Here is a 57671-nt window from a genome sequence, read left to right as displayed (position 1 = left end):
TGCGCGCCATCAGGTCCGGGCCCATCAGGCCGTGGGCGTCGCCGGGCCAGTTGTCCACCTCGGTGGTGGTCATCAGCTGGCCGCCCTGCTGCAGGCCGGTGACGACGACGGGCTTGAGGTTGGCGCGGGCGGCGTAGACCGCGGCGGTCCAGCCGGCCGGGCCGGAACCCAGGATCAACAGGCGGCAGTGCTTCGAAGTGCTCATGTATACTCGCGGAAAAGGTGGATTGGCCTTGCGAATGCAACGGCTGGCACGCCATCGCAGGCGACATAGAGTGCGGGTGTGATCAGGTTCGATCAAGGCGCGCGGATGGAATGCGGTGATGCGGAACAACACGCGAGCGACAGGCCGGCATCACGCCGGCGATCTGCGACAGGGCGCCACCGTAGCGCCTTTTTTTCTGCGGGCCTCCCACGGCGCGGGTCCGCACCGGCACGATTCCGAGGGCTGAAATCTGCCAATGTTTCGTTTATTATCAAAGACTAATGGCATATTTCTAAGGTCTAATCGAAAGGTGGCGAAACCAGCACCCGAAAACGGCAAGGGCAAAGGCGCGAATGCGGCGGCGCGCAAACAGGCCACCGCCGCGGCGGTGAATCCGCGTCGGCAGCGCCTCTGGCGTGATCTGGCGCTGATCGTGATCGCGCCGCTGCTGCTCTACCTCTTTGCCAGCCTGTTCTCCTATTCGCCGGACGATCCCAGTTGGTCGCAGGCGGGCAGCGTCACCGCGCCGATCCACAATTGGGGCGGCAAGGTCGGTGCCTGGTTGTCGGCGCTGTTGCTGTCGCTGTGCGGCTACGTGGCGTTCCTGCTGCCGGTGATTCTCGGCGCGGTCGCCTGGATCGCGTTGTTCGGCATGGACACCGATGGCGACGGGGAAGCCGATCTCGGCCCGGCGCTGCGGTTGATCGGCATGGTCGGCTTCCTGATCTCCTCCACCGGCCTGCTGTTCCTGCGCGGCGTGCCGGCGGTGCATTTCTCCGATGGCCCCGGTGGCATCCTCGGCACCCTGGTCGGCAAGTCGCTGCTCAGCGGCTTCGGCGGGCTGGGTGGCAACCTGTTCCTGTTGGCGTTGTTCCTGGTCTCGGTGACCCTGGCCACCGGCCTGTCCTGGTTCGCGGTGATGGAGCGCATCGGCAAGGGCGTGCTGGCGTTGCCGGCGATGTTCCGCCGGGGCAGCCAGCAGGCGGCCGAATGGCAGCAGACCCGGGTGATGCGGGAAGAGCGCGAGGAAGTGCGCCGCGCCGACGCGGTCCTGCGCGCCAAGCGCGAGCCGGTGAAGATCGAACCGCCGCCGGCGCCGGTGATCGAGAAGAGCGAGCGCGCCAAGCGCGAGCAGCAGATTCCGTTGTTCCATGGCACCGGCGGCGACGCCTCCGGCTTGCCGCCGCTGTCGCTGCTGGACGATCCCAAGCCGCAGGCCAAGGGCTATTCCGAGGAAACCCTGGAAACCCTTTCGCGCCAGATCGAATTCAAGCTCAAGGATTTCCGCATCGATGCGCAGGTGGTCGGTGCCTATCCCGGGCCTGTGATCACCCGCTTCGAGATGGAGCCGGCGCCGGGCGTGAAGGTCAGCCAGATCAGTTCGCTGGACAAGGACATCGCCCGCGGCCTGAGCGTGAAGTCGGTGCGCGTGGTCGACGTGATCCCGGGCAAGTCGGTGATCGGCCTGGAAATCCCCAACACCAGCCGCGAGATGATCTTCCTCAGCGAGCTGCTGCGTTCGAAGGAATACGACAAGTCCGGTAGCGCGCTGACCCTGGCGCTGGGCAAGGACATCGCCGGCCGCCCGACCGTGGCCGACCTGGCGCGCATGCCGCACCTGCTGGTGGCCGGCACCACCGGTTCGGGCAAGTCGGTGGCGGTCAACGCGATGGTGCTGAGCCTGCTGTACAAGGCGTCGCCGAAAGAACTGCGGATGTTGATGATCGACCCGAAGATGCTGGAGCTCAGCGTCTACCAGGGCATCCCCCACCTGCTGGCGCCGGTGGTCACCGACATGAAGGAGGCCGCCAACGGCCTGCGCTGGTGCGTGGCGGAGATGGAGCGCCGCTACAAGCTGATGAGCGCTGTGGGCGTGCGCAACCTGGCCGGCTTCAACAAGAAGGTCAAGGACGCGCAGGACGCGGGCCAGCCGCTGATGGATCCGTTATTCAAGCCCAACCCGGATCTGGCCGAAGCGCCGCGTCCGCTGGAGCCGCTGCCGTTCATCGTCATCTTCATCGACGAATTCGCCGACATGATGATGATCGTCGGCAAGAAGGTCGAGGAGCTGATTGCCCGTCTGGCGCAGAAGGCGCGCGCCGCCGGCATCCATCTGATCCTGGCGACCCAGCGTCCGTCGGTGGATGTCATCACCGGCCTGATCAAGGCCAACATCCCGACCCGCATCGCGTTCCAGGTCAGTTCGAAGATCGACTCGCGCACCATCCTGGATCAGTCCGGCGCGGAAACCCTGCTGGGCCACGGCGACATGCTGTACCTGCCGCCGGGCACGGCGATGCCCGAGCGCATCCACGGCGCCTTCGTCAGCGACGACGAGGTGCACCGTGTCGTCGAGCACCTCAAGGCCACCGGCAGCGCCGACTACATCGAAGGCGTGCTGGAGGAAATCCAGACGATGGGCGATGGCGTGGTGGTGGGACCGACCGGCCTGCCCGAGAGCGGCGGCGGCGGTGGCGACGAAAGCGACCCGCTGTACGACGAGGCGGTGCGCATCGTTACCGAAAGCCGGCGCGCCTCCATCTCCGGCGTGCAGCGCCGCCTGAAGATCGGCTACAACCGGGCCGCCCGCCTGATCGAAGCGATGGAAGCGGCGGGCGTGGTCTCGCCGCCGGAACACAACGGCGATCGCCAGGTACTGGCGCCGCCACCGCCGCGCTGAGCGGAAGCGCCGCCATCGCGGCTGAACGCCGGTTCATGCCGGCGTTTCCGCCACGGGGAATCCCGATGCGTGCTATTCAGACTTGCCGGGGCACACTCGGCACCGACCCCGAAACCACCCACCGCCACCGCCCATGACCCGCATCGTCCGACCCATGATTCTCATTGCCGCCGCGCTGTTCGCCGGCAACGCCTTCGCCGGCGCCCGTGATCAGCTCAAGGCTTTCACCACCGGCCTGAAAGGCCTGGATGGTCAGTTCGTCCAGCAGGTCCACGATGGTGGCGGCAAGCTCAAGGAAACCTCCAACGGTCGTGTCTCGCTGTCCGCGCCGCGCCTGTTCCGCTGGGAATACAACAAGCCCTACGAGCAGTTGATCGTCGCCGACGGCAAGCAGGTGTGGGTGTACGACCCCGACCTGAAGCAGGCCACCGTGCGCGAGCAGGGCGTGGAGGAACAGAACAGCCCGCTGTCGGCGCTGATTGATCCGGGCAAGCTGGACCAGCAGTTCAACGTCAAGGAAGGCGGCAGCCAGAACGGACTGGAGTGGCTGACCCTGACCCCGAAGCGCGAGGGCGACGCCAATTTCCAGTCCGCGCGCCTGGGTTTCGATGGCAAGGGGCTGGCGCAGATGGAAGTGGTCGACGCGGTCGGCCAGCGCACCACCATCAGGTTCAGTGGCTGGAAGCGCAATCCGTCGTTCGCCGGCGGCACTTTCAAGTACACGCCGGGCCCGGGCGTGGACGTGGTCGGCGGCTAGCGGGATACGCTCCCTTGCCGGAGCATGCGGGCCGGGTTCCGGGAGGAATCCGGCCTTTTCGTTTCCGCGGGCCGACGCGGGCAGCCGCGGACGGTAGAATCCCCCGGTGGCAAGATCCCCCAAAACCCGCAATCACTTTCCGCAGGAAACCGATCTGCTGAGCGTTGATCGCTCGGCGATGCGGCCGCTGGCCGAACGCATGCGGCCGCGCACCCTCGACGAGATGGTCGGGCAGCGCAGGCTGCTCGCGCCAGGCAGCGCGCTGCGGCGCGCGGTGGAGTCCGGGCGCGTGCATTCGATGATCCTGTGGGGGCCGCCGGGCTGCGGCAAGACCACCTTGGCGCTGTTGCTGGCGCAGTACGCGGATGCCGAGTTCCAGGCCATCTCGGCGGTGCTGTCGGGGTTGCCGGACGTGCGCGCGGTGCTGGCCGAGGCGGCGCAGCGTTTTGCCGAGGGACGGCGCACCGTGCTGTTCGTCGACGAGGTGCACCGCTTCAACAAGGCCCAGCAGGATGCGTTCCTGCCGCACATCGAACGCGGCACCATCCTGTTCGTCGGCGCCACCACCGAGAATCCCTCGTTCGAACTCAACTCGGCATTGCTGTCGCGCTGTCGCGTGCACGTGATGGAGGCGGTCTCGGCCGACGACATACGGCACGCGCTGCGACGCGCGGTGGAGGACGAGGAGCGCGGCCTGGGCGGGCAGGGCTTGCAGGCCAGCGATGACGCCCTCCGGGAAATCGCTGGCGCGGCCGATGGCGACGTGCGTCGCGCGTTGACCCTGCTGGAAATCGCCGCGGAACTGGCCACGGGCGAAGACAACACCATCACCCCGCAGACCCTGCAGCAGGTGCTGGCCGATCGCACGCGCCGGTTCGACAAGGGCGGCGAGCAGTTCTACGACCAGATCTCGGCGCTGCACAAGTCCATCCGCAGTTCCAATCCCGACGGCGCGCTGTACTGGCTGGCGCGGATGCTGGACGGAGGCTGCGACCCGGTCTATCTGGCGCGCCGCCTGACCCGGATGGCGGTGGAGGACATCGGCCTGGCCGATCCCCGCGCGCTGCAGATGGCGGTGGACGCATGGGACACCTATGAGCGGCTCGGCAGTCCCGAGGGCGATCTGGCCTTGGCGCAGGTGGCGATTTACCTGGCCAGCACCGCCAAGTCCAACGCCGGCTACAAGGCGTTCGGCATGGCACGGCAGGACGTACGCGAGCACGGGACCCAGGAGGTGCCGCTGCACCTGCGCAACGCGCCGACCAAGCTGATGAAGCAACTCGGTTATGGCGGTGGCTACCAGTACGATCACGATTCCGCCGGCGGCATCGCGCTGGATCAGACGGCGTTCCCCGATGCCATGGGTGAACGCGTCTACTACGAACCGGTCGAGCGCGGGCTGGAAATCAAGTTGAAGGAAAAACTCGATCGCCTGCGCGAACAGCGGCGCGAGGCGAGGGCGGCCAAGCCGGGGCGTCCGTAGTCGCGCGTTCCCGCGCCGCCAAGCCGCTCACGTCGCCAGGCTGCGCGCCATCCGCACCGTCATCAGGCCGAGTCCGGTCATCAACAGCGAACCCAGCACATGGACTGCGATGAGCAGGAATGCCCAGCCGTACTGCAGGCGCAGGATCAGCTGCATGGCTTCGGCGGAGAAGCTGGAGAACGTGGTCAGGCCGCCGAGCAGGCCGGTGATCACGAACAGGCGCCATTCCGGCGCGATCGAGGGATGGTGCGCCAGCCAGCCCATCGCCACGCCGATGGCGTAGCCGCCGATCAGGTTGGCCGCCAGCGTGCCGAGCGGCAATTGCGCGTGATTCGGATTGAGCCAGACACTCAGGCCCCAGCGCGCCCACGCGCCCAACGCCGCGCCCAGTGCAATGGCAAGAAAGGAATACATCAGCGGGTCTCCAGAGGGGAGCGATGGCGCATGCCCACCACCCCGTTGCGGGGATTCGGTAGGCATCATCAGCCGTCATGCCGGCGGTTCGGGGAGGCATGCCATCTCCCTGGGCGCACAGCCTAGCATCGTCGACGGGGCCCGTCGAAGACCTCGGACAGGATGCAAGAACGCCAGCCATCACCTTGATCCGGCTACCGATCGTCGGCGCGTGGAACCGTCTTGGGAGCGGCAGACGAGCGGCGCAACGGTTAACGAGAACCTAACAAATGCCCCCCGGCTGACTAACGTTTCCTGTGTGAGCGTGACCGGCGTCGTTTTTTAGCGCCTCCCCTGGGCGCCAGAGCGACACAGGAGAATCAACATGTGCATGCGTAAGACTCTCATTGCATCTGCGGTGTTACTGGGACTTGGTCTGACGGGACAGGCTTTCGCACAGGCAACCAACACGGAAAACGGACCTGGGGCCGATACGCTCGTCGCCGTGGATTTCGATGCGACCGACAGCAGTACCCACGACGGTGACAATCGCGACAACGACGGCGTCGCCTATGCCGACGGCTATGGCACCGCGGCGGCGAACAACGGTGGCACCGCGACCGCCACGTTCTCCAACGCCTTCAACCACAGCAAGGCGGTGGCCGAAACCAAGCTCATCGGTTCGGTCAGCGGCGTGACCGTGCATGACATCGGCAATGTCGCCAAGAACTGGGGCGATGCCAATGGCGGCAACGGCGGACGCGGCGGCACCGGGCGCGGTGGCGACGGCTACGGTGGCGAAGGCACCGGTGGCCGTGGCGGCAACGGCGGCGGTGGCGGCAACGGCGGCGATGGCGGCAGCGCGATCAATGGCAGCGCCACCGCGGGCGATGTCAGCAACGGCGGCGCATCGATCGGTGATGCGGTCGCCGGCGATGGCGGCAATGGCGGACGCGCCGACCACAATCGCGGCAGCCGCGGCGGCGACGCCGGTGCGGCCGGTGGCTGGGGCGGTGGCGCCAGCGGCGGCTGGGGCGGCGACGCCGGCAGCGGCAGCGGCGACGCGATCGCGGCCGACGGTGCGGCGGGTGGCAATGCGGATGCCAACAGTGGACGCGTGCGTGAACGTGGCGCGGGCGACGCCACCGGCGGCACCAGCACCGCGACCGGCGGCGACGGCACGTCCGGCGGCGCGAGCGCGACGGGCAGCTCCAGTACCGCGACCGCGGGCGCGGGCACGGGTGGTTCGGCCACCGGTACCGGCGGCGACGGCACCGCGACCGGCGGTGCGGGCGGCAGCCTGACCGCGACCGCGGGTGATGGCGGCGCAGGTGGCTCGGCGACCAACGGCGATGCCACCAACGGCGACGCTTCCTCGACCGCCAGCAATGGCGACGCCACCGCCGGTGACGGCGCGATGGGCGCGGTCGGTGCGGAAGGCGGCGTGGGCGGCGACGGCAATGGCGGCGTCGGCAACGGTGGCGTCGGCAACGGCGCGATGGGGGGTGCCGGTGGCGCGGGTGGTTCCGTCGCCAACGACGCGGGCACGTTCAACATGTCCAACACCATGAGCAGCGTCGGCCAGTCGGCCGCCGGTGTGATGGTGGCTGCGCAGAACAGCGGCTTCGCGTCGCTGATCCAGCAGGGCATCACCGTGCAGGCCAACCTGACCGTAGGTCCGTAAGCGCTCCCCGGGCACACCGGATCGCTGCATCGATCCGGCGCGCCGTGCGCAGGACGATCCCGCCGCCCCCGCGGCGGGATCGACAGGGGGCGCGTGGCGCGACGTGCCAGGACGGAACGCATGGCAAGGGAGAATGACCATGCATCCCCGTTATCGTTTCGCGCGGCATTTCCAGGCCGCGTCCTGGAGGGTGTTCGCGTTGTGGTGCGCCGGTGCGGGCGTGGCCCTCGCGGGCGAGCCGGCGGCATCACCGGCGCCCATGACGGGCGCCGGCGCGGAGTCGGCCCTGTCGGTGCCGATTCGGGCCGACGTGCCGCAAGGCTGGTTGCAGGTCCGCGAACGCAGCGTGCTCGAAATCGGCGCGCCGGTGGACGTGGCGCGGCTGGCCGGCATGCGCGGCGGCGAGGATGACCACGGCAGCGCCGTGATCATCGATGTCGACGGCACCGTCGATGGCAACACCGCCGACCGCATCATCAGCGGCAGCAACACCATCAACCAGGGCGCCTTCGACAATGCCAACGGCATCAACACGGTCATCCAGAACACCGGCACCAACGTGCTCATCCAGAACGCGATGGTGGTGACCGTGAACTTCGCGGATCCGGCACGATGAGATCCGCCCGTGCCGCCGTGGCGGGAACGATCATGCTGGCGTGCGCCACCATGAACGCCGCCGCGGCGGACATGGATCTGCGGGTGCCCGCCAGCGGCGCGTACCAGGTGCGGGTGACCAGCCTGAAGGAAGCCCGTTTCCGCACCACCATCCCGCAGCAGTTCGACTTCAGTTGCGGATCGGCGGCGACCGCGACCCTGTTGACGTTCCAGTACGGGCATCCGGTCAGCGAGCAGGACGTGTTCGTGCGGATGTACACCTACGGCGATCAGGCGCGGATCCGCAAGGAAGGCTTTTCGCTGCTGGACATGCGCCGCTACCTGCAATCCCAGGGCTTCGAAGCCGATGGCTTCGAACTGCCGCTGGAAAAACTGCAGGAAGAGGGCGTGCCGGCGATCGTGCTGCTCAACGACCGTGGCTACCGCCATTTCGTGGTGGTCAAGGGACTCAAGAACGGCCGGGTGTTATTGGGAGATCCGGCGCGCGGTACCCGCGCGATGCCGAAGTCGCGCTTCGAGGCGCTATGGGACAACCGGGTGCTGTTCGTCATCCACAACCGTCGCGGCCAGGCGCGTTTCAACCAGCCACGGGACTGGCGCACCGCGCCGCCCGCGCCGCTGGATGTCGGCCTGCATCGCGATGGCCTGCGCAACATCGCGGTGCCGCGACGCGGCCCGGGGGATATCTGACATGAACCGGCAAATGACAATCTGCCTGGGCGCGTTCTTCAGCCTGGTCACCGCTGCCGCCATCCCGCTGCCGGCTTCCGGCGACGATGGAGACGGCCTGGGGGCGGAATGGACGCCGATCGATCCGGCCCGGCTGGACACGATGCGCGGCGGCTTCCAGTTGCCGTCCGGCGCGATGCTGTCGTTCGGCATCGAACGGATGGTGTTCATCAACGGCGAACTGGCTGCGAGCACATCGGTGCGGGTCGCGGATCTATCGCGGCTGACCGCGGAAGAGGCGCGCGCGCTTGGCGAGTTCAACCGGGGCATCGTGGTCCAGCGCGGCGACGGCAACCGCTTCGAGCCGGTGAGGTTGCCCGGGGGCGTGGTGATCCAGAACACGCTCGACAACCAGAACATCACCACCATCACCCGCCTGGAAGTGGACAGCCACGTACTGGGTGGTTTCCAGGGACTCAATGCCGGCGGCGCCCTGCAGGATGCGCTGATCGTTTCGGCCGGTACCCGTTGATCCGCTCTTTCCCACGGAGACAACCCGATGAAAAGGATGTCGCTCTCGCGCCTGCTGCCGTTGCCGCTCGCCGCCGGCCTGTTGTCCGCGAACCCCGCGTGGGCCCAGCAGGCGTCGCCTGTATCCGCCACCGACGAGGATCGCCTGGACGCCCTGCAGCGCCAGATCAACGAGCAGACCCGCCAACTCGAATACACCCGGCAATCACTGGAGCAGCAACAACAGGCGCTGTCGCGGTTGCAGTCCGCACTCAACGAGGAGGTCCTGGCCAACGCCCGCGCGCGCGGCGCACCCGCGCCGGCGGTGATGCCGGTGCTCGGCCAGGCGCCGGTACTCGCCGCGCAGAGCGCGCCGGCGCAGGCCACGCCGCCGGCGCGACCTGCCGCGCAACCGGTGGGGCAGGCGCCTGAATCGGATTCGCGCCCGCCGGAAGTTGCGCAGATTTTCGACCAGCCCGGCGTGTTGACGCCGCCCGGGAAGCTCGTGCTGGAACCCTCCCTGCAGTACGGCTACTCGGCGAACGATCGCGTCGCGCTGGTCGGTTACACCGTGATCCCCGCCATCCTGATCGGCCTGATCGATGTGCGCCAGGTCAAGACCACCACCGCAGTCGCCACGCTGACCGGACGCTATGGCATCAACCGGCGCTTCGAACTGGAGGCCAAGCTGCCGTACGTGTACATCAACGGCGATACGGTCAGCCGCGAGATCTTCACCGGTTCCGCGCAGGACCGCGTGTTCAACGCCAGTGGCAACGGCATCGGCGATGTCGAGCTGACCGCGCGCTACCAGATCAACCAGGGCGGGCCCGACAAGGCGTTCTACATCGGCTGGCTGCGCTACAAGAGCCGGACCGGCAAAGACCTGTTCGACGTGGTCACCGACTGCGTGACCCGCTGCGTCGCCAATACCACCGGCACCGGCCTGCCGCTGGACCTGCCGACCGGATCCGGATTCGAGGCGTTGCAGCCCGGCGTGACCTGGCTGTATCCCTCCGACCCGGTGGTGTTCTTCGGCAGCCTGAGCTACCTGCACAACTTCAAGCGCCGCAACGTGTCGCGCCTGCTGGTGGACGGCAAGCGCGAGTCGCTGGGCGACATCGAGGCCGGCGACATCATCGGCTTCAACCTGGGCATGGGCCTGGCGCTGAACGAGAAGGCCGCCATCAGCATCGGCTACGACATGAACGTGGTCGGCAAGACGCAGCAGAACGGGCAGGACGTAGCCGGTGCGGTGCGGGTGACCCTGGCGACCTTGCTGCTGGGCGGTACCTACCGTTTCAACGATCGTGTCTCGCTCAACGTGGCGCTGGGCGCCGGGCTCACCCGCGATACGCCTGACGTGACGTTCACCGCGCGGGTGCCGATCACCTTCTGAATACGCATGCAGGCTGCCGTGAACGGCGGGCTAGAGCAGGTACAGGCAGTCACGCAGGTGCTCGGCCAGGCGCATGCTGAGGGCGACCAGGGTGAAGGTGGGGAATGCCCAGCCGCCGGTCGGAAACACCGAGCTGCCCGCGACATGCAGGTTGTCCATGCCATGGACACGCAGGTTGCGGTCGACCACGCCTTCGGTGGGGTCATCGGCCATCCGCGTGGTTCCCATGTGGTGGGCGGTGCCCTGCAATTGCGGCGTGCCGCTATCCCGCAGCCACGCTTCGACCTGGAAGCTTCCGCCGCCGCCTGCACGCGACAGTTCGCCGCCGAACAGGTGCGCGGCGGTCCGGTAGGTGTGCCAGTCCAGCGACGTGAGCCGCCAATCGATGCAGACGCGCCGCTGCCCCAGCGCGTCCCGTTCTTCGCCCAGGTGCACGCGGCTTTCCGGATTGGGCGCCTGCTCGAAGTAGCCGATCACATCGACATGATCCGGGCGCACCACCGGACGGTCGGCGAGCTTGTTGAGCATGCCGCGCGCCAGATCACCGACGCCGGGCGCCAGGGCCAGCGCGAGCCGGGCGATGTTCTCGCGGTCGGGCGTGGAATCCCCCGACGGCGCGTTGAAGCTCAGGGCCTGCGACATCTGTCCTTCCAGCGAACGGCCTTCATCGGGGCGCGGCCTGCGCAGCGCCGAGCGCAGCCGTCGCGCGGCGTGTATGCCACGCGGCACCGGTCCCTCCACGGCGACCGGCCGTACGCGCCCGGCCAGCAGCCGATGCGCGCGCATCGCGTCATCGGACAGGCACAGCTCCGGGAAGGCGGGCGCGCTGCCCTTGCCGCCAGAACGGTCATAGGGACGGGTGATCGGGGTGACCGCGCGTGCCTGCAGGGTGCCCAGTCGCCCGCGCGGATGATCCATGAAATAGCGGCCCACCAGGTCCTGGCGATTGCCGAGGCCCTGCGGTACCGACGAGTTCGAAAGCAGCAGCAGGCGCGCGTTCTCGATGCCGCCGCAGGCCAGCACATAGCGATGCGCGCGAACGTGGCCACGCCGGCCCTGCAAGGTTCCGATGCGCGCCCGCTGCACGTGTTCTCCCTGCGCGTCGGCCTGCAGCTCCAGCACGTTGGCGTGCAGAACCACCTGGATGTTCGGCGCGCGCTCCAGTTCCGCACGATAGGTGGAGCCGAAGAACACCGGGCTCAGCACGAAATTCCGGTTGACCAGGTGCCGCGGATCGAACGCAGGGGGCTGCCGTGCCGGCGGCGTCAGGAAACCACCGGCCTCGAATTCGTGCTCGTCGATCGCGAACAGATCGCGGGCGCGCGCGTAGTAGGGCTCCAGTTCCGCATAGGAGATCGGCCAGCCGCTGTAGGGCACCCAGTCGCGCGGCGCCAGATCCATGCGCCCCAGCGGTATGCAGCCGCCTCCCCAGACGTTGGTGCTGCCGCCGAAGGCGCGCAGGCGGCTGGCGGCGGGATCCAGTGCCGGGACGCCGATCGATTCACCGGCATAGAGCGACTGGTTGTCGGCATCGCCCGACAGCCCGCCGCCCTCCAGCAGGCAGACGCGCAGCGCCGTGCCCAGGAACTGGCGTGCGATCGCGATCCCCGCCGGACCGGCGCCCACGATGCACAGATGGGCGTCGAAGTCATCGGGGGCGGAAGCGTGTCGATAGTCGATCAACATGCCGACGTTCCTTCCATGCGATCACAGGTTGGCTTCCTCATCGGGACTGCCTCACCCGGCCCGCGGTCCGGGCCGCACAGGAAGAAGCTACGCAAGCCGCGGCGGGAGCCGGCCATGCCGCCGCGACGACCGGCCAGACGCAACCGGATTGTCATCTTCGTGGCGCATATTCCGCCGGTTTGGCAACGGCGGACGGCGATGAAGGATTCCGGCATCGAGAACAGGCATGGATCAGGTCGCGGTGGCATCGGCATGTTGCGCCGATGGCTGGCCGCGGCGATGGCGTGGGGCGTGCTGGTGGCGGCGACCGCCGCGGCGGCGGAAGTTCCCGCGCACTGGCTGGCCTACGCGCGGCAGGCTGGTGAAACATTGCAGCAGCGACTGGCGGACGGAAGCGCGACGGTCGCGGAGCTGCATGGCTGGATGGAACGTTCGGCGACGCGGTCGCAACGCCAGGATCCCGTCGTGGTGAAGCTCTGGATCGATGCTGGCGGCGCGATCGAGCGCAGCGAGTTCGCCTCGCTGGGCGATACCGACGCCGATGCGGCGCTCGCGACGCTGCTGCGCAGCACCCGCCTTGCGCGGCCGCCTGCGGACATGCGCCAGCCGCTGGTGCTGGGCCTGTCGCTCCGCGAGGTCGAAGGCGACGCGGCCGCGACGGCCACGGATGCCCGCACGACGGAGTGAACGCGGTGGTTGCGATCAACGCCCCGGAATCACGGGCGGCGGCGGAGGCGGCGGCGGGCGCTGCGGGCGGGTGGAGACGCCGAAGGCATTGCCCATGCGCTGCTGGGTGGCGGCGCGATGCGCCAGGCCGAGTCCGGTGGGCGGGCGTCGCGCGATGCGTTCGGAACCCGGGGACGCCGGAGGCGGCGTGGTCGCCGGCGTCGTGCGCATCAACTGGCCGAGACAGGCGTAATCGGGCACGCGCTCGCCGTTGACCTGGACGTCGACGCATTGCGCGCTTTCCTTCGGCTCGCCCTTCATTGCCGTGGCGACGGACGGCGTCGCCGTTGCCGGTTCGGCGGCGGACGCGATGCCGCCGGCCATCATCCAGAGCATCGTGGCGAGGAGAAAGGTTCGTGGCATGGATGTCACCGGACTGCAACGATGGCCGAATAGTGTGCCGTGCTCGGCGTATCGATACTGGCGCGTTCCGCCTGCAGTTTGATGACAGTCATTCGCGGGACGACCGCTGCCCCTCTGGAACCGCGCCGCGAGGCGAACCGGCATCGAAGGATGCCGAAGTTCGCGATGCTGTTGGCGGCGTTGCTGTCGCCGTTCGCCGTCCACGCCGGAGATTCGGATTCGCGGCGCTGGTTCGATCTGCCCGCGCAGCCGCTGGAGCGGGCCTTGCAGGCGTATGGCCAGCTGACCGGACTGGCGGTGCTGGTCGATGCGCCCACGCTCGCCGGACTGCGTTCGACGGCGGTGCGCGGGCGCTTCAGTGACGACGACGCGTTGCGGCGGATGCTGGCGGGTACCGGATTGGCGCCGCGTTTCGTGGGCGATGACGCCTTCACCCTGATGATGGTGCCGGTGGATTCCGCCATGCCCGCGCCGCCCGCGAATGAAGTACCCCGCAGGGGCGGCGATCGTTCCCGACAGCGCGCCGCGAGGATGCTCCAACGCGGGTTGGAGGACGCCTTGTGCGCGGATCCATTGACGCGTCCGGGCGGCTATCGCGCCATGATCCGGTTCCGCGTGGACGCGCGGGGCCGCATCGGCGAGGCGGAACTGCAGGCGTCCAGCGGCGATGCCTTGCGCGATCGCGCCATCCTGGCGCGCGTGGCGGGGCGGTCGCTGCCGGGCTTGCCGGAGGATCTACCGCAGCCCATCACCCTGACCCTGCTGCCGGAGAGCGCGGATTCGACGCCGCCGTGCGCGGGAGGTGGACGATGAGCGCCGGCCTGCGGACCTTGCTGCTCGATCACTACGAGGAATTCCGCAAGCGGCTGCGTCGGCGCCTGGGCTCGGACGATCTGGCGTTGGAGGCGTTGCAGGAAACCTGGCTGCGGGTGGAGCGCATGCGCGAGAACGCGCAGCCGGACCGCAATCCGGTGGCGTACCTGTTCCGCATGGCGGTCAATGCCGCCACCGATCAACGGGTGGCGCAGGCGCGTGTCCTTACCGGCATGGAGATCGAAGCGCTGATGGACGAGGTGGTCGACGACCAGGATCCGGCCAGCGTGGCGCTGGGACAGGCGGAGATCGCGGTGCTGGCCGAGGCGCTGCGGGAACTGCCGCGCCGCCAGCGCGCCATCCTGCTGGCCGCGCGGGTCGAACAGGAGCCGCTGGACGCGATCGCGCGCCGCCATGGCGTTTCGCTGCGGATGATCGGCAAGGATCTGAAGAAGGCGTTGCAGCACTGCGCCACCCGCCTGGATCGCCGGGTGGTGCAGCGGTTCGGTCCCGGCGCAGGAAAACAGTCGTGATGGATATGAGGCCGGACGAATCTCCGCAGGCATCCAGGGCACGCGCCCAGGCGCGTGACTGGCTGCTGCGCCTGCATTCGGGGCAGGCGACGACGTTGGATGCCGACGCGTTCCGTCGCTGGCGTGCGGAACCGCTGCATGCGCGCGCGTTCGCCGAGGCGCGCCGGCTCTGGGCGGCGATAGAACCGGCGGCGGCCGTCGCGGCCGAAAGTGCCGCCGCCGCGCCGCCCCTGCGGGCACTGCCGTCGCGACCGTCGCCGGCCGGGCTTGCCGAACCTCCCGGCGCATCGCGGGCCTCACGCCGGCCGCGCGCGATCAACCTAGGACGGCGCGCCTTCGTCGGCGGCGCGGTTGCCGCGTCCGCCGGCTGGCTGATCGCGCGCTCCCCGCTCGGGCTGTGGCCGGAGTGGGAGGAGGTCGCCGCCGACTATCGCACCGCGGTGGGCGAGCAACGCGCACTGGACATCGACGGCGTCAAGGTGGAACTGGGCGCGCGCACCGCGCTTGACCGGAATCACCGCGCCGGTTCGCCTTCGCTGGAACTGGTGCAGGGCGAAGCCCAGTTCAGCGTACCGGTGGCCGCGGCATCGCCGCTGCGCGTATGGCTGGACGCGGGCGTGGTCACGCTGGTCCCGGGATCGCGCGTCAACCTGCGCTGCGTCGCCGAGGATCGCCTGATCACCTGTCTGGCCGGGCAGGCGCGGGTGGAGCAGGGCGGACGCACGGTGGTGCTGGAACCGGCGTGGCAGGCACGCCTGGCGCAGGCCCGGATCGCATCGGTGGCGCCGGTGGACCCGGCGCGGGTCGACGCCTGGCGGCACGGCTTCCTGGTGTTCGACAACGAGCCGCTTGCGCGCGTGGTCGACGAGATCAATCGCTATCGACCCGGGCGGATCCTGATCACGCGCGCGGAGCTGGGGCGTCGGAAAGTGCAGGCGCGCATTCCCACCGCGCAGCCCGACACCTTTCTCGACCTGGTCCATGACGTCTACGGCGCGCGCGTCACGACCATGCCCGGCGGGCTGACCCTGCTGGGTTGAACACGCGCGACGCAAGACGCGTCAGCCACGTCCTGCCTAGCACCTGGAGATGACGGAAACATGAAATCCGCCGTCGAACAGCGATTCGCCATCAGGCAGATGAATTTTTTGTTGCAACGGTTCAGTCGTCGTCACCGGCGGCGGTCTTACCCATCGTAACGCGCACGACGCATCCCACCGTGTTCGACACGGGCATGGGAAGAAGCGGCAAGCGCATCCAGCGAACGACATTCCACGGGTGAGAGCAATGGTGAAGCAGGCGCAACGCACGGGCACTCCTTCCACGGCCGATGGCCTGGGCATCAAGCCGTTGGCCCATGCGATCACCGCATTGCTGGTTGCCGGCGGCATGATCGGAACCGCCGGCGCGCAGCAGGCCTTCAGCCCGGCCTGGTTCGCCGCCAAGGGCGCCAACCAGCAGAGCGCCAGCCAATCCGGACGGCTGCCCAACGGACAGCCGAGCAACCTGCCGCGCCCCGAACAGCAGAACCGCGAGGCGCGCGAGAAACTCAAGACCTCGCTGGAAAACCTGGGCACCGCCGCGCAGGCCATCGCCATGCAGCAGCGCATGCAGCAGGCCGCGCGCGACGCGGCGCGCCTGCGCGCGCCGAACATCCCCGATGGACTGGGCGAAGGCGGCCTGAAGATCGACCAGGATGCGCTCACCCGCGGCTGGCACAACGCCAAGGATCCGACCCAGCAGGTGGCCGACGGCAAGACCACCGTCACCATCGAGCAGACCGCCGACAAGGCCATCCTCAACTGGGAAACCTTCAACGTCGGCCGCAACACCACGGTCGACTTCAAGCAGGACGCGGCCTGGTCGGTGCTCAACCGCATCAATGATCCGAACGCGCGGCCATCGCAGATCCAGGGCCAGATCAAGGCCGACGGCACCGTGTTCCTGATCAACCGCAACGGCGTGGTGTTCAACGGCACCAGCCAGGTCAACGTCAAGAATCTCGCCGCGTCGGCCGTCAACATCAACGATGCGCAGTTCCGCAACGGTCTCTACAGCCAGGCGCAGGGCAAGGACTTCATTCCCACCTTCGCCAACGATCTGGCTTCCACGGCCAGCAGTTTCCGCTATGGGGCGGCAACCGCCGGCATCACCGTCGAGCAGGGCGCGCAGATCACCACCCACGTGCCCAAGTCGGTGACCGAGGGCGGTGGCTATGTACTGCTGCTGGGCCAGCAGGTCCAGAACCACGGCCAGATCACCACGGCCAACGGCCAGACCACGCTCGCCGCCGGCGATGCCTTCGTCATCCGCAAGGGCATGGATACCGATGGCAACCAGGCCTCGACCACGCGCGGAAACCTGGTCTCCACGCTGCGCCTGCCGGCGGGCGGCAACACGGCGACCGGGTTGGTCGGCAACACCGGCCTGATCCAGGCGGCCACCGGCGACATCAGCCTGATCGGCGACGACGTGCGCCAGCAGGGTACGGTGGTGGCGACCACGTCCGTGCACGCGCGCGGCACCGTCCACCTGACCAATGCGGCCGGTAATACCGACGGCCGCATCACCCTGGACAAGGACAGTGTCACCGCGGTGGTGCTGGACGAAAGCGCGACCACCGCGCTGGACGTGCAGCGCGAAACCCTCGTGCGCGACACCGACAAGCCGGACGGCAACCTCACCCATCGCCGCGACCAGTCGCTGATCCGGATCAGCAGCGGCGGCGACGTTGATTTCCAGGGCCAGTCGCTGACCCTCGCCACCGGCGGCCAGGTGCTGGTGGAAGCGGCGGGCCGGTCCACGGTGGCCGACGGCGCGCGCATCGACGTGTCTGGCGCGGTCGGCGTGCGCATCGCCATGGAAGCCAACAATGTCCTGATCAACGTGCAGGGCAATGAACAGCGCGACGCGTCCGGCAACCGCGACGACAAGCGCCTCAACAACAGCAACATATGGCTGGACCGGCGCGATCTGGTGCTGGTGCCGGCCGGTACCAATGGCTACGAGACCGATCGCTGGTACACCGCGGGCGGCCTGCTGGAGGTCGGTGGCTATCTCGGCGTCACCGGCCACGGCATCGGCGAATGGTCCGCGCAGGGCGGCACGGTGCAGTTCAGCGGCGGCGAAGTGGTCACCCGCGAGGGCTCCCGGATCAATCTGTCCGGCGGCACCCTGGACGTGCAGACCGGACGGGTCAACCAGACGTTTCTCAAGGGCGCCGACGGCAGGCTCTACAACGCCTCCAATGCGCCCGGCGATCTGATCTACACCGGCCTCTACAAGGGCTTCGAGGATCGTCATGAACGCTGGGGCTCGCAGACCACGTCGTACTACTACAACCCGCTGATCGCGCCGCGCACGCGCCTGGAGAGCGGCTACGTGGTGGGCCGTGACGCCGGCAAGCTGGTGGTGGCGACCCGCGGCGCGGTGCTGGAAGGCGATGTCGAAGGCAGCACCTTCCAGGGCGATCGCCAGCAGCGTGCGCGCGACGCCGCGCTGGAAAGCTATCAGCAGGCGCAGAACGCGGTCGCGCGGGGCTCGACGCTGGTGATCGGCAGCCATCAGCCGGTTTACGACAAGGACTCCGGCGACCTGCGCCATTCGCCGGGCGCCGTCGTCAACACGGTGACCATCGGCACCGCCGCGCGGGGCGCCGAACCGCAGGCCGGGCGCGTCGCGCTGGACACGGCCTGGTTGAATCGCCAGGGGCTCGGGGGGCTGGAAGTCTACGCGCGCGGCGGCGTGCGGGTGGACGAGGCGCTCACGGTCTCGCCGGGCGGCACGATCGCGCTGCACGCCAGCCAGGTGGACGTCAATGCGGATCTGACCGCACGCAGCGGCAGCATCCGCCTGGGCAACATCGTCACCCAGAGAACCACCAGCGGCGGAGGCGAATGGCTGGACATCGCGATCAGCGAGGTCACGCCGGAGGGCCATCTGCGCCAGGTGAGCCTGGCCGATGGCGTCACCCTGGATGCGCGTGGCGTCTGGAACAACCAGCAGCGCGACGGCAACGACATCGCCGGCCTGCCGTTCGTGGACGGCGGCAGCGTGTCGTTGCGCAGCGACGGCAACGTGATCCTGGGCAAGGACAGCCTGATCGACGTGTCCTCGGGCGCAACCCTCGCCGTGGATGACCGCCTGCAGGGAGGGCGTGGCGGCAACGTGACGCTGGCCGCCGGCATGAACGGCGGCACCGGCGTGCTTGCGCTGGACGGCAAGGTGCGTGGCTATGGCGTCAAGGGCGGCGGGCGGCTCAACATCGAGAACGGCACCCTGATCAGCATTGGCGGCGACGCGCCGCAGGCGATCGAACGGCTGCCCGCGGGCGAAACCAGCCAGCTTCCCCTGCGCCTGGCCGACGACTACGTGATCGAACCCGGTGAGCGGATTCCGCTCGATTTCAGCGTCACGATCACCCGCGTGATGGGCGGCCAGGCGGTCCCGGTACGCACGCGTCCGCTCATCAGTGAAGGCAATCCGGTCACCCTGCAGGCCAGCTGGCGCGTGCCGGTGACGGTGGTGACGGCCGATGGCGTCTATCGCCACGCGGGCACGGTGCTGCCGGCCGGCACGGTGCTGCACACGATCACCGAACTGGACGCCGGCTTCGTCGTGCCGCGCGACGTCTTCCCGGATGGCCTGCCCATCCATTCGCACACCGCGACCTATACCGCGGGCAGCATCGCGACCACGGCGATCGTGGTGCCGCGTGGCCAGCGCATCCCGCCCGGCACGGCGTGGCCTGACGCCGTCGACGTGCTGCCGTTCCTGACCCTGGACGGCGATCTGTTCCAGTCCGGCTTCAAGTCCTACGCGGTGCAGGGGCGTGACGGCGTGATCGTCCCGTCGGGTACCGATCTTTCGGTGGTGATGCCGGTGCTCGACCACGATCGCGAACGCGCGCGCCAGATCGCGACCGGCGCGGATCCCGCCGATGTCCTGACCCCCTGGCTGCCACCGCTGCAGCAGGATGACGCCGCCAAGGGGCGCACCACGCTGCGTCCCGGCGCCAGCCTGTCGCTGGTCGCCGGTTCGATCTACGCCAACGGTCTTCTGGACATCGGCAAGGGCAGTCGCATCGCGGTGGACCCGGGCCAGTCGATCCGCTTGACCGCCAACGATCAGATCACCGTCGAGGGCGAACTGCGGGCGCACGGCGGGCGCATTTCCATCCTGCCCGGCGAGTCGGGGCAGGGGATTCAAAGGAATCGTCCGAACGGGCAGCCGAACGCGCGCTCGATCTGGATCGGCGATCAGGCGCTGCTGGATGTCTCCGGGCGCGCCTACACCGGCGTCGATGCGCAGGGCCGTCGTTTTGGCCAGGTGCTCGACGGCGGCACCATCGAAATCGGCGCGCACCACAATCTGGATGCGCGCGACATCGATGCCGTGGATGCCTTCCTGGTGGTTCGCGCCGGCGCGCGCCTGGAGGCGTCGGGCGCGCAGGCGACGCTCGATCTGCCGGGCCTGGGCAGCACGCTCATTCCGAGCCATGGCGGCGTCATCGCGCTGAGCGCGAGCAACGGCCTGTACATCGACGGCCAGTTGCGCGCGCTCGCCGGCGGCGCCGGCGCGGCCGGCGGCACGCTGGCGCTCAATCTGGAGACGCCGCGTTATCGTGAAGTCGGCCGCTGGGATTATCTGGGGAACGACGTCGACGACGGCGTGCGCGTGCCGCGCGAACTGCTGCTGGAACAGCACTACGGCGGCAGCGGGCTGGCGGCGGACGCCGAAGCCGGCGTGGCGCACGACAGCCTGCGCTACGGCCAGGCACGCTACGGCGTGGACGCCATCCACGCGGGCGGATTCGATACCACCTCGCTGTACGTCAATGGCCTGCTGAGCTTCGCCGGCGACATCGATCTGCGCATGCGGCAGGCGCTCCATCTCACCGCCAGCGGCATCGGTCTGGGCGTCGACGCCGCCCGCGACAGCCGGGTGACGCTCGCCGCGCCCTATCTGAGGGTGTCCGGCAGCGCGCGTCGGCAGGGCGACGGCGAGATGATGCCCAATCCGGTGTTCGGTTCCCGCAATGCCGGCGCGGGCGCCGGCACGCTGGGCGCGCCAGGCATCGCCGAGGGTTCGACGCTGCGGCTGGAAGCGGATCTGATCGACCTCGTCGGCGAAGTCGGCATGGGCGCCAATGGCGAGATCGTCCACAACGGCGGCACGCCGCTGAAAGTCCGGCGCGACGCATTCGAAGCCCTGCAGATGCACAGCCGGGGCGATCTGCGCCTGCGCGGCGCCAAGCTGTTCTCGCCGGGCAACGCCACGCTGGCGGCGCGCCAGATCTACGGCAGCGGCAGCGTCGTCGTCGGCCTGCGCAGCCGGGTCAACCAGTGGAACAACCTGGAGCATTACTACGATCCGGACAGCCGCCTCGACATCGCCCGGGTCGGCACCGAATTGCCGCCGATGCCCTACAGCGTGTTCGGCGCGATGAGCTTCTCCGCCGCCACCGTCAACCAGGGCGGCGTGCTGCGGGCGCCATTGGGCAGCATCACCCTCGGCAGCGCGGACAACAGCGGCAAGACCGGTCTGGTCAATCTGCTGCCGGGCAGCATCACCTCGGTCAGCGCGCGTGGCCTGACCCTGCCGTACGGCGGCACCGTCGACGGCCTGGTCTATCAGTACGACGGCGCCGACGTGGACTTCCACGGCATCGGCAGCGAACCCAAGGTGGAGTTCCAGTCGTCTGCGGTGAACGCGCAGGCGGGCGCGACGGTGGACCTGTCCGGTGGTGGCGTACTCACCGGTGCGGCGTTCCTGTCCGGTCGCGGCGGCTCCACCGACGCGCGACTGCACCCACTGGTGCAGATGGCCGCCGATGGCAGCGGCTTCATCCTGCCCGGCCTGTCCACCAATCCGGTCTATGCGATCGTCCCGGGCGTGCAGGCCGGGCAGGCGCCGGTAGGGGGCGAGCAAGGCGCCGGCGCACCCGCGCTGGGCCGCCAGATCACCATCGGCGCCGGAGTGCCGGGCCTGCCGCCGGGTACCTACACGCTGTTGCCGTCGACCTATGCGTTGCTGCCGGGCGCGTTCCGCGTCGAAATCAACGGGCTGGCCGGCACGGCCGCGCCGTTCGGCAACGTCACCGCGATGCGGAACGGTTCCTGGAGCACGGCGGCGCAGCTGGGCACCGCCAACACCGGCGTGCGCGACGCGCTGCCGACGCAGGTCATCCTGACCTCGGCCGATACCTTGCGTAGCTATTCGCAGTACAACGAGACGTCCTACGCGCAGTTCGCGATCGACAGCGCCGCCCGTGACGGGGTGCCGCGGGCGCTGCTGGAGCGCGACGCCAAGGCGATCAGCCTGCGGTTGATTGAAAGAAGCGAGGAGGGGGCGCTGGGTGCGCCGGCGTTGCGCTTCGACGCCACCGTACGGGCGACGCCGGAAGCGGGTGGACACGGCAGCCTGACCAATCTCTGGTACGCCAGGAACTACGAGATCCTGGCCGACGGCGCTGCGCCCACCGAGGGCTTCAACGGCGTTTCGGTCCACGCCAGCGAGCTCAATGCCATCGGCGGCACGCGCATGGTCATCGGCGGACGCCTGACCAGCACCCAGCGCGACCATACCGGCAGCCAGCAGAAAGCCAACCAGGTCGGCGTCATGGGCAATTCGACCGCCAGCATCGTGCTGCGCGAGGGCGCGGTGCTGGAGGGCACCGATGTCTTCCTGATCACCAGCCGGGTCGACGGCGCGATCACGCTGGAGCAGGGCGCCGGCATCAACACCCTGGGCAAGGGCGCTTCCACCCTGGGCGCCGAACAGGGTTACGTGTACAGCCCGGGCGCCAATTCGATGCTCGCCGTTTCCAACGGCGTGCTCGATCTGCTGGCGCCCGATGCGGCCAGTTCGGACGGCAACGGCGCGGGCGCCATCGAGATCGGCACCTGCGCGATCGGCAAGGCCTGCCAGGGCGAGACCCGGCTGTATTCGGAAGGCACCATCGCCACAGCCACCGACAACCGTTTCGTGCTGGGCGACGAGGTCCGCTATGGCACCCGCAACCTGGTGCTCGCGGTCGGCGGCATCAATGTCGGCAGCGAAACCGCATTGGCCGACGCGGCCCGCCGCGGCGCGCTGCCGGCGGGCATGACCCTCAACCAGCAGGTCCTGGACCGGCTGCTGCTCGGCGATACCCGCAACGGCGCACCGGCGTTGCAGAACCTGGCGCTGACCGCGCGCGAGTCGATCAACTTCTACGAGTCGGTCACCCTGTCCACGTTCAATCCGGCCACCGGCAAGTCCGCGCTGAAGCAGCTGGTGCTGGGTACTCCGGCGATCCTGGGCCATGGCGATGCCGGCGATGTCGCCCGCATCCACACCGACACCCTGGTCTGGACGGGTTCGCGCCTGCCCGGCGGCAACGTGGTCGCGCAGGGACCGGGCACGGGCAGCGGCCAGCTGGTGTTCGACGCCCGCGTCATCGATTTCGGCCATGCGACCAAGAGCCAGCCGGACACGGTGCGCAGCCATGACCGGCTGGCGTTGGGCTTCGCCGGCGTGAGCCTCAACGCGAGCGAACGGGTGACCGCTTCGCACAAGGGAACGCTGTCGGTGTATCAGTCGCAGGGCGACTGGGATGCGGCGAGCAGGACCTTCGCCTACCACGGTGGCAACCTGAACATCGCCACGCCGCTGCTGACCGGCGCGGCCGGTTCGGTCAATCGCATCACCGCGGGCGGCGACATCCGCGTGACCGGTTCCGGCAGCGCCACGACGACGCCGGCCACCAACGCCAGTGACGCGCTGGGCGCGGAAATCGCGCTGGACAGCCGCGGCGGAGGGCTGTCGTTCGATGGCGTCGCCTGGCTGCCGAGCGGCAAGCTGGGCCTCAGCGCGCGGGACGAGGTGGTGCTGGGCGACGCCGCGCGGCTGGATCTGGCGGGCCGCAAGCTCGACTTCTTCGATGTCAGCAAGTACAGCTGGGGCGGCGAGGTGGTGCTGGAGAGCCGCGCGGGCGACGTGCGCCAGTCCGCGACGGCGCAGATCGATCTGTCCGCGCGGTTCAACCGCGCCGGCAGGCTGAGCGCGATTGCGCAGGGCGGCACGGTGGATCTGGCCGGCCGCATCCTCGGCGCCAGCAGCGGCCACTACGACGCCGGTGGCACCGACGTGCCGTTCATGGCCGGGCGCATCGACGTGCACGGTCGCCGGATCGCCGATTTCGCCGGCCTCAACGCGCGCCTGACCGGCGACGGCATGACCGGCGGCCGCAGCTTCCGCCTGGGCGAGGGCGATCTGGTCATCGGCAACGAACTGAAAGCGCATGAAATCAACGTCTCGCTCAACCGGGGACAGATCACCGTCAACGGCACGATCGACGCGAGCGGCGAACAGGCCGGCAGTATCCGCCTCGCCGCGCGCGACGGCGTCACCCTGACCGGCGGCGCGGTGCTGGATGCCAGCGCCGACGTGCTGCGCCGGGACAGCTACGGGCAGGTCATCGAAGCGCCCAACCGGGCGACGATCGAGGTGGACTCCGGCACCGGCCTGCTGCGGATCGACAGCGGCGCGCGGATGGATCTGCGGGTGGCCGGCGCCGACCGCGGCTATGGCACGGTGGCGCTCAATGCGCCGCGCGTGGGCGGGAATGACATCGCCATCGATGCGCGCGGCGGTATCGCCATCGAAGGCGCCAAGGCCATCACCGTCAATGCCTTCATCAGCGACGACAGCGCGCGTCCCGGCACCGACGCCACCACCGACGGCGGCAGCTACCAGGTCATCGACCAGGACTATCTGGACCGCCTGCATGGCCAGAGCACCATCTTCCTCAACGCCGCGCTCGGCAATGCGGACCTGATGGAAAATCGCCTGGCGGGTCTGCGCGGCTATCGCGATCAGTTCCACCTGCGTCCGGGCGTCCAGATCGTCAGCAGCACCGATCCGGCCATCAATCCGGACGGCAACCTGCACGTGGACGGCGATCTGGATCTGTCCGGCCACCGCTACGCCAGCGTCAATCCGCATTCGCAGCGGACCGGCGTGCGCGGTTCGGGCGAGGCTGGCGCGCTGGTGATCCGCGCGCGCGGCGATCTGGAAGTGTTCGGCAGCATCAGCGATGGCTTCGACGGCTCGCGCCTGGCCGCGGGATTCGACGACCAGGGCTGGATCCTGACCCGGGGCCGGCAGCCGCATGGCGCCGACGTGGTCGTGCCGCATGGCGGCATGGTCACCCTGGTCGCGGGCACGGTGTTCCCGTCGGGCAAGGTGCTCAACTACGACGTACGCATCAACGGCATGGAAGTGGCGGCGGGGACCCGGCTGCCGACCGAGGTGACGCTGGCCCAGCCGATGACGCTGGCGCGTGGCACCGTGCTGGGCGGTCCGGTGTTCGACGCCGCCGGCCAGCTGCTGTACGCGGCCGGCACGGTGCTGGCCGACGCGATCGTCCTGCCGGTCGACACCCGCCTGGGCGCGGGCCTGCGCCTGCCGGTCGCCGCGCGCCTGGGCGAGATGATCTGGCCGGCCGGCGTCGCGTTGCCGGCGCCTTCGCGCGGCACGGGGGTGACCCTGGCCGCCGATCTGGCGCTGGCCAAAGGCGCCTTCATTCCCAGCGAGACCGACGTCAAGCTGCCGGGCGATGTGCAGCTGGTGGATCTGCGCGGCAAGGACGCCGATGGCAACCAGGGACGTCAGTGGACGCTGGCGCCGATGCTGGCGGCCGGTTCGCAATCGTGGGACATCACCCTGGTCGGCGGCGCGGATCCGGAAGCGGCGGATCGCCTGGCGGTCTCGCGCGAACGCACCGGCGGCCTGCGCCTGTCCGACAATCACTACGGCATGGGCATGCAGGAATTGCCGGTGCCCGGCACCGGTTCGCCGGCGGTGTATCGCTGGGACGACGCGCCCAACCCGGAATTCGTCGATCTGGTGTCGCTGTTCGGCTACTCGTTCCCGATCATGGCCGGCGCGGTGATTACGCCCGCGGAAGTCGACGAACTGAAGATGCTGGGCATCATCGCCGAGGATCCGAGTGAACTGAACGCCTGGGGCTACGGCGACCTGGCCGCGATGGTCACGCCGGCGACGCCGCCGGACATGGAATTCGTGACCCTGCCGGTGCGCGAGCAACTGGCCAGCGTGGTGCGCACCGGCACCGGCGATCTCAAGCTGGTTTCGGGCGACGACATCCTGACCACCTCGCTGTACGGCATCTACACCGCCGGCACGCCGTCGGCGCGCCTGGCCGCCGCCGACGGCAGCGATCCGTTCAATCTGGCGCGAGGCAGGACGGCGCAGGGGACCGTGCTGGGGGCGGGCGGCGGCCTGTTCGAACACCTGGTCGACGGTGGCGGCCAGAGTCTGTACCAGGCGTGGTTCCCGGAAGCCGGCGGCAATCTGCTGCTGCGCGCGCGCGGCGACATCATGGGCGACAGCCTCGGCAAGCCGACCACCGTGATCCGTCAGGATGCGAACGGCTACCGGACCATGCCGCTCACCGGCAGCGCGTCCGTCGGCAACTGGCTGTGGCGCCAGGGCAGCGGCAGCGTGGGCGACGCCGGCGGCAACGTGGCCACCGCGTGGTGGATCAACTTCGGCACCTATGTCGCGTCGAGCCGCGACAACAGCATGTCGCAGTTCGAGATCATGCCGCGGCAGGTGGCGTTCACCGGTTTCGGCACCCTGGGCGGCGGCAACCTGCTGCTGGAGACGGGCGGCGACGCTGGCATGCTGCAGGGGCGCGGCGATCAGGGCTATGTGATCAGCCGCAGCCAGGGCGTGAACCTGGCGGTGGCCAGCACCGGCAGGGTGACCGCGTCCGGCGAGCTGGTTCAGACCGGCGGCGGCGATCTGGATATCCGCATCGGTGGCGGCCTGAACCCGGATCCGGCCCAGCGCAGTTTCCCGGTCGGCAACCTGCTTCCGGAAGCGAATACCTTCCCGGTCAACAACGTCCACCGGCTGGATCTCAACGGCAGTTTCACCAACCTGCGGGGCGCGCTGCGCATGGAGGCCGGCTCGGTCGGCGGCATCGAGCTGCGCTATGGCGGACTGGATCCCAAGGAGTCGCGCGCTTCCGACGTCTATACCGCGATCACCTCGACCTCCGGCGGCGGCCCGTTGCTGGTGCTCGGCGACGCGACCGCGCGCATCGACGCACGTGGCGATCTGGTCCTGGCCGGCGCCGCCGACGGCGGCCGGGTGCCGCAGTTCCACGGCGGCACGCCGTACCGCATCAACGACACGCTGCGCGACGGCGGCGGCTGGAACTGGTTCTCGCTGTGGACGCCCTCGACCTCGGTCGATCTGTTCGCCGCCGGCGGCAATCTGACGCCGACGCTGGGTGAACTGGATCGCGGCGACTTCAGCGATTTCCTGGCCACCGACGGCAATTTCATCTATCCCTCGATCGTGCGCGCGGTCGCCGCCAGCGGCAGCCTGTTCTATGGGATCAACAACAATGCCAGTGGCGTGGTGCTGGCGCCGTCGCCGGTGGACGCGCGTTTCGTGGTCGAAAGCGCCGGCCAGCTGGAGCTGCTGGCGCGCGATTCCATCTACGCCGGCGGCAACGGCTTCTCGATGTCGGGCGCGGATCCGACCCGGCTGCCCAGTCCCTTCAATCCCGGCTTCATCGGCCTGGGCGACAACGTCTGGTACGGGCGTCGCATCTGGCACAACGTCAGTGCCGACGCGGTGGCGCCATCGGTGCTGTTCGCCGCCGGGGGCGGCGGGCCGCTCGGAACGGCGCAGGCCTATCCGCTGTTCTCGTTCACGCCGCCCACCGCGTCGGGCCATGTGTATGCGGGGCGCGAGCCCGCGCGTTACTACGCGGTCGAGGGGGATCTGGTGGGCCTGCAGCTTGGCGGCATCGTCTATCGCGGCCTGCACACCGGCGAGCGCGGCAAGTATCCGTCCTGGTACGACGGCGGCGGCGCGGTCGCAATCCGGGCGGGGCGCGACATCGTCAACGCGGGCACCCAGTTGGGCCAGTTCGACACGCTCGGCCAGAACTACGGGCAGATGATCGGTTCGCTGGGCTGGTTGGGCACGCCGACGACCCTCGATCCGTCCGCGCCGCACAAGCCGGACCACATCGGCACCGGCACCTCGCGCGGCAATCTGATCGTGCACGCCAGCGCCGACGACGTGTCGGTGGTCGAGGCCGGACGCGACATCCGCTACAGCACCTTCTACATCGCCGGCCCGGGCCAGCTGGAACTCACCGCCGGTCGCGACGTGTATATGGCCGACAAGGGCGAACTGCGCAGCATCGGCCCGGTCTACGACATCACGCCGGGTGACCGTGGCAGCGGCGCGGGCATCACCGTGATGGCCGGGGTGGGCGAGCATGGCGCGGATTGGGCCGCTTTCGCCGCGCGCTACCTGGATCCGGCAAACCTGGCCGATCCGGAACGCCCGCTCGCCGAACAGGCCGGCAAGGCGGTGCGCATCTACGACGGCAGCCTGACTTTGGCGCAGTGGCTGGCGCGCGAGTTCGGCTACGGTGGCGACGAGGCCGGCGCGCAGGCGTTCATGGTCGGGAAACAAGCCGAGCTGGACCGGGCCCGCGACGCCGCGTTGGCGGCGGGCGGGAGCGCGAGCATCCGCAATCTGACGCGCGAGTTCCAGCGCGAGAGCGACCTGCACCTGGTCAACTGGCTCACCACGCGCTTCGGCGGCGCCAACGGCCTGGGCCTGCATTTCGATGCCGGCCGGATGGACGCGCGCGCGTTCTTCGCCGCCCTGCCGCCGGAACAGCAGCGCGTGTTCCTGCGCAATGCCTACTACAACGAACTCAAGGCCGGTGGCCGCGAATACAACCAGGCGGGCGGACCGCGCGAAGGCAGCTACCTGCGTGGACGCGAGGCCATCGCCACGTTGCTGCCGGCCAAGGACAAGGCCGGCAACGCGATCCATTACCAGGGCGGGCTGACCATGTTCAGCAGCGCGGCGTATTACGAGAACTTCGGCGAGACCGCCTCCGCGCGGCCGCGACCGGGCCGGAGCTACATCCGCGAGGACGAATGGTTCGCCCGCGGCCTGCCCAGCGACGTTCCGTTCTACAAGGTCCTCGACGCCGGCATCCACACCGACTTCGGCGGCGACATCAATCTGCTGGTGCCGGGTGGACGCACGCTGATCGGCGTGGACGGCGGGTTCACCCCGGCGGAAGGCTCCGGCGTCCTGACCCAGGGCGACGGCGACATCAACATCTACTCGCGGGGCAGCCTGCTGCTGGGCCAGAGCCGCATCTTCACCACCTTCGGCGGCAACATCCTGGCGTGGTCGGCGGAAGGCGACATCAACGCCGGCCGCGGCAGCAAGACCACCATCGTGTACACGCCGCAGCGGCGCGCCTACGACGCCATCGGCAACGTTTCGCTGTCGCCGACCACGCCGAACACCGGCGCGGGCATCGCCACGCTCAACCCGATCGCCGAAGTGCCGCCGGGCGACGTGGATCTGATCGCGCCGCTGGGCACGATCGATGCGGGCGAGGCGGGCATCCGCGTCTCCGGCAACGTCAACCTCGCCGCGCTGCGCGTGGTCAATGCCGAGAACATCCAGGTGCAGGGCGAGGCCAAGGGCATTCCGGTGGTCGCCTCGGTGAACGTCAGCGCGCTGTCCAACGCCAGTTCCGCCGCCACCAGCGCGGTGCAGGCGGCACAGGACATGGTCAAGCGGCAGACCGCTCGCAATCGCCCATCGGTCATCAGCGTGCAGGTGATCGGCTTCGGCGCCGACGCGGGCAGCGCGGCGCCGCGGCGCGACGACGACGGCTACGACGCCAACAGCGTGGTGCAGGTCAGCATGGGCGAGCCGGCGAATGAATCGCGCAGCCGCCCCGCATCGTCAAATCCACGTCAAGGACGGCACTGACAATGGAGCAACGGCGCATCGCGATCGGAATCTTCCGCGCGATGCGCCGGTTCCCGCCACCGCGCATTCCGTGACGCCGCCACCGTGGCGACCTCACCCGGCGAAGGCCGACAACGAATCGCTTTCGCTCTTCTTTCCGCATTGAGAACCGAACCGATGTTCCCAACCAAGAAGGCGCCACTGCTGGCGCCGTTGAGCTTGTGCATGCTGGCGAGCGGGGTTCCCGCGTTCGCCCAGGAACAGGCGCCCGCCGCACCGGCGTCCGCCGAGGCGCCCGAGGCGCGGGTGAACCTGCTGGAGTACCGGGTGCGGGGCAACACCGTGCTGGACGCGCGGGCGATCGAAGCCGCGGTGGGCCCGTACCTGGGCCCGGGGCGGACGCTGGCCGACGCGGAAGCGGCGCGGGCGGCGTTGCAGGCGGCCTACCAGCAACGCGGTTACCAGTCGGTATACGTGGATCTGCCGGCGCAGCAGGTCAGCGGCGGAGTGGTGCTGCTGCAGGTGACCCAGACCCGGGTGGGCGCGGTCAACGTGGTAGGCGCGCGCCACCACGATCCGGATCGGCTGCGCGCGGCGGTGCCGGCGCTGGCGCCGGGGCAGGTGCCGGATTTCACCCGCGCGCAGGCCGAACTGGCCGCGCTCAACCGCACGCCGCGCCGGCAGGTGGTGCCGCTGGTCAAGGCCGGCGCCGCCGAGGGCACGATGGACGTGGACCTGAAGGTGGACGACGCCTCACCGTGGCGGTTCAGCGCCACCCTCAACAACGATCACAGCGTGGATACCACGTCCGCGCGCAGCATCCTGACGGTCGGCCACGACAACCTGTGGCAGCGTGGGCACAGCGCTTCGCTGACCTGGTTCGCCGCGCCCCAGGACACGGACGAGGCCAGCGTGATCTCCGGCAGCTACCGGTTGCCGGTGGGCGACCCGGACTGGGAGCTGGAAGTGGCCGGCTACCGCTCCGACAGCAACGTGGTGTCCAGCGGGGCGACCCAGGTCACCGGCAAGGGGCATGCGCTGGGCATCAAGCTCAGCCGCACCCTGGCCGCGGAGGGGGCCTGGTGGCATCAGCTGGCGGTGGGGGTGGATTTCAAGGATATGGACGAGGCGGTGGCCCTGACCGGGATGGCCACTGACTTCGCGCCGCTGAAATACGCGCCGGTGACGCTGGCCTACAGCGGGTTCCGGCAGGGCGAGCGGCACCAGTTCGCGCTGGGCCTGCAGGCGGTGTTCGGCGCGCGCAGCCTGCTGGGCTACGGCAGCGACGCGGCCGCCTTCGACTGGAAGCGCGCCTACGCCGACGCCAGCTTCTTCGCGCTCAAGGCCGAGGTCAGCGACACCTGGACGCTGAAGAGCGGGGCGCAGTGGTTCGCCCGGGTGTCGGCGCAGCTGACCGACCAGCCGCTGGTGTCCGGCGAGCAGTTCGCTGCCGGCGGCATGTTCACCACCCGCGGCTACCGCTCGGCCGAGGCCATCGGCGACTACGGCGCGCTGTTCACCCTGGAGTGGCGCAGCGCGCCGGTGACGCGCTGGGGCCTGCGCGACTGGCGCGTGCACGGCTATCTGGACGGGGCCTGGTTGGGCCTGCGCCGGCCGCTGCCGGAGCAGGAGCGGGAAGCGTCGCTGGCGGCCATCGGGTTTGGCACCAGCTTCCAGGTGACCGAGCACTTCAACGTGCGCCTGGACTACGGCCACACCCTGCTGGACGGCCCCACCACCACCCGCGGCGCAGATCGCCTGCACCTGAGCGTCGGCGCCAGCTACTGACCGCCAAATTTTTTCTGTTCCCTATTTTTCTGGAGATGCATCCATGCAACGCGTCCTGACTTTGTTGTTGCTGTGCCTGGGCCTGTCGGTGCTCGGCCCGGCCCGCGCCGAGACCGGCTGGTGGCAGACCGACTGGAAATACCGCAAACCGCTGACGATCGACGCCGGCCCGCAGGGTGCGGGGCTGGGCGCCGGCGCCGGGCGCATGCCGGTGCTCGTCCGGCTGCACACCGGCAACTTCGCCTTCGACGGCGTGGCCGAGGGTGGCAAGGACCTGCGCTTCATCGCCGCCGACGGGCGCACGGTGCTCAACCACCAGGTCGAGCAGTACGACGCGGACCTGGGCATCGCGCTCATCTGGGTCGACGTGCCGGCGGTGAACCCCACCGCGCAGACGGTATGGATGTACTACGGCAACCCGAAGGCACCGGCCAGCGGCAACGGCCAACTGGTGTTCGATCCGGACTACACGGCGGTGTACCACTTCGCCGGCAAGGGCGCCCCGGCGCAGGACACCACCGCCTACGCCAACCACGCCAGCGGCACGTTCACCCCGCTGGACGGGGCGGTCATCGGTCGCGGCGCCCAGCTCGCCGGCACGCCGCTGCAGTTGCCGGCCACGCCCGCGCTGGCGGTGCCGGCCGGCGGTCCGCTGACCGTCTCGGCCTGGGTCAAGCCGGCCCAGGCCGGACCGGTGCAGACGGTGTACGTGCGCCGCGACGGCGCGCACGGGCTGCTGCTGGGCGTGGACAACGGCGTGCCGTTCGTGCAGGTGGACCAGACCCGCAGCGCGCCGGTGCCGGCGCTGGCGAGCGGGCAGTGGAGCCACCTGGCGCTCACTGCCGACGCGACCGGGGTGGTGCTGTATGTGGGCGGACGCGAAGCCGTGCGCCTGGCCACCCCGCTGCCGGCGCTGGCCGGTCCGGCCCAGGTCGGCGCGGACGTGGCGTCGCTGGAGGTGGGCGCGTTGCTGCCGCCGGCCCAGCCCTTCACCGGCGCGGTGGACGAGGTGCGCGTGTCCAAGGTCGCGCGTCCGGCCGGCCTGCTGCGGGCCGAGGCGCTGTCGCAGGGCGCGGCCTCGCGCCTGACCGCCTTCGGGCCGGACGAGCAGAACGCCGGCGTGAGCCATTTCGGCTTCATCCTGAAGGCCATGCCGGTGGACGCCTGGGTGGTGGTCATCGTGCTGGCGCTGATGCTGCTGCTGTCCTGGACCATCATGCTGGCCAAGGGCCGCTACTTCGGCCGCATGGCGCGGGCCAACGCGGCCTTCGCCGCGCAGTACCAGCAGGTGGCCGGCCAGCCCGCGGCCGCCCTGCAGGATCGCGCGCGCACCGGCGCGCTGGGCGAGGACGTGCGCCAGGCCTCCTCGCTGTGGCGGCTGTACGCCATCGCGATGGATGAACTGGGCGGCCGGCAGGCGCATGCGCACGGCCTGGGCGCGGCCGCGCTGGCGGCGATCCGTGCGGCCATGGACGCCGAGGTCATCCGCGAGAACACGCGCATGAGCCAGCGCATGAACTGGCTGTCCACCACCATTGAAGGGGCGCCCTACGTGGGCCTGTTCGGCACCGTCATCGGCATCATGCTGGTGTTCGCGGTGGCGGCCATGGCCGGCGCGGTGGACATCAACTCGGTGGCGCCGGGCATGGCCGCGGCGCTGCTGTGCACGGCCGCCGGCCTGGGCGTGGCCATCCCGGCGCTGTTTGGCTACAACTGGCTGGCCGCCCGCGCCGAGGCCATCGGCGCGGACATGGCGGTGTTCGTGGACGAGTTCAGCGCCCGCCTGGCCGAGGAGTACGACGCCGCCGGCGCCACGCCGCCGGTGCTGCACCCGGTGCGGGCCTGAGGAGCGCGTCCATGGCCGCCAAGCGAGGCATCAAGAAGCGCGAGAAGGGCATCAACGTCACTCCGTTCGTGGACGTGCTGCTGGTGGTGCTGGTCATCTTCATCCTGACCAGCAACGCCACCATTCCCGGGATTGAGGTCAACCTGCCCAAGGCCAGCGCCTCGGTGGCGCTGGAGAAGCCGCAGACCAAGGCCATCACGGTCGACAACGCCGGGCAGATTTTCCTGGACGCCTACCCGGTGAGCCTGGCCGAACTGGAAGAGCGCCTGCGCACCGAGCAGGCAGTCAACCCGGACCTGCCGGTCATCGTGCGCGGCGACGCGCAGGTGCAGTACGCGCGGGTGGTGGAGGTGCTGGATCTGCTGCGCAAGCTGGAACTGACCCAAGTCGGCCTGGTCACCGGCAAGGTGCCGGGGTGAGCGCATGAATCGGCCCCCGACCCGAACCCTCCAGGCGGCGCGCTGGGCCCGATGGCTCGGCGGGCTGGGCGCACTGGCGGCGCTGGCGCTGCTGGGGTGGTGGGTGCTGTTCCAGGACACCGCCAGCACCAAGCGTCCGGTCACCCCGGTGCCGATGCTCGCCCTGCCACCGCCGCCACCACCACCGCCGGAACCGGAGCCCGAACCCGAGCCGGAGGTGGAACCGGAAGAGGTGATGCCCGAGCCCGAGCCGCTGGAGGACGTGCCCAAGCCCACCGAGCAGGCACCGACCCCGGACACCGCCGACCCGGTGACCATGAACACCGACGCCCAGGCCGGCAGCGACAACTTCGGCATCCAGTCCGGCCGCGGCGGTGGCCTCAGCGGCACCGGCGCCGGCGGGGCCGGCAACGCCTCCTACGGCCGCTACCTGGGCTACGTGCTGCAGCAGGCCGTGGCCCGCGAGGAACGCCTGCGCCCGCTGGCCTTCCAGCTGACCCTCCACGTCTGGCTCGGCCCCGACGGCGAACTGAGCCGGGTCGAACTGGTGCGCGGCAGCGGCAACCCCGACGCCGATCAGGCGGTGCTGGAGGCCATCCGCGCCGTCGGCCGCCTGGACGAACGCCCGCCGGCCTCGCTGGTCTTCCCGGCCCGCGTGCTGGTGCAGGGCCGTCGCCCGGCCGGCTGAAACCGCCGCCCCTCCGCTTTTCATTTTCCCGATGACTTTTCCCTGCGAGCCCTCCATGACCCGTTCCCCCTCCCGTAGCGCCCGGCCCCTGGCCACCCTGGCCGCTGGCCTGGCCCTGGCCCTGGTTCTGTCCACCGCCCACGCACAGGACGCCCCGGCGCCCGACAGCACGATGATGAAGCTCATCCGCGGCCTCATCGACAGCGGCGCGCTCACCCCCGAAGTGGGCCAGGCGCTGCTGGACGAAGCCCGCCGCGAAGCCGCCGCGCGGACGCCGGCCGCGGCCGGCCCCGCGCTGGAACCGGGCGATGTGCGCGTGCCCTACATTTCCGAGTCCGTGCGCGAAGGCATCCGCGAGGAGCTCAAGGCCGAGGTGCTGGCGCAAGCCCGCGCCGAACGCTGGGCCGCCCCCGACGCGGTACCGGAATGGACCCAGCGCGTGCAGCTCACCGGCGACGTGCGCGTGCGCAACGAATCGCGCCTGTTCTCCGAAAGCAACAGCACCATCGAAACCGATTGGGGACGCATCAACGCAGGCGCCGGCTACGACATCAACCCCAACACCAACCTGGACCTGCCGCCGCTGCGCAACACCCGCCAGGACCGCAACAACTCCTGGCGCATCCGCGCCCGCCTGGGCGTGCTGGCGCAGCTGGGCGAACACACCCGCGCCGGCGTGCGCCTGGCCACCGGCAACGACACCAGCCCGGTGTCCACCACCCAGACCCTGGGCGGAGGCCTGGCCAAGAAGGACGCCTGGCTGGATCAGGCCTGGCTGACCTGGTCGCCGTTGCCGGGACTGGCCCTGACCGGCGGCCGTTTCGCCAATCCGTACTGGTCCACCGACATCCTGTTCTCCAACGATCTGAACTTCGACGGCGTGGCGGCCCGGTACGAACACGCCCTGGGCGCAGGCGGACCGACCCTGTTCGCCAGCCTGGGCCTGAGCCCGCTGGAGTACTCGGCCGACAACTTCCCGGCCACCAGCCAGGACAAGCAAGCCAGCCGCGACAAGTGGCTCAACGGCCTGCAGGTGGGCCTGGACTGGGGCTTCGGGGATGACCAGCGCCTGCGCGCGGCGCTGGCCTATTACCAGTTCCGCAACATCTCCGGCGAGTACTCGGCGCCGTGCGCGCTGTACGCCGGCGCCGAAGTCTGCAGCACCGACGGCACCCGCCCGGCGTTCATGCAGAAGGGCAATACCCTCATGCTCCTGCGCAACATCGCCCTGGACCCGCTGGATCCTGCCAATACTCCGCTGCCGCAGTACGTGGGCCTGGCTTCGACCTTCAAGCTGGTGGACGTGAATCTGAGCTGGGAAACCCCGGCGCTGGCCGACCACCGCCTGCGCCTGGAAGGCCACTGGCTGAAGAACACCGCCTACGACCCGCAGGCGATGTGGACCCGCGCCCGCGGCGGCCTGGTCACCAACCTGGCCGCGCCGGCCGGGGCCACCCCCACCGTGGCCGACCTCAAGAGCGGGGACACCGCCTGGCTGGTGCAGGGCACGTTCGGGGATCTGGCGCTGAAGCAGGCCGGCGACTGGCAGCTGTGGCTGGGTTACAAGCACATCGAACCGGACGCGTTGCCGGACGGGTTCAACGACTCCAACTTCCATCTGGGCGGCACCAACGCCAAGGGTTACACCCTGGGCGCGGCCTATGCCTTCGACCGCAACGTCTGGCTCACCGGCCGCTGGATGGCCGCCAAGCAGATCATGGGCGCGCCGCTGGCCATCGACGTGTTCCAGCTGGAGGTCAACGCCGGGTTCTGAGCCCGGCGATCGACCGCTTTCCCGACGGGGAAGCGGTCGGTTTCCCGAAACAAGACATGCCGACGTGAAAGAACGCTTCATCTCGCTGAGGAAGTTCACCGACAGATTCGCCGAAATCGTGCTGGTGGCGGACGGTCCGGTCCTGATCACCCGCGGCAAGGTTCCGCTGGGGTTCTACCTGCCGATCAAGGTCTGGGGCGGACAGCACGACTCGGACATCAACCGGCACATGGTTGAAATGGTCCTGCGGCAATCTGGGCAGACGCCGGAGGACATCGGCGAGTGCATCGAATCCTTCATCGAGGGCAAGCAGCTCCTGTACGCCATGCGCGGCAGGTTCGAGCCGCCCGCGTGAGCCGCTCCGGCATCCGGCCAACGCAATCCATGGAAAAAAAGACATGACCCAGACTTCCGAAACCGAATCGTCGAATCCCGCCGCCGGCGCCGACGCCAGCGCCTGGCCGCTGTTCTACCGCGAACCGCGCGTACTGTCCTCGGTCGAACACGCCGGATGGCGGGTGCGCCCGACCGGCGCCGGTTTCGCCGCCGCCAGCAATTCCGTGCCGGTGGTCATCGGCGAATTCGCCGCCGCGTCGCGCAATTACCCGCTGGTGTTCGCCGGCCCGGACCACACCCCGATCGCGGTGCTGGGCGTGGAAGCCGGTCGCAACCGTTTCGTCGTCGAAGACGCCTGGGTGGAACACGCCTATGTGCCGGCCTATGTGCGCCGCTATCCGTTCGTGTTCGTGCAGACCCGGGATCCGGAAGGCTACGTGCTGGCCATCGATGCCGGCGCGGACGCGGTGATCGCGTCGGGCGAGGAGGGCAGTCCGCTGTTCGAGGACGGCCAGCCCAGCGAGTTGACCCGGCAGGCGCTGCAGTTCTGCGACACCTTCACCCGCGAGGATCAGGCGACCCGCCGGTTCACCGCAGCCCTGGCCGAACAGGAACTGCTGATCGAACGCAGCGCCAACATCGCTTTTGCCGATGGCCGCCGCTCCAGCGTCGATGGGTTCCACGTGGTCGATGCGGAGAAGTTCAACGCGCTGCCGGACGCGGTGGTGCTCGACTGGCACCGCAAGGGCTGGCTGGCGCTGGTGCATTTCCACCTGGCCTCGCTGGGCCGGTTCAGCGATCTGCTGGCGCCCTGAGCGTTCTTCCTTCCCTCCCTTTGAATCCAGGACATCGCCATGTCGATTGATTGTTCCCTGATTTCCCGTTGCGCCGCGGTCGTGTTGCTGGCGTCCTCCGCCGTCGCCGCCCATGCCGCCGATGAGGTCGCGTCGATGGAAGGCCCGGCGGTGGCCGGCGTCTGTTTTCTCAGCCGCGAAGCGGTGTTCGCCAACGCCGCCGCCGGCAAGGACGCCGGCGCGCAGTTGCAGAAGCTGGTCACCGATGCGCAGGCCGAAATCGAACGCGACAAGGAGCGCGCGGAAGCGGAACTGCTGCGGTTGGGATTGCGTGGCAAGGTCGCTCCCGACAAGCTCACGCCGGAACAGACCAGGGCGGTACAGGACGCGCAGGCGGTCCAGCAGCGCGCCGCGCAACGCTCGCGCGAAATCGAGGCCACGCGCGCGGCCACCCTCGAGCAGATCTCCAACGCCGCGCAGCCGGTGATCGCCGAGGCCTACAAGCGCCACGGCTGCGGCGTGCTGATCGATCGCGGCACCGTGCTGGCCGGCAACATGAGCCACGACCTGACCGCCGACGTGGTCAAGTCGCTGGACGCCCGGGTGAAGTCGGTGCCGGTCGCCTTGCATCGCGAGGACACCGCCACGCCCGCCGGCCGCTGACGGCCCGCGTGCCATCGCTCCGGTGCCGGATGCGCACCGGAGCGACGCTCCCGCCAACTGCTATACTCGCGCCGCCTGAGGTGACCGCCGGCCTGGCCGGTGGTTGAAACGGGAATCCGGTGCGCCTGTTCGTGCTTGCATGATCGGCAATTCCGGAGCTGCCCCCGCAACGGTAGGCGAGACAAGGTCCGCAAACAGCCACTGTGCTTGATGCATGGGAAGGCGCGGATCGGAAGCACGGCCCACGGCCACGCTTCACTCGCGAGCCCGGAGACCGGCCTTTGAGCGGCGTGACATGCGGTGGGCGATGTCATGGGGCCCGATCCCTGTCGGGCTGCCATAGCACTCTCTTTCCGCCTGTCCTCATCCAACGTTCCCGCGCGGGCAGGCGCGGTCAAGGAGTGTGTCAGTGCATCCGCAATCGTTCTTCCGTCGCCATCGCCTGGCGGCGTCGTTGCTGTCTTCCCTTTCCCTTGTCGCGCCGGCGTTCGCCGACAGTCCCACCGATCTCGATGGCGTGGTGGTCACCGCGAGCCGTACCGCGCAGACCCAGGATCAGGCCCTGGCCGCGGTCACCGTCATCGATCGCGCCGAAATCGAACGCCTGCAACCGGCCTCGCTGCCGGATCTGCTGACCGGTCGCGTCGGTTTCTCGCTGGCCAACAACGGTGGGCCCGGCAAGTCCACCTCGGTGTTCCTGCGCGGCACCGAATCGGATCACGTGCTGGTGCTGGTGGACGGCGTCAAGCTGGGTTCGGCCACCAGCGGCGGCGCATCGTTGCAGGACATCCCGGTCGAGCAGATCGAACGCATCGAGATCGTGCGCGGGCCATTCTCCAGCCTGTACGGCTCGGAGGCGCTGGGCGGCGTGATCCAGATCTTCACCCGCCGTCCGCACGGCGCCTTCACTCCCAACTTCAGCGCGGCCATCGGCAGCGAGCGCACCCGCCGGATATCGGCTGGCGTGGGTGGCCGCACGGGCGATTCCGCTCGCGGCGGGTGGTACGCGGTCCAGGCTGGGCACGAGGACACCGACGGCATCAACGCCTACCGGGGAACCCGCAACTTCGATCCCGACCGCGACGGCTACCGCAGCCGCTCGCTGAGCCTGCAGGGCGGCTATCGTTTCAACGAACGTTGGGATGCCGAACTGCGTGTGTTCCGCGCGGAAGGACGCAACGAGTACGACGGCAGCCTCAACAACGAAGCCGATACGGTCCAGCAGGTGGTCGGCGGACGCGTGCGCTACGCGCCCGTTGACGGGCTGCGCCTCACCGCCAGCGTCGGCGCCAGCGCGGATCTGAGCGAGAACTTCCTCGATGGCGTCTATTCCTCCAATTTCGACACCCGTCGCAGGCTCGGATCGCTGCAGGCCGATATCGACGCGGGCGAGGGACTGTTGACCCTGGGCTACGACTGGTCCGGTGACGAGATCGACAGCAACACCCGTTATGCGCGCGACCGGCGCATCAACCGTGGCCTGTTCGGCCAGTGGCAGCGGGATTTCGGCAAGCATTCGCTGCAGGCCGGCGTGCGCCGCGACGACGACAGCCAGTTCGGCGGCGAGACCACCGGCAGCCTGCTGTGGGGCTGGAACTTCACCGAGCGGCTGCGGCTGGGAGCGAGCTATGGCACCGCGTTCAAGGCGCCCACCTTCAACGAGCTGTACTTCCCCGGCTACGGCAATCCGGAACTGGGCCCGGAGACGTCGCGCAGTTTCGAGCTGAGCCTGCGCGGTGAACACGGCCAGGCCCGCTGGGCGCTGCACGCCTTCGACACCCGCATCGACGACATGATTGCCTTCGACGCCTCGCTGGGCGATTCCGGCGGGCCCAACAACATCGATCGCGCCCGCATCCGCGGCATCGAGGCCGAGGGCGGCGTGCGCGTGGCGGACTGGGATCTGCGCGCCAGCCTGACCCGGCTGGATCCGCGCAACGATGGCGACAATCCCAACCACGACAACGTCCTGCCGCGCCGCGCGCGCGGCAGCGGGCGCATCGACGCGGATCGCCGCTTCGGCCGGTTCAGCGTGGGCGCGAGCGTGACCGGGGCAGGGGAGCGTTACGACAACCTGGCCAACACCACCCACCTCGGCGGCTACGGACTGGCGGATCTGCGCGTCGGCTACGCATTCGCGCCGTCCTGGAACCTGCAACTGTCGGCGGCCAACCTGTTCGACAAGCGCTACGAAACCGCCGCGCTGTACAACCAGCCCGGTCGCACCTGGCTGCTGACCCTGCGTTACCAGCCCGTCACTCCTTGAACCCCGCGCGGAGACCCTGATGAAACCCCTGTCGCGTTCCCTCCATTTCGGCCTGCTCGGTACGTTCGCCGCCTTCATGATCGCCACGCGCTTCCATCATTTCGGCGATGTCCTGCATCTGCCGGACGCATCGATGGCGTTGTTCTTCCTCGGTGGCCTGTACCTGCGTGGACACCTGCCGTTCCTGGGCCTGTTGGGTCTGGCCGTGGCCATCGACTGGGCCGCGATCGAACTGGCCGGTGTCAGCGATTTCTGCGTGACCCCGGCTTATGCCTTCCTGCTGCCCGCCTATGCGGTGCTGTGGTACGGCGGTCGCGCGTGGGCGCCGCGGATGGGCGCGGACTGGCGTGGCCTGTCCGGCGCGCTGCTGGTCGCGCTGGCCTGCGCCTCGTTGTCGTTCGCCATTTCCAATGGCGCCTTCTACTGGATGGGAGGACGCTATCCGCAACCGGAATGGCCCCAGTACCTGTCGCGGGTCTGGCAATGGGGGCCGCTGTTCGTGCGGACCACACTCGTCTACGTCGCCAGCGCGTTGCTGTTGCATGCGCTGGTGCGGTCCGCCCGGCGCCGGCGCGCCATCGGCGCCTGATCAGGAGAACGTCATGACCTCGCTTTCCCCTTCCGCTTCCGTTCTGCCACTGGCTTCCCACCGCGCCCAGGTCCTTTCGGGCATCGCTTTGGCACTGCTGATGATCGCCACCCGCGGCCAGCATTTCGCCAGCGTCGATGCGCTGCCCAGCGCATCGTGGGCGGTGTTCTTCCTGGTCGGTGCGTTGTTGCGCCCGATGTGGACGCTACCGGCGTTCTTCCTGCTGTCCTCGCTGCTGGACTTCAGCAGCCTCGCCAACGGCACCATCACCGACTGGTGCCTGTCGCCCGCATACTGGGCGCTGGCGTTCGCCTATGCGGCACTGTGGCTGGGCGGCCATGTGTACCGCGGGTTGCACCGCGATCACTGGCGCACGGTGCCGCGCCTGGCGCTGGCGCTGGTGGTGACCGCGAGCGTGGCGTACCTGCTGTCGAAGGGCGGCTTCTACTTCTTCTCCGGCCGCTACCCGGAGCCGACCCTGTCCGGATTCCTGGCGCGTGTTCCGCATTACTATCCGCGTGCCCTCGGTACGCTGGCCGGCTACGTGGGCGCCGCTTTCATCCTGCGGGCGGGCATCCGTGGCCTGTTCATGCGGACCGCCAGCCGGTCGGGCACGCCGGCATGAGCCGGGGCAGTGAACGGCGCGGCCTGGACGAGGACGCGCACTACCGCGAACGCGCACGGCGCAAGAAGGAACTGGTCGACCGCCGCATCGCCCGCGCCACCATCGACCGTGGCGTGCTGGTGGTGAACACCGGCAACGGCAAGGGCAAGAGTTCTTCCGGTTTCGGCATGCTCGCGCGCAGCCTGGGGCATGGTTTTCGCTGCGGGGTGGTGCAGTTCATCAAGGGCAGTTTCTCCACCGGCGAGGAGGCGTTCTTCCGTCGTTTCGGCGAGGACCTCGACTATAGGGTGATGGGCGAGGGCTTCACCTGGGAAACCCAGGATCGCGAGCGCGACATCGCCGCGGCCACCGCCGCTTGGAACGAGGCGGCGCGCATGTTGTCGGATCCGGCCTATGATTTCGTCCTGCTCGATGAACTCAATATCGCGCTGAACAAGGACTACGTGCCGCTGGGAGGCGTGCTGGCCGCACTCGCCGGGCGGCCCCCGCGCCAGCATGTGGTCATCACCGGGCGCGGCGCGCCGCAGGCGCTGATCGACGCCGCCGATACGGTCACCGAGATGCGCCTGGTCAAGCATGCGTTCAAGGCCGGCATCAAGGCCCAGCACGGGATCGAACTCTAGCGATGAATGCCATGACCCACCGCTGTCCCGCGCTGCTCGTCTCGGCTCCCGCATCGGGGCAGGGCAAGACCAGCGTGACCGCCGCGCTGGCCCGCTGGCACACCCGCCAGGGCCGGCGGGTGAGGGTATTCAAGACCGGTCCGGACTTCCTCGATCCAATGGTGCTGGCGCGTGCGAGCGGGGCACCGGCCTATCAGCTGGATCTGTGGATGACCGGCGAAGCGGACGCGCGTGCGCGCCTGCACGCCGCGGCGGGCGAGGCCGATCTGATCCTGATCGAGGGCGTCATGGGGTTGTTCGACGGCGTGCCCTCGAGCGCGGATCTCGCCCATGCACTCGGCATCCCGGTGCTGGCGGTGATCGACGGCTCCGCGATGGCACAGACCTTCGGCGCGCTGGCGGTCGGGCTGGCGCGTTACCGCGAAGGCCTGGCCGTGCATGGCGTCGCCGCCAACCGCATCGGCAGCGCCCATCATGCCGATCTGCTGCGTGGCAGCCTCCCGGCCGACCTACATTGGCTTGGCGCACTGCCACGCGATATGCAGCTGGCGTTGCCGGAGCGGCACCTGGGCCTGGTCGCCGCGGCCGAACTGGACGACATCGATATGCGGCTGGACGCGCTGGCCGACGCGTGGGCCAGCCATGCCAGTACGGTGTTACCGCCGGCGGTGGAGTTCGCCGCGGCGGCGCCCGCACCCGTGCCCGATCTGCTGCGTGGCAGACGCATCGCCGTGGCGCGCGATGCCGCATTCTGCTTCCTGTATCCGGCCAACCTGGATCTGCTGCGGACGGCGGGCGCCGAACTGCGCTTCTTCTCGCCGCTGGCCGGAGACCCGCTGCCGGATTGCGACGCGATCTGGCTGCCGGGCGGCTATCCCGAGCTGCATCTGGATGCCCTGTCGCAACGACAGGATCTGAAAGCCGTCCTGCATGCGCACCGCGACGACGGAAAACCGCTACTGGCCGAATGCGGTGGCATGTTGTATGCGCTGGGTGCGTTGACCGGCAAGGATGGCCAGCGTGCGCCGATGGCAGGCCTGCTTGCGGGCGAGGCGGTGCTGCAGGCACGGCTGGCGGCGCTGGGCCTGCAATCGGTGGACCTGCCGGAGGGCACATTGCGCGGCCACACGTTCCACTATGCGCAGGCGGATATCGAGGCGACGGCACTGGCCGAAGCCACCAATCCCAACGGCGGTCCCAGCCGCGAAGCGGTCTACCGCGATCGCCGTTTGACCGCCAGCTTCGTGCATTTCTATTTCCCCTCGAATCCGCAGGCCGCGCTGCGGTTGTTCCTGCCGTGAGCCTGGCGCTGGCGATGCTCGCCGGTGTCTGCCTGGATGCGTGGCTGGGCGAGGCCCGGCGCTGGCATCCGCTGGTGGGTTTCGGTCGGTGGGCCAACCGGCTGGAACATTGCCTGTATCGCGATGCGCGGATCATCGGGATGCTGGCCTGGGCGCTGGCGGTCCTGCCGGTGGTCGCGGTGGTCGTGTGGATCCGGGATTGGCTGGAACGGCTATCGCCGGGCCTGGCCACGGGCTTCGCGGCGGTGCTGCTGTACCTGGCGATCGGGCAGCGCAGTCTCGGTGAGCATGCGCGCGGCGTCGAGGCGGCGCTGGTCGCCGGCGATCTGGATGGCGCGCGGCGCGCGGTCGGGCACATGGTCAGCCGCGACACCAACGGGCTGGATGCGTCGCAGGTGGCCGCCGCGGCGACCGAATCGGTGCTGGAAAACGGCAGCGATGCGGTGTTCGCCGCCCTGTTCTGGTTCGCGGTGCTCGGTGCGCCCGGCGTGGTGCTGTACCGGCTGGCCAATACGCTGGATGCGATGTGGGGCTACCGCACGCCGCGCCATGGACGCTTCGGCTGGGCCGCGGCGCGCGTGGATGATCTGCTCAACCTGGTCCCGGCGCGCCTGGTCGCAATGACGTACGCGCTGCTTGGACGCACCTCGCGCGCATTGCACTGCTGGCGCACCCAGGGGCGGCGCTGGAAGAGTCCCAACGCCGGCCCGGTGATGGCGGCCGGCGCCGGCGCGCTTGGCGTCCAGCTGGGAGGAGCGGCGCCCTACCACGGCGTCTGGCAGGCGCGCCCGGCGCTGGGCGAGGGCAGGGCGGCCGACGTGGAAGCAATCGCGGCCGCACGGATGCTGGTGAATCGTGGCGTGGCGATGTGGTTGTCGATCGCGCTGCTGATCGGAATCGGCTGGGAGGTGATGCATGCTTGAACATGGTGGCCGCCTGCTGCGCGCGGCGCGGCAGTATGGAATTCCCGCGGATCAATGGCTGGATCTGTCCACCGGCGTCAGTCCGTTTCCGTGGCCGGTGCCGGCCCTGCCGGCGTCGGCCTGGCACCGCCTGCCGGAGGACGACGACGGTCTGATTGACATCGCGCGCGCGTACTACCGCGCGCCGGCGCTGCTGCCGGTCGCCGGTTCGCAGGCCGCGATCCAGGCGCTGCCACAGCTGCGCGCGGCGTCGCGGGTGGGCGTCATCGCCCCGGGCTATGCCGAACATGCGCACGCCTGGCGACAGGCGGGGCACGCGGTGGAAACCCTGCCGGCGGAAGCGCTGCGGGCGGCGGTGCAACGGTTCGACGTGATCGTGCTGATCCATCCCAACAATCCGGGCGGCGAACGCTTCACGATGGAGCATCTGCTTGCATTGCATGCGGATCTGTCGCGCCGGGGCGGCTGGCTGATCGTCGACGAGGCATTCATCGACGTGGAACCGGAAGCCAGCCTATGTGCCGAAAGTGGGCGCGAGGGACTGGTGGTGCTGCGCTCTGTCGGCAAGTTCTTCGGCATGGCGGGCGCACGCGCCGGCTTCGTGTGCGCGGCACCCCCGTTGCTGGATCGTTTGCGCGAACGGCTGGGCCCCTGGACCCTGAGCGGCCCGAGCCGGCATGCGTTGCGGTTGGCCCTGGCCGATGCGGACTGGCAGTCGATGGCACGCGCCCGCCTGCGTACCGCCGGCGAGCGCCTGGCCGGGACGCTGCATGGCGCGGGACTGGCGCCGGCGGGCGGCTGCGCGCTGTTCCAATGGTGCCGGTTTCCGGCTGCGCGCGGACTGCACGAGGCCCTGGCGCGGCAGGCGATCCTGACCCGCCTGTTCGAGGCACCGTCCAGCCTGCGCTTCGGTTTACCTGCCGACGAATCCGGCTTCGAGCGATTGCGCTTGGCTCTGGGCGATATCCACGCGGCGGCCATCGCATGAACGCGCGGGTATTGATGGTGCAGGGCTGCACCTCGGACGCGGGCAAGAGCACGCTGGTCACCGCACTGTGCCGCTGGCTGCATCGGCGGGGCGTGCGGGTGGCACCGTTCAAGCCGCAGAACATGGCGCTCAACTCGGCCGTGACGATCGACGGTGGCGAGATCGGGCGTGCGCAGGCGGTGCAGGCGCAGGCCTGCGGGCTCGCCGCGCACACCGATTTCAATCCGGTGCTGTTGAAGCCGGACAGCGACGCCGGTGCGCAGGTGATCTTGCATGGCAAGGCGGTGGCCCGACTGGATGCCGCGGCCTATCACGACTACAAGCGGGTAGCGCGCGAAGCCGTGCTGGCCTCGCATGCGCGGCTGTGCGCGGCCCACGAGGTGGTGGTGGTGGAGGGCGCCGGCAGTCCGGCGGAAATCAACCTGCGCGCGAACGACATCGCCAACATGGGATACGCGGAAGCGGTGGACTGCCCGGTGATCCTGGTGGCCGACATCGATCGCGGCGGGGTATTCGCACACCTGGTGGGCACGCTGGCGCTGTTGTCGGAAAGCGAGCGGCGGCGGGTGAGGGGATTCGTCATCAACCGGTTCCGCGGCGACAGGGCGTTGCTGGAGCCCGGTCTCGCCTGGCTGGAACGCGAGACCGGCAAGCCGGTGCTGGGCGTGTTGCCGTATCTGCACGGCCTGCATCTGGAGGCCGAGGACGCCTTGCCGGCGTCCGTTGCCGACAAGCCCGATGCGTGCCTGCGGATCGTGGCGCCGGCGCTGCCACGCATCAGCAACCACACCGATTTCGACGCGCTGCGCGCGCATCCGCAAGTGGACTTCCGCTTCATCGGCCCTGGCGAAACACCACCGCCCTGCGATCTGATCATCCTGCCGGGCAGCAAGTCCACCCGCGCGGATCTGGCCTGGTTGCGTGCGCAGGGCTGGGAACCGGTACTGGCACGGCACCTGCGCTACGGCGGCAAGGTGATCGGCATCTGCGGAGGCTTCCAGATGCTCGGCCGGGTCATCGCCGATCCCGGGGGCGTCGAAGGCACTCCCGGCGCCAGCACGGGACTGGGATGGCTGGACATCGAGACCACGCTGGCGCCGGAGAAACGGCTGCGCAATGTCCGGGGTGTTCTTCGCCTCGCCGATGGCCAGGTGCCCGTCACGGGCTACGAAATCCATTGCGGTGTCAGCCAGGGCGGCGGGCTTGCCTCGGCTCCGTTGCTGCTCGAGGACGGGCATGCCGATGGCGCGTGTTCGGCGGATGACCAGGTGTTGGGTACCTATGTGCACGGCCTGTTCGATTCGCCGCCGGCGTTGGCCGCATTGCTGCGCTGGGCCGGGCTGGAAAGGCCGGTCGCCACGGACGTTCATGCGTTGCGCGAAGCCGCCATCGAGCGGCTGGCCGACGCGGTCGAGACGCATCTCGATACCACGACGCTGCTCCATCTGCTGGAACGGGAGGCTCAATGCATAGCCTGATCCTGGGGGGCGCGCGATCCGGCAAGAGCGCGCTGGCCGAGCGCTGGGCGACGGACTCCGGCCTGCCGGTGACCTATGTCGCCACCGCCCGCATCGGCGACGACGAAATGGCGGCGCGCATCGCGCACCATCGCGCGCGACGGCCGTCGGATTGGGCCTGTATCGAGGCACCCACCGCGCTCGCCGCGACGCTGGCGCGGCATGCGGCCGAGGATCGCTGCCTGCTGGTGGACTGCATGACCCTGTGGCTGAACAACCTGCTGCTTGACGCCGACGGCGCGATGTTTGATCGGGAGCGCGGGGCATTGCTGGCGACGCTGCCCGGCCTGCCGGGGGAGATCCTGCTGGTCAGCAACGAAGTCGGTTGTGGCGTCGTGCCGATGGGCGAACTGAGCCGCCGCTTCGTCGACGAGGCCGGTCGCCTGCACCAAGACCTGGCGCAGGTCTGCGGACGGGTGGCATGGGTGGCGGCGGGACTGCCGCTGGCACTGAAGGGAACCTTGCCGTGACGCGCCGGCACGGCGGCACCAGCATCGAACTGATGCGCCACGGCGACACCGGCCAGGTCAGCTATCGCGGGCAACTGGATGATGCGCTCTCGCCCCTGGGCTGGGCGCAGTTGCGCGAGGCTTGCACGGCGCGTCACTGGGATCGGGTGGTGTCTTCCACCCTGCAGCGATGCGCGGCATTCGCCGAAGAACTGGCGGAGCGTCGCGACCTGCCGCTGCGGTTGGACGCGCGCCTGGTCGAGTACGACTTCGGCCAATGGCAGGGTGTTCCGATCGAACAACTCCAGCGCGATTCGCCGGACACCCTGCAGCGCTACTGGAGCGATCCGGAGCATCACGCGCCACCGGGAGCGGAAGCCTTCGGCGCATTTCGTGATCGCCTCGGCGCCGCACTGGACGAGATCGCCCGCGAGGCCGGAACCCATGGCGGACGGACACTGGTCGTGACCCACGGCGCGGTCATTCGCCTGTTGCGATGCCTGGTGGAATCGCGTGGCTTCGGCGACATGGTCCGCATCGAGGTCGCGCACGCCTCGCTGCATCCCCTGGCCTGGACCGGCCGGAACCCCTGAAGGGTTCCGTTCGGTATCCGGAGGCAGGTTCCTGCGGGATGACAGGGCCGGCATGGCTTTCCCGATTCGCGACCCGCACGACGGGTGGAGCGCACCTCTGAAAGGCTGGACGGGCGATGCTGCGGGGCAGCATGCACCCGGGAAATCCCTGTGCTAATAATCTGCCGCCCATCGCTTGAATCGATCCAAATACGGAAGCGGTCACGAGTGGGAAGCACTGGCGGGGCGATACCGACGTATCCAGTCATTCCGGCAACGGGGTGATCTCCGCGTATTTGAACGAGGCAAAGGTTCCGAAAAATTTAGATCGATACAAAATCCAGCGTCAGTAACCGATTCAATCCAGGAGAGGGTGATTGAAATGAAACAGGTTCCACGCAAGCGCATCAGGAATTCGCTGTCCACGGCGATCGCCATCGCATTGACCGCGACGGCCGCATTGCCGGGCAGCGTGCTCGCACAGCAGGCGGCACCCCCGGCCCAGACCGGCACGCCCGCCACCGCCACCGACCTGGACCAGGTCACGGTCACCGGTTACCGCTACTCGATCGAGCAGAGTCTCGAACAGAAACGCAACGCCAACGCGGTGGTCGAGGTCATCACCGCCGAGGACGTCAGCAAGTTCCCCGACAAGAACGTGGCCGATGCGCTGCAGCGCGTGCCCGGCGTGATCATCACCCGGGATGGCGGCGAAGGAAAAACCGTCAGCGTGCGCGGCCTGTCCTCGGACCTCACCCTGACCCAGTTGAACGGCAACTACATCGCCTCGTCCGAGACCAACGATGAAGCGTCGCGCTCGTTCAACTACACCCTGCTGCCGGCCAACATGCTGTCCAGCGCGGAACTGTTCAAGACGCCGGAAGCCCGGATCGACGAAGGCGGCATCGGCGGCACGGTGATCCTGCACACCCGCCGCCCGCTGGACATGGAAAGCAACTCGGGCTTCGCCACCGTCGAAGGCACCTATTCCGACACCAGCAAGACCACCGATCCGCAGTTGTCGGCGATGTATTCCTGGCACAGCGATGACGACCGGTTCGGCGTCCTGGTGGGAGTGACCAAGCAGAAACGAACCAACCGCAGCATGGAAGTCACCACCGAGGACTACCAGTGGTATGGCGACGACTACGAGGGCTCGCCCGCGGTCGACGTCAACGGACGTCCGCAGACCCAGGACGGCATCCACTACTGGTGGGGCCAGTCCGGTTTCTACAACCAGGGCGGCGACTACTATTCGAATTTCTTCATGCCGACCTCGGTCAACTTCGCCGTCCGCGAAGAGGAGCGCGAGCGCGAGGGCGCGCAGCTGACCTTCCAGTTCAAGCCGACGGACAACCTCACCCTGACCGCCAACTATTTCCGCTTCGAGCTGCAGGGCGACTACACCCTGAACATGCTGAAGATTCCGGAATGGAACCTGGCGCGTTATTCGGGCGACGGCAACTGGCCGGGCGGCCGGCTGCTCAACGGGCTGACCTTCGACCGCAGCGGCACCATCGTCACCGGCGCCGAGTACGAAAAGCTGCCCGGCAAGACCTACTACTGCAGCGAGGACGAAGCCGCCGCCGCCGGCCTGGAACCGGGCGGCTGGGGACCGGACGACTGCACCATCCCGACCCCGCAGCTGACCGGCGGCTACAGCCGCGAGAAGGCGCTTTCGCAGACCGCCGACCTGGCGATCGAATGGGATATCGGCCCGCTCTGGAAGGCCTCGTTCAAGGGCGGCCGGACCTGGTCCGAAGGTGGCCCGTCGATGAACTTCCGCATGTCGGCCAAGCCGCGTCGCCAGGTCGATGGCGTCTGGCAGGCGGGCAATACCTACAGCGCCTGGGACTTGACGGGTACGCCCACGGCGACCTTCTCGCCGAACCTGCAGGACATGCTGATGGCGGGCGTGGCGGAGATCGACACCGGCTCCACCGACTCGTCCTGGATGGAGACCGAACTGGAGCAGAACTACTTCCAGGCCGACTTCACCAAGCTGTTCGAGGACGGCTGGCTGGATTCGATCCAGTTCGGCGCGAAGTACCGGGACGGCAAGGTCCATCGCAATACCGGCAACACCTACTGGGTCTGCCAGGGAGCCTCGCCGGACGATTACGAGGCGCGCTACCAGTCCGGCGGTTGCGACGATCCGGAGAAGGGCATCGCCCAGCCCGGCTTTTTCTATTCGAAACCCATCGGCAACATCGCCGGCGGTTTCAACGCCAACGTCTTCCCGGGCATCAATTTCCCGGCCTACATCAACTACCTCAACAGCCGCTATGGCGGCATGCAGAACCGGCGCGAACCGGATTTCATCTACAACGTCGGCGAGAAGATCTATTCGGGCTACTTCCAGGCCAACTTCCGCACCGATCGCCTGCGCGGCAACATCGGCGTGCGCGTCGTCAGGACCAAGCAGAGCGCCGCATCCACCGATTCGGTCGAGCGGTTCATGGACTACTTCGTCGACGGTCCGGACGGCAACCCGCTGGCGTGCCCGGCCGGCGAGCCGCCCGCGGGAACCGTCTGCGAATCCGGCTTCGTCCGCCGCGACGTGCGCGAGAAGACCTACGAGCTGGCCTCGCTGGAGAAGTCCTACACCGACGTGCTGCCCAGCTTCAACATCGCCTATGACCTGAGGGACGACCTGGTGCTGCGCGCCGCCGCGTCCAAGGTCATTTCACGCGCGGGTTACACCAGCATCGCCTATCCCGGCGGTCTCCAGTTCTACAGCGAGGAGTACAGCAACGATCGGCGCGTGGCGGGCGGTACCACCAACCCGGGCTGGTACGGTTCGGGCAGCAACAAGGATCTGCAGCCGTTCGAGGCGACCCAGTTTGATGTCGGGCTGGAGTGGTACTACAAGCCCGGCTCGGTGCTGGGCGCCGGACTGTTCCGGAAGAACGTCAAGAACTTCACCGTCGAAGTGGTCCGCGACCAGCAGCTGGTGGTGGGTGGGGAAACGGTGACCATCCAGGGCTACAGCACCGATGCCAATGGTCGCGATGCGGTATCGCAGGGCGTGGAGCTGTATGCGCAGCACACCTTCGACACCGGCTTCGGCTTCCAGGCCAACTACACCTACAACGACACCAACCTGGCCTCGATCGTCCTTGACGGAGAGAACATCGGTGACTCGCCGTTGGCGGGCAGCGCCAAGAACCAGGCAAACCTCACGGTGTTCTACGAGAACGACAGGTTCCTGGCCCGCGCCTCCTACAACCGTCGCGGTGAAGTCATCGGCAACTTGAACAATGGCTTCACGATCTACAGCGAACCCTATGACCAACTCGATCTGAATGCCGCCTACAACATCACCGACTACCTGACGTTGACGGGTTCGGTTTTGAATGCGACCAAGTCGGAACAGCGGGAGCACCTGGGCAACGACACCGATGCCCGCACCTACTCCAACACGTACTCCGGCCGCATCCTGTACCTGGGCCTGACTTACAAGTTCTGAGTCGTGGCATCCATCCCCCTCGCCTCCGGGCGAGGGGGATTTTCTTTGGCAAGCCGCAGGAGACTCCCGGGGAGGGGCAGGTCATGACGGATACCGACAATCGAATCCGGCGCGTGGTCGTGGTCGGCGGAGGCAGTTCCGGCTGGATGGCGGCGGCCACGCTGGCCACCTTCATCGGCCGGGGCGCGGAGGTCCGCCTGATCGAATCGGAAGAGATCGGCATCATCGGGGTGGGTGAGGCCAGCGTCCCCCATATGCGCTTGTTCAATGCGCAGGTGCTGGGCATCCGCGAAGCCGATTTCGTCACCCAGACCCGTGGCACCTTCAAACTGGGCATCCAGTTCAACGACTGGGCGCGCATCGGCGACAGCTACATCCATGGCTTCGGCACGATCGGGCGATCGCTCGGACCGCTGCCGTTCCACCAATTCTGGCTCAAGCTGTTCCAGTCCGGCCGCGTCCCCGGTATCGGCGCCTACTCGTTGCCCACGGTGGCCGCGCCGCTGCACAGGTTCATGACCAGCCCGGAACAGGCGCCCGCCGGATCGCCGCTGGCGGACATCGCGTACGGCTACCACTTCGATGCGGGCCTCTACGCGCGCTACCTGCGCAACCTGTCCGAGCGGCGAGGCGTGACCCGCATCGAGGGCAAGGTGGTGGATGCCGTCCAGCGCGCCGGGGATGGTTTCATCGAAGCGGTGGTGATGGAGAGCGGCGAACGCATCGAGGGCGATCTGTTCATCGATTGCTCCGGATTCCGCGGCCTGTTGATCGAACAGGTACTGAAAACCGGCTACGAGGACTGGTCGGAATGGCTGCCGTGCGACCGGGCGATGGCGGTGGCGTCGGAAAGCGCGGGACCGCTGACTCCCTATACGCGTTCCACGGCGCGCGCGGCGGGCTGGCAGTGGCGGATTCCGTTGCAGCATCGCGTCGGCAATGGCTACGTCTACTCCAGCCGGTATCTCAGTGACGACGAGGCGGCCGCGACCCTGCTCGCGAATCTCGATGGTCCGGCATTGATCGACCCGCGCCCGCTGCGCTTCACCGCCGGCCGCCGGCGCAGGTTCTGGAACCGCAACGTGGTCGCGCTGGGCCTGGCGGGTGGCTTCATGGAACCTCTCGAATCCACCAGCATCCATCTGGTCCAGTCCGGCCTGCAGCGGTTGCTCGGCCTGTTTCCCGATCTGGGTTTCGATCCCCTGTTGATCGATCGCTTCAACCGCGACTCGATCTTCGAGTACGAGAGGATCCGCGATTTCCTGGTCCTGCACTACAACGCGACCGAACGCGACGATACGCCGTTCTGGAATCACTGCCGCACGATGGCGATACCGGACACGCTGCGCGAGACGGTCGAGCTGTTCCGCCTGGATGGGCGCTACTTCCGCAATGGGGAGGATTTCTTCGCGCTGCCGAGCTGGGTCCAGGTGATGCTCGGCCAGCGCATCGTGCCGCGCGGCTATCACCCCATCGTGGACGAAATGCCGGAGGATGAACTGGCCAGCTTCGTCGAGCGCGTGCGCCAGGGACTGGCCAAGGCCGTGGAAGCGATGCCCCTGCACCAGGACTTCATCGCCCGCTACTGCGAGTCAGCGGACGTATGAGCGCGCGCGGCGGGCCAGCGCCGCTCGCGGAAGGCGCTGCACGCGATCAGCCCCGCGTGCGCGGCGTGGCGACCAGGCGCCCGAGTTCGGCGGCCAGCGCCCGCACCAGGGCGTCGGCGCTGGGGCGATGGAACAGCGCGACTTCATAGCTGTCCACCGACGGCAATCCGTGGCGACGATCCAGCACCTTGTGGTGCCGGGTGATGGCGCGCTTCGGCAGCAGGCTGATGCCCATGCCATCGGCGACCGCGTCCTGGATGCTGGCCAGGGACGAGCTGGAGAAGGCGATGCGCCAGCGCCGCCCACCCGCTTCGATGGCGCTGATCATCTCTTCCCGATACAGGCCGCGCATGGGGAAGGTCACCAAGGGAACCGGATCCTGATGCAGGCTCGGACGGGCAGGGCTGTCGATCCAGTGCAGTGGTTCGGGCCAGCAGCGGACGGCTTCGCGGGTATTGCGACGTTGCTTGACCAGCGCCAGATCCAGTTCGCCGCGATCGTAGGCCTGCGCCAGGTCCCGGCTCAGGCCGGTGGTGACTTCCAGCTTCACCTGCGGATGCCGGCGGGTGAACGCGGCGAGCATGCGGGTGGCGCGGGTTCCGGCGAAATCGTCCGGCACGCCCAGGCGGATGGTCACGGCCACGGTGACACCGGCCAGGCTGTCGAATAACTGATCGTTGACGTTGAGCATGTGCCGCGCGTGGCCCAGCAGTACCTGGCCGGCCTCGGTGGGCCGTGCGTCTCGGGTGTCCCGGGTGAGCAGCCGATGCCCGGTCAGATCCTCGAGCCGGCGTATCTTCTGGCTGATGGTCGACTGGGTCGAATGCAGATGGGTCGCGGCGGTGGTGAAACTGCCGCAGTCGGCCACCATCAGCAGGGCGCGCAGCAGGTCCAGTTCGATCAGGGGTCTATTCGTTTTCTGGATTCCGGCCATTTGAATATTTAATTTCCCGATGGATGGCGGGCGTTCTAGCATCAGCACCAGGTCCGGGCAAGCGTGCCCCGACCCCGCCGGGACTCAGGAAGATGCCGTCCCGGGGCCGCACGCCCGCGGCCCAGTTCCCGGCGTCAGCCTGGAGTTCCCGATGTCATCGATGGTGTACCGCGTGGGCGCGGGTTGCCTGCTCGCCGCCTCGCTCCTGCTGGCGGCATGTGTCGGCGCGAAAGGAGGAGAGTTGGACAACCGTTTGTGGAAAGCGGCCGCCGCGGGCGACGCGCGGGCGATCGACGTCCTGCTGGGGCAGGGAGCCAGCGTGGACGCACGCGACGGCGAGGGCCGCACCGCGCTGCTGCTGGCCACCCATGCCAACCAGGTCGAGGCGGCACGCGTCCTGATCCGGGCCGGCGCCGACGTGAACGCCAAGGACGCCATCCAGGACAGTCCCTATCTCTATGCCGGCGCCCGTGGCCACCTGGATATCCTGCGGATGACCCTGGCGCACGGCGCCGATCTGCGCAGCACCAACCGTTACGGCGGCACGGCCCTGATTCCGGCCGCCGAACGCGGCCATGTGGAAACGGTGCGGGCGTTGATCGAGGCCGGCGTGGACGTCGACCACGTCAACCGGCTGGGTTGGACCGCGCTGCTGGAGGCGATCATCCTGGGGCAGGGCGGACCGAGCCATGTCCGCATCGTCGAAGCGCTGATCGGCGCGGGCGCGGACGTCAACCTCGCCGACGGCGAGGGCGTCACCCCGTTGCAGCATGCGCGCCGGCGCCATTACCACGGCATCGTCAATCTCCTCGTGCGGGCTGGCGCACGCGGATAGCAGGATCGGCCGGGTGGTCCGGCCTGCTGTTCCCCTTCCAGCACCGGTTGGCTGCGCGCATCTCCCTTCGCGCAGCCAACCTTTCCGATTTCCACGCGCGTTTTCATCGAGCGCGCCCGCTTCGAAGCTACCGGATACCCCATGCTCAGATCACTGCTCTCCGCGTTCCCCTTCGCCCTCGCGCTGGCCCTGCCGGGCTTCGCCGCCGAGTCCGCCGACGTGGTCATCCGCCATGCCGCGGTCGTCGATGTCGCCCAGGCGCGGGTGCTGCCGGATCAGGCCGTGGTCCTGCGTGGGCAGGACATCGTGGCGGTCGGCCCGGACGCGGAACTCGCCGGTCGCTGGCAGGCCAGGCGCAGCATCGACGGTCGCGGACGGTTCCTGATTCCCGGCCTGTGGGACATGCATGTGCACTTCGGTGGCGGCCCCGCGCTGGTCGAGGAGAACAAGGCGCTGCTGCCGCTGTACGTCGCGCATGGCATCACCAGCATCCGCGACGCCTCCGGCGACCTGCCCGAGCAGGTGCTGGCGTGGCGCGAGGCGATCCGCGCCGGTTCCCTGGCGGGGCCGCAGCTGTTCACCTCCGGCGCCAAGATCGAAGGGTTGCGCCCGGTATGGAAGGGCACCCTGGAGGTGGGCGACGAGGCCGGCGTCGACGCGGCGCTCGCCCGCCTGCGCGCTGACCGCGTCGACTTCGTCAAGATCACCGACAGCACGCTGACGCCACCGCTGTTCCTGTATGCGTTGTCGCGGGCGCGCGAAGCCGGCTTGCGCACCTCCGGGCACATCCCGATGGCGTTGACCGTTTCGCAGGCGGTGGACGCCGGCATCCGTTCGCTGGAGCACATCGACTACGCGTACAAGGCCGGCGTGAAGGACGAGGCGGGGATTGCCGCCGATTTCGCAGCCGGTCGCATCGACCGCGCCGAAGCCAACCAGCGCCTGCGGCAGGGATTCGACCGCGATACCGCGCTGGCCGCGTACCGGCAGCTGGCCGCGAAGGACGTATACGTCACGCCAACCCTCAATGGGGGCCGCATCATCGATTTCCTGGATGTCGACGATCACAAGGACGATGATTATCTCGCCTACATCGGCCCGGGCCTGCGCGCGACCTACGCCTGGCGGGTGGAGCGTGCCGCCAAGGCGACGCCTGAACAGATCACCGCGCGGCATGAGCACTACCGCGAGCTGGCGGCGGTGCTGCCGCTGCTGCAGCAGGCGGGCGTCACCCTCATGGCCGGCACCGACGCGGGTTTCCTGAATTCGTACAACTATCCCGGCATCGGCCTGCACGAGGAACTGTCGCTGTACGTCAAGGAGGGCCTGACGCCCGCACAGGCGCTGGCCTCGGCCACGCGCGCCGGCCCGGCCTGGTTCGACCGCCTGGATCGCTATGGCGACATCGCGCCGGGCAAGGCCGCGGATCTGGTCCTGCTGGATCGCAACCCGCTGGAAGACATCCAGGCCACCCGTGCGATCCACGCGGTGGTGCTGCGCGGCGCCGTGCATGACCGTGCGGATCTGGATCGGATGCTGGCCGACGCGAAACGCCAGGTGGCGGAATGGAACGCGCAGCGCACGCCCTGATGGCCGGGTGCGCTTGAGTCCGGCCCGAGCGCGCGGATCAGGCCGGCAGCGCGTCCAGCCATTCCCCCAGTATCCGCCGGCACAGGTCGCTCGCGGCGTCGGCCTGCCGTCGGCCGGCTTCCTGCAACGCCACGGCGTCCACGCCGCTCTCGCGCACTTCGCCGGCATGCCCTTCGGTCCATTCGCGCAGTCGATGCAGCTCGGTCTCGATATGGAATTGCAGGCCGAGGATGCGCGTTCCCACGCGGAAGGCCTGCACCGGACAGGCGTCTGTTTCCGCCAGGCGTTCGACATGCGGCGGCAGGGCGATGGCTTCGCCGTGCCAATGCAGCACCGGCTGGTCGCCCGCCAGATGGCGCAGCGGTGAATCCCTCCCCGCATCGGTGAGACGCAGCGGCGCCATCCCGATCTCCCGCGCCGGCATCGGCGCGACCTTGCCGCCCTGGGCCAGCGCGATGATCTGCGCGCCCAGGCAGATGCCGAGCAGCGGGATGCCGCGTTCGCCGGCCACGCAAGCGAGCCGCAGTTCGTCGGCGATGGCGGGATCATGCCCATGGTCGTTGGCGCTCATGGGACCACCCAGGATGACCAGCAGATCGACATGCAAGGGATCGATGGACCACACCTCGTCGGCGGGAGGCCGATAGGTGGTGATGCGGTATCCGCGTTCCCGCAGCAGCGGCGCCAGGTGGCCTGCGTCCTCGAAACCGACATGCTGGATGACGATGGCATTCTTCATTCGGCGGTCCCGGCCGGGGCAGGGGGGAAGGGGCCGGCGCAACCGTCGCCCGTGCATCCGGCGATGGCGGTGGGCTCCCCGGCATTGGCCGGCGCCTCACCCAGCAGTGCGCCGATCTGCGCGCCCAGCACCAGATCGCTGACCTGGCCGAAATGCTGCTGGCGAACCCGGCCCTGGCGATCGATGAGGGTCAGTGTGGGGGTGCCCTGCATGGCGTAGGCGCGCATGGTCACCGGAATGGGACCGCGCGGCGCGGGCTGGTCGACGCCCACGGGAAACGGGATGCGGTACTCGTGCAGGAACGCCTGCAGCGCGGCCGGGGTCATCACGTCGCGGTGCTCGAAGACGGTATGCAGCCCGACCACCGCGACCTGGTCATGAGGAAAAGCGGCATGCACGCGGACCGCCTGCGGCAGGCCATGGGAGACGCAGCCGGGACAGAGCATCTGGAAGGCTTCCAGCACGATGACCTTGCCGCGCAGCGCCGGCAGCGTCAGCGGCGTGGGCGTGTTGAACCACTGCTGCACCTGCCAGTCAGGCGCAAGGGGATGGTAGGTGTTGTCCATGCGGGGCGCGGACGCCAATCTCCTTTCGGGAAATGGACCGGGCAGGCCGAAGCCCGCCCGGCAGGGCATTGAAACGCGAAGACCGTCCGGTCAGCGCAGATCGGCCAGGGCGGCACCGAAGTTGATGTGCAACGGCAGACCGGCCAGCACCAGCGCCGGCACGGATTGCACGCCCGCGGCCTCGGCTTCGGCGATGCGGGCTTTCTGTTCGCCCAGGTGGACAACTTCCACGTCGTACCGCGACGGATCCAGCGAGGACGCGAGCTGCTGCTCGGCATCGACGCAGACCGGGCATCCGGCGTGATAGAAAACGGCTTTCTGGCGCATACTGGAATCTCCTCTTGCTGCTCTTCACAGGGTGGGTGGGGGAACCGGGGGGGGGGCCGAGGCAGTAGGGCGCCCCCCCCATTTACCCCCAGGGGGGCTTTAGGAGC

43 protein-coding genes and 2 riboswitches (1 of these 45 running past the window's edge) are annotated in these 57671 nt (G+C 68.8%); of the genes, 35 read left to right on the top strand and 8 right to left on the bottom strand.

The annotated features are described in order from the left end of the window. Positions 1–205 carry the start of a thioredoxin-disulfide reductase gene (trxB, locus tag AC3DE2_RS05495; protein WP_488425394.1) on the bottom strand. The gene continues 749 nt to the left of window position 1, outside the view, so the window shows 205 of its 954 coding nt (coding positions 1–205); its start codon is at positions 203–205; its stop codon lies beyond the left edge, outside the window. A gap of 310 nt (positions 206–515) precedes the next feature. Here trxB and AC3DE2_RS05490 point away from each other — a divergent pair, with 310 nt between their 5' ends. The 3 genes from AC3DE2_RS05490 to AC3DE2_RS05480 all read left to right on the top strand — a co-directional run bounded on the left by AC3DE2_RS05490 (position 516) and on the right by AC3DE2_RS05480 (position 5125). Further along, positions 516–2885, top strand: coding sequence for a DNA translocase FtsK (locus tag AC3DE2_RS05490; protein WP_488425393.1), 2370 nt, complete (start codon positions 516–518; stop codon positions 2883–2885). A 133-nt stretch (positions 2886–3018) separates the two neighbouring features. Next, positions 3019–3642: an outer membrane lipoprotein periplasmic chaperone LolA gene (gene lolA, locus AC3DE2_RS05485; protein WP_488425392.1), complete on the top strand. Its 624-nt coding sequence runs from the start codon at positions 3019–3021 to the stop codon at positions 3640–3642. A gap of 178 nt (positions 3643–3820) precedes the next feature. Continuing rightward, a complete protein-coding gene (locus tag AC3DE2_RS05480) occupies positions 3821–5125 on the top strand; it encodes a replication-associated recombination protein A (protein ID WP_488425758.1) in 1305 nt (434 codons plus the stop codon). Positions 5126–5152: 27 nt separating this feature from the next. On the opposite strand, the gene crcB is transcribed toward AC3DE2_RS05480, so the two are convergent. After that, positions 5153–5539, bottom strand: coding sequence for a fluoride efflux transporter CrcB (gene crcB / locus AC3DE2_RS05475; RefSeq protein ID WP_295377618.1), 387 nt, complete (start codon positions 5537–5539; stop codon positions 5153–5155). A gap of 52 nt (positions 5540–5591) precedes the next feature. Continuing rightward, positions 5592–5657: riboswitch (Fluoride riboswitch) on the bottom strand. 366 nt (positions 5658–6023) lie between these two features. Here crcB and AC3DE2_RS05470 point away from each other — a divergent pair. The 5 genes from AC3DE2_RS05470 (at position 6024) to AC3DE2_RS05450 (ending at position 10395) form a co-directional block, all read left to right on the top strand. After that, positions 6024–7202, top strand: coding sequence for a hypothetical protein (locus tag AC3DE2_RS05470; protein WP_488425391.1), 1179 nt, complete (start codon positions 6024–6026; stop codon positions 7200–7202). 139 nt (positions 7203–7341) lie between these two features. Then, the gene (locus tag AC3DE2_RS05465; protein WP_295377613.1) at positions 7342–7818 is read left to right on the top strand and encodes a hypothetical protein; all 477 of its coding nucleotides are present in this window, start codon (positions 7342–7344) and stop codon (positions 7816–7818) included. After that, positions 7815–8507, top strand: a complete 693-nt coding sequence (locus tag AC3DE2_RS05460) for a C39 family peptidase (protein WP_295377611.1) — start codon at positions 7815–7817, stop codon at positions 8505–8507. Before AC3DE2_RS05465 ends, AC3DE2_RS05460 begins: the two co-directional genes overlap by 4 nt. 13 nt (positions 8508–8520) lie before the next feature. Then, positions 8521–9018: a hypothetical protein gene (locus AC3DE2_RS05455; protein WP_488425390.1), complete on the top strand. Its 498-nt coding sequence runs from the start codon at positions 8521–8523 to the stop codon at positions 9016–9018. 27 nt (positions 9019–9045) lie between these two features. Then, a complete protein-coding gene (locus AC3DE2_RS05450; protein ID WP_488425389.1) occupies positions 9046–10395 on the top strand; it encodes an acetate kinase in 1350 nt (449 codons plus the stop codon). A 30-nt stretch (positions 10396–10425) separates the two neighbouring features. On the opposite strand, the gene AC3DE2_RS05445 is transcribed toward AC3DE2_RS05450, so the two are convergent. Continuing rightward, a complete protein-coding gene (locus AC3DE2_RS05445) occupies positions 10426–12081 on the bottom strand; it encodes a GMC oxidoreductase (protein WP_488425388.1) in 1656 nt (551 codons plus the stop codon). Between the two features lie 252 nt (positions 12082–12333). On the opposite strand from AC3DE2_RS05445, the gene AC3DE2_RS05440 reads away from it, so the two are divergent. Next, positions 12334–12768: a hypothetical protein gene (locus AC3DE2_RS05440; protein WP_295377601.1), complete on the top strand. Its 435-nt coding sequence runs from the start codon at positions 12334–12336 to the stop codon at positions 12766–12768. A 15-nt stretch (positions 12769–12783) separates the two neighbouring features. On the opposite strand, the gene AC3DE2_RS05435 is transcribed toward AC3DE2_RS05440, so the two are convergent. Beyond that, the gene (locus tag AC3DE2_RS05435) at positions 12784–13170 is read right to left on the bottom strand and encodes a hypothetical protein (RefSeq protein WP_295377598.1); all 387 of its coding nucleotides are present in this window, start codon (positions 13168–13170) and stop codon (positions 12784–12786) included. A gap of 150 nt (positions 13171–13320) precedes the next feature. Here AC3DE2_RS05435 and AC3DE2_RS05430 point away from each other — a divergent pair, with 150 nt between their 5' ends. From AC3DE2_RS05430 to AC3DE2_RS05315, 24 genes are all read left to right on the top strand, one after another. Continuing rightward, positions 13321–13983, top strand: coding sequence for a secretin and TonB N-terminal domain-containing protein (locus tag AC3DE2_RS05430; RefSeq protein WP_488425387.1), 663 nt, complete (start codon positions 13321–13323; stop codon positions 13981–13983). Continuing rightward, positions 13980–14516 (top strand): RNA polymerase sigma factor, encoded by a 537-nt coding sequence (locus AC3DE2_RS05425; protein ID WP_295377594.1) that lies wholly within the window; start codon positions 13980–13982, stop codon positions 14514–14516. The genes AC3DE2_RS05430 and AC3DE2_RS05425 overlap by 4 nt, the downstream gene beginning before the upstream one ends. Beyond that, positions 14516–15556, top strand: coding sequence for a DUF4880 domain-containing protein (locus AC3DE2_RS05420; RefSeq protein ID WP_295377592.1), 1041 nt, complete (start codon positions 14516–14518; stop codon positions 15554–15556). The genes AC3DE2_RS05425 and AC3DE2_RS05420 overlap by 1 nt, the downstream gene beginning before the upstream one ends. Before the next feature lie 250 nt (positions 15557–15806). Continuing rightward, positions 15807–29357, top strand: coding sequence for a filamentous hemagglutinin family protein (locus AC3DE2_RS05415; protein ID WP_488425386.1), 13551 nt, complete (start codon positions 15807–15809; stop codon positions 29355–29357). Positions 29358–29513: 156 nt separating this feature from the next. Further along, entirely contained in the window at positions 29514–31124 is a 1611-nt protein-coding gene (locus AC3DE2_RS05410; protein WP_488425385.1) for a ShlB/FhaC/HecB family hemolysin secretion/activation protein, read from the top strand. A gap of 43 nt (positions 31125–31167) precedes the next feature. Next, entirely contained in the window at positions 31168–32970 is a 1803-nt protein-coding gene (locus tag AC3DE2_RS05405; protein WP_488425384.1) for a DUF2341 domain-containing protein, read from the top strand. Positions 32971–32981: 11 nt separating this feature from the next. Further along, a complete protein-coding gene (locus AC3DE2_RS05400; protein WP_295377583.1) occupies positions 32982–33389 on the top strand; it encodes an ExbD/TolR family protein in 408 nt (135 codons plus the stop codon). Positions 33390–33393: 4 nt separating this feature from the next. After that, positions 33394–34077, top strand: a complete 684-nt coding sequence (tolA, locus tag AC3DE2_RS05395; RefSeq protein WP_295377581.1) for a cell envelope integrity protein TolA — start codon at positions 33394–33396, stop codon at positions 34075–34077. Between the two features lie 55 nt (positions 34078–34132). Continuing rightward, positions 34133–35851 carry a putative porin gene (locus tag AC3DE2_RS05390; RefSeq protein WP_295377577.1) on the top strand — a complete coding sequence of 573 codons (1719 nt, stop codon included), beginning with the start codon at positions 34133–34135 and terminating at the stop codon, positions 35849–35851. Between the two features lie 64 nt (positions 35852–35915). Continuing rightward, positions 35916–36206 carry a hypothetical protein gene (locus tag AC3DE2_RS05385; RefSeq protein ID WP_295377576.1) on the top strand — a complete coding sequence of 97 codons (291 nt, stop codon included), beginning with the start codon at positions 35916–35918 and terminating at the stop codon, positions 36204–36206. 43 nt (positions 36207–36249) lie between these two features. Continuing rightward, complete coding sequence (locus AC3DE2_RS05380) at positions 36250–37002, top strand: SapC family protein (RefSeq protein ID WP_488425381.1); 753 nt, start codon at positions 36250–36252, stop codon at positions 37000–37002. 39 nt (positions 37003–37041) lie between these two features. Then, positions 37042–37644, top strand: a complete 603-nt coding sequence (locus AC3DE2_RS05375; RefSeq protein ID WP_488425380.1) for an OmpH family outer membrane protein — start codon at positions 37042–37044, stop codon at positions 37642–37644. 61 nt (positions 37645–37705) lie between these two features. Further along, positions 37706–37942, top strand: a riboswitch (cobalamin riboswitch). Positions 37943–38053: 111 nt separating this feature from the next. Continuing rightward, complete coding sequence (btuB, locus tag AC3DE2_RS05370) at positions 38054–39910, top strand: TonB-dependent vitamin B12 receptor (RefSeq protein ID WP_488425378.1); 1857 nt, start codon at positions 38054–38056, stop codon at positions 39908–39910. A 19-nt stretch (positions 39911–39929) separates the two neighbouring features. Next, positions 39930–40499, top strand: a complete 570-nt coding sequence (locus AC3DE2_RS05365; protein WP_488425377.1) for a hypothetical protein — start codon at positions 39930–39932, stop codon at positions 40497–40499. Between the two features lie 13 nt (positions 40500–40512). Beyond that, positions 40513–41124, top strand: a complete 612-nt coding sequence (locus AC3DE2_RS05360) for a hypothetical protein (protein WP_488425376.1) — start codon at positions 40513–40515, stop codon at positions 41122–41124. Beyond that, on the top strand, positions 41121–41747 hold the full coding sequence (gene cobO / locus AC3DE2_RS05355) for a cob(I)yrinic acid a,c-diamide adenosyltransferase (RefSeq protein WP_295383380.1): 627 nt from the start codon (positions 41121–41123) through the stop codon (positions 41745–41747). The genes AC3DE2_RS05360 and cobO overlap by 4 nt, the downstream gene beginning before the upstream one ends. Before the next feature lie 11 nt (positions 41748–41758). Then, on the top strand, positions 41759–43048 hold the full coding sequence (locus tag AC3DE2_RS05350; RefSeq protein ID WP_488425375.1) for a cobyrinic acid a,c-diamide synthase CobB: 1290 nt from the start codon (positions 41759–41761) through the stop codon (positions 43046–43048). Between the two features lie 14 nt (positions 43049–43062). Then, the gene (gene cbiB / locus AC3DE2_RS05345; RefSeq protein ID WP_488425757.1) at positions 43063–43971 is read left to right on the top strand and encodes an adenosylcobinamide-phosphate synthase CbiB; all 909 of its coding nucleotides are present in this window, start codon (positions 43063–43065) and stop codon (positions 43969–43971) included. Then, complete coding sequence (gene cobD, locus AC3DE2_RS05340; RefSeq protein ID WP_488425374.1) at positions 43964–44959, top strand: threonine-phosphate decarboxylase CobD; 996 nt, start codon at positions 43964–43966, stop codon at positions 44957–44959. Before cbiB ends, cobD begins: the two co-directional genes overlap by 8 nt. Next, positions 44956–46437: a cobyric acid synthase gene (locus AC3DE2_RS05335; protein WP_488425373.1), complete on the top strand. Its 1482-nt coding sequence runs from the start codon at positions 44956–44958 to the stop codon at positions 46435–46437. The genes cobD and AC3DE2_RS05335 overlap by 4 nt, the downstream gene beginning before the upstream one ends. Next, positions 46425–46946, top strand: a complete 522-nt coding sequence (cobU, locus tag AC3DE2_RS05330; protein ID WP_488425372.1) for a bifunctional adenosylcobinamide kinase/adenosylcobinamide-phosphate guanylyltransferase — start codon at positions 46425–46427, stop codon at positions 46944–46946. Before AC3DE2_RS05335 ends, cobU begins: the two co-directional genes overlap by 13 nt. A gap of 32 nt (positions 46947–46978) precedes the next feature. Continuing rightward, positions 46979–47518: a histidine phosphatase family protein gene (locus AC3DE2_RS05325; protein ID WP_488425755.1), complete on the top strand. Its 540-nt coding sequence runs from the start codon at positions 46979–46981 to the stop codon at positions 47516–47518. Positions 47519–47879: 361 nt separating this feature from the next. After that, positions 47880–50966: a TonB-dependent receptor gene (locus tag AC3DE2_RS05320; RefSeq protein WP_295383371.1), complete on the top strand. Its 3087-nt coding sequence runs from the start codon at positions 47880–47882 to the stop codon at positions 50964–50966. An 83-nt stretch (positions 50967–51049) separates the two neighbouring features. Further along, positions 51050–52573, top strand: coding sequence for a tryptophan halogenase family protein (locus tag AC3DE2_RS05315; RefSeq protein WP_488425371.1), 1524 nt, complete (start codon positions 51050–51052; stop codon positions 52571–52573). A 46-nt stretch (positions 52574–52619) separates the two neighbouring features. Here the strand turns inward: AC3DE2_RS05315 and AC3DE2_RS05310 are convergent, their stop codons facing one another. Next, the gene (locus tag AC3DE2_RS05310) at positions 52620–53507 is read right to left on the bottom strand and encodes a LysR substrate-binding domain-containing protein (protein ID WP_488425370.1); all 888 of its coding nucleotides are present in this window, start codon (positions 53505–53507) and stop codon (positions 52620–52622) included. A 151-nt stretch (positions 53508–53658) separates the two neighbouring features. Between AC3DE2_RS05310 and AC3DE2_RS05305 the strand changes: the two genes are divergently transcribed. After that, positions 53659–54342, top strand: coding sequence for an ankyrin repeat domain-containing protein (locus AC3DE2_RS05305; RefSeq protein ID WP_488425369.1), 684 nt, complete (start codon positions 53659–53661; stop codon positions 54340–54342). A 141-nt stretch (positions 54343–54483) separates the two neighbouring features. Further along, a complete protein-coding gene (locus AC3DE2_RS05300; protein WP_488425368.1) occupies positions 54484–55932 on the top strand; it encodes an amidohydrolase family protein in 1449 nt (482 codons plus the stop codon). A gap of 37 nt (positions 55933–55969) precedes the next feature. On the opposite strand, the gene AC3DE2_RS05295 is transcribed toward AC3DE2_RS05300, so the two are convergent. From AC3DE2_RS05295 to AC3DE2_RS05285, 3 genes are all read right to left on the bottom strand, one after another. After that, positions 55970–56671 (bottom strand): glutamine amidotransferase-related protein, encoded by a 702-nt coding sequence (locus tag AC3DE2_RS05295; RefSeq protein WP_488425367.1) that lies wholly within the window; start codon positions 56669–56671, stop codon positions 55970–55972. Continuing rightward, positions 56668–57237: a redoxin domain-containing protein gene (locus AC3DE2_RS05290; RefSeq protein WP_488425366.1), complete on the bottom strand. Its 570-nt coding sequence runs from the start codon at positions 57235–57237 to the stop codon at positions 56668–56670. The genes AC3DE2_RS05295 and AC3DE2_RS05290 overlap by 4 nt, the downstream gene beginning before the upstream one ends. Positions 57238–57327: 90 nt before the next feature. Beyond that, a complete protein-coding gene (locus tag AC3DE2_RS05285; protein WP_295383361.1) occupies positions 57328–57564 on the bottom strand; it encodes a hypothetical protein in 237 nt (78 codons plus the stop codon). Between the last annotated feature and the right edge of the window lie 107 nt (positions 57565–57671).

The sequence above is a fragment of the Pseudoxanthomonas sp. 68-E7 genome (assembly GCF_057773145.1).
Note: the sequence above shows the minus strand (reverse complement) of the source record. Positions and strands in the feature narration are given on the sequence as shown.

What these genes read in the sequence shown, in the direction of transcription:
- AC3DE2_RS05445 (WP_488425388.1), bottom strand. Translation starts at nt 12,081, where the DNA reads ATGTTGATCGACTATCGACACGCTTCCGCCCCCGATGACTTCGACGCC.
- AC3DE2_RS05350 (WP_488425375.1), top strand. Translation starts at nt 41,759, where the DNA reads ATGACCCACCGCTGTCCCGCGCTGCTCGTCTCGGCTCCCGCATCGGGG.
- AC3DE2_RS05310 (WP_488425370.1), bottom strand. Translation starts at nt 53,507, where the DNA reads ATGGCCGGAATCCAGAAAACGAATAGACCCCTGATCGAACTGGACCTG.
- AC3DE2_RS05430 (WP_488425387.1), top strand. Translation starts at nt 13,321, where the DNA reads ATGCCGAAGTTCGCGATGCTGTTGGCGGCGTTGCTGTCGCCGTTCGCC.
- AC3DE2_RS05290 (WP_488425366.1), bottom strand. Translation starts at nt 57,237, where the DNA reads ATGGACAACACCTACCATCCCCTTGCGCCTGACTGGCAGGTGCAGCAG.
- AC3DE2_RS05480 (WP_488425758.1), top strand. Translation starts at nt 3,821, where the DNA reads ATGCGGCCGCTGGCCGAACGCATGCGGCCGCGCACCCTCGACGAGATG.
- AC3DE2_RS05425 (WP_295377594.1), top strand. Translation starts at nt 13,980, where the DNA reads ATGAGCGCCGGCCTGCGGACCTTGCTGCTCGATCACTACGAGGAATTC.
- AC3DE2_RS05305 (WP_488425369.1), top strand. Translation starts at nt 53,659, where the DNA reads ATGTCATCGATGGTGTACCGCGTGGGCGCGGGTTGCCTGCTCGCCGCC.
- AC3DE2_RS05455 (WP_488425390.1), top strand. Translation starts at nt 8,521, where the DNA reads ATGACAATCTGCCTGGGCGCGTTCTTCAGCCTGGTCACCGCTGCCGCC.
- AC3DE2_RS05335 (WP_488425373.1), top strand. Translation starts at nt 44,956, where the DNA reads ATGAACGCGCGGGTATTGATGGTGCAGGGCTGCACCTCGGACGCGGGC.
- AC3DE2_RS05420 (WP_295377592.1), top strand. Translation starts at nt 14,516, where the DNA reads ATGGATATGAGGCCGGACGAATCTCCGCAGGCATCCAGGGCACGCGCC.
- cobD (WP_488425374.1), top strand. Translation starts at nt 43,964, where the DNA reads ATGCTTGAACATGGTGGCCGCCTGCTGCGCGCGGCGCGGCAGTATGGA.
- AC3DE2_RS05295 (WP_488425367.1), bottom strand. Translation starts at nt 56,671, where the DNA reads ATGAAGAATGCCATCGTCATCCAGCATGTCGGTTTCGAGGACGCAGGC.
- crcB (WP_295377618.1), bottom strand. Translation starts at nt 5,539, where the DNA reads ATGTATTCCTTTCTTGCCATTGCACTGGGCGCGGCGTTGGGCGCGTGG.
- AC3DE2_RS05380 (WP_488425381.1), top strand. Translation starts at nt 36,250, where the DNA reads ATGACCCAGACTTCCGAAACCGAATCGTCGAATCCCGCCGCCGGCGCC.
- cobU (WP_488425372.1), top strand. Translation starts at nt 46,425, where the DNA reads ATGCATAGCCTGATCCTGGGGGGCGCGCGATCCGGCAAGAGCGCGCTG.
- cobO (WP_295383380.1), top strand. Translation starts at nt 41,121, where the DNA reads ATGAGCCGGGGCAGTGAACGGCGCGGCCTGGACGAGGACGCGCACTAC.
- tolA (WP_295377581.1), top strand. Translation starts at nt 33,394, where the DNA reads ATGAATCGGCCCCCGACCCGAACCCTCCAGGCGGCGCGCTGGGCCCGA.
- AC3DE2_RS05360 (WP_488425376.1), top strand. Translation starts at nt 40,513, where the DNA reads ATGACCTCGCTTTCCCCTTCCGCTTCCGTTCTGCCACTGGCTTCCCAC.
- AC3DE2_RS05460 (WP_295377611.1), top strand. Translation starts at nt 7,815, where the DNA reads ATGAGATCCGCCCGTGCCGCCGTGGCGGGAACGATCATGCTGGCGTGC.
- AC3DE2_RS05465 (WP_295377613.1), top strand. Translation starts at nt 7,342, where the DNA reads ATGCATCCCCGTTATCGTTTCGCGCGGCATTTCCAGGCCGCGTCCTGG.
- AC3DE2_RS05400 (WP_295377583.1), top strand. Translation starts at nt 32,982, where the DNA reads ATGGCCGCCAAGCGAGGCATCAAGAAGCGCGAGAAGGGCATCAACGTC.
- AC3DE2_RS05365 (WP_488425377.1), top strand. Translation starts at nt 39,930, where the DNA reads ATGAAACCCCTGTCGCGTTCCCTCCATTTCGGCCTGCTCGGTACGTTC.
- AC3DE2_RS05285 (WP_295383361.1), bottom strand. Translation starts at nt 57,564, where the DNA reads ATGCGCCAGAAAGCCGTTTTCTATCACGCCGGATGCCCGGTCTGCGTC.
- AC3DE2_RS05435 (WP_295377598.1), bottom strand. Translation starts at nt 13,170, where the DNA reads ATGCCACGAACCTTTCTCCTCGCCACGATGCTCTGGATGATGGCCGGC.
- AC3DE2_RS05325 (WP_488425755.1), top strand. Translation starts at nt 46,979, where the DNA reads ATGCGCCACGGCGACACCGGCCAGGTCAGCTATCGCGGGCAACTGGAT.
- AC3DE2_RS05315 (WP_488425371.1), top strand. Translation starts at nt 51,050, where the DNA reads ATGACGGATACCGACAATCGAATCCGGCGCGTGGTCGTGGTCGGCGGA.
- AC3DE2_RS05390 (WP_295377577.1), top strand. Translation starts at nt 34,133, where the DNA reads ATGACCCGTTCCCCCTCCCGTAGCGCCCGGCCCCTGGCCACCCTGGCC.
- lolA (WP_488425392.1), top strand. Translation starts at nt 3,019, where the DNA reads ATGACCCGCATCGTCCGACCCATGATTCTCATTGCCGCCGCGCTGTTC.
- AC3DE2_RS05375 (WP_488425380.1), top strand. Translation starts at nt 37,042, where the DNA reads ATGTCGATTGATTGTTCCCTGATTTCCCGTTGCGCCGCGGTCGTGTTG.
- AC3DE2_RS05320 (WP_295383371.1), top strand. Translation starts at nt 47,880, where the DNA reads ATGAAACAGGTTCCACGCAAGCGCATCAGGAATTCGCTGTCCACGGCG.
- AC3DE2_RS05300 (WP_488425368.1), top strand. Translation starts at nt 54,484, where the DNA reads ATGCTCAGATCACTGCTCTCCGCGTTCCCCTTCGCCCTCGCGCTGGCC.
- AC3DE2_RS05405 (WP_488425384.1), top strand. Translation starts at nt 31,168, where the DNA reads ATGCAACGCGTCCTGACTTTGTTGTTGCTGTGCCTGGGCCTGTCGGTG.
- cbiB (WP_488425757.1), top strand. Translation starts at nt 43,063, where the DNA reads ATGCTCGCCGGTGTCTGCCTGGATGCGTGGCTGGGCGAGGCCCGGCGC.
- AC3DE2_RS05440 (WP_295377601.1), top strand. Translation starts at nt 12,334, where the DNA reads ATGTTGCGCCGATGGCTGGCCGCGGCGATGGCGTGGGGCGTGCTGGTG.
- AC3DE2_RS05450 (WP_488425389.1), top strand. Translation starts at nt 9,046, where the DNA reads ATGAAAAGGATGTCGCTCTCGCGCCTGCTGCCGTTGCCGCTCGCCGCC.
- AC3DE2_RS05410 (WP_488425385.1), top strand. Translation starts at nt 29,514, where the DNA reads ATGTTCCCAACCAAGAAGGCGCCACTGCTGGCGCCGTTGAGCTTGTGC.